Source organism: Methanomassiliicoccus sp. (assembly GCA_012719175.1).
GTDB lineage: Archaea > Thermoplasmatota > Thermoplasmata > Methanomassiliicoccales > Methanomassiliicoccaceae > UBA6.
This window is the reverse complement of the sequence record JAAYAX010000015.1, coordinates 1-57671: the sequence shown is the minus strand read 5'-3', so window position 1 is coordinate 57671 and position 57671 is coordinate 1. Positions and strand designations below refer to the sequence as shown.

45 protein-coding genes are annotated in these 57671 nt (G+C 58.8%); 18 read left to right on the top strand and 27 right to left on the bottom strand.

All coding sequences use genetic code 11. From position 1 onward, the window contains the following. The first annotated feature begins 122 nt into the window (after positions 1-122). The gene (locus GXX95_11680; GenBank protein ID NLT38793.1) at positions 123-656 is read left to right on the top strand and encodes a hypothetical protein; all 534 of its coding nucleotides are present in this window, start codon (positions 123-125) and stop codon (positions 654-656) included. 87 nt (positions 657-743) lie between these two features. Here GXX95_11680 and GXX95_11675 read toward each other — a convergent pair whose 3' ends face one another. After that, entirely contained in the window at positions 744-1088 is a 345-nt protein-coding gene (locus GXX95_11675) for a hypothetical protein (GenBank protein ID NLT38792.1), read from the bottom strand. A gap of 381 nt (positions 1089-1469) precedes the next feature. On the opposite strand from GXX95_11675, the gene GXX95_11670 reads away from it, so the two are divergent. Continuing rightward, entirely contained in the window at positions 1470-2951 is a 1482-nt protein-coding gene (locus tag GXX95_11670) for a hypothetical protein (GenBank protein NLT38791.1), read from the top strand. Between the two features lie 49 nt (positions 2952-3000). Here the strand turns inward: GXX95_11670 and GXX95_11665 are convergent, their stop codons facing one another. Continuing rightward, positions 3001-3912 carry a Fic family protein gene (locus GXX95_11665; protein NLT38790.1) on the bottom strand — a complete coding sequence of 304 codons (912 nt, stop codon included), beginning with the start codon at positions 3910-3912 and terminating at the stop codon, positions 3001-3003. A 235-nt stretch (positions 3913-4147) separates the two neighbouring features. Further along, entirely contained in the window at positions 4148-4708 is a 561-nt protein-coding gene (locus GXX95_11660; protein ID NLT38789.1) for a hypothetical protein, read from the bottom strand. A 725-nt stretch (positions 4709-5433) separates the two neighbouring features. On the opposite strand from GXX95_11660, the gene otsB reads away from it, so the two are divergent. Next, the gene (gene otsB, locus GXX95_11655; GenBank protein NLT38788.1) at positions 5434-6252 is read left to right on the top strand and encodes a trehalose-phosphatase; all 819 of its coding nucleotides are present in this window, start codon (positions 5434-5436) and stop codon (positions 6250-6252) included. Positions 6253-6390: 138 nt separating this feature from the next. On the opposite strand, the gene GXX95_11650 is transcribed toward otsB, so the two are convergent. Both GXX95_11650 and GXX95_11645 read right to left on the bottom strand, forming a co-directional pair. Continuing rightward, positions 6391-8169 carry a fibronectin type III domain-containing protein gene (locus GXX95_11650; protein ID NLT38787.1) on the bottom strand — a complete coding sequence of 593 codons (1779 nt, stop codon included), beginning with the start codon at positions 8167-8169 and terminating at the stop codon, positions 6391-6393. 141 nt (positions 8170-8310) lie between these two features. Continuing rightward, a complete protein-coding gene (locus GXX95_11645; GenBank protein NLT38786.1) occupies positions 8311-8808 on the bottom strand; it encodes a gamma carbonic anhydrase family protein in 498 nt (165 codons plus the stop codon). Between GXX95_11645 and GXX95_11640 the strand changes: the two genes are divergently transcribed. Continuing rightward, positions 8795-9040: a hypothetical protein gene (locus GXX95_11640; protein NLT38785.1), complete on the top strand. Its 246-nt coding sequence runs from the start codon at positions 8795-8797 to the stop codon at positions 9038-9040. The two genes, GXX95_11645 and GXX95_11640, sit on opposite strands and share 14 nt — an antisense overlap. Positions 9041-9189: 149 nt before the next feature. On the opposite strand, the gene GXX95_11635 is transcribed toward GXX95_11640, so the two are convergent. From GXX95_11635 to GXX95_11625, 3 genes are all read right to left on the bottom strand, one after another. Further along, complete coding sequence (locus tag GXX95_11635; GenBank protein NLT38784.1) at positions 9190-9705, bottom strand: flavodoxin; 516 nt, start codon at positions 9703-9705, stop codon at positions 9190-9192. A 244-nt stretch (positions 9706-9949) separates the two neighbouring features. Further along, a complete protein-coding gene (locus tag GXX95_11630) occupies positions 9950-11761 on the bottom strand; it encodes an ABC transporter ATP-binding protein (GenBank protein ID NLT38783.1) in 1812 nt (603 codons plus the stop codon). Next, the gene (locus GXX95_11625; GenBank protein NLT38782.1) at positions 11758-13563 is read right to left on the bottom strand and encodes an ABC transporter ATP-binding protein; all 1806 of its coding nucleotides are present in this window, start codon (positions 13561-13563) and stop codon (positions 11758-11760) included. The genes GXX95_11630 and GXX95_11625 overlap by 4 nt, the downstream gene beginning before the upstream one ends. 493 nt (positions 13564-14056) lie before the next feature. Here GXX95_11625 and GXX95_11620 point away from each other — a divergent pair, with 493 nt between their 5' ends. After that, a complete protein-coding gene (locus tag GXX95_11620) occupies positions 14057-15229 on the top strand; it encodes a PAS domain S-box protein (protein ID NLT38781.1) in 1173 nt (390 codons plus the stop codon). Between the two features lie 210 nt (positions 15230-15439). On the opposite strand, the gene GXX95_11615 is transcribed toward GXX95_11620, so the two are convergent. The 4 genes from GXX95_11615 to GXX95_11600 all read right to left on the bottom strand — a co-directional run bounded on the left by GXX95_11615 (position 15440) and on the right by GXX95_11600 (position 23365). Next, positions 15440-17560, bottom strand: coding sequence for a carboxypeptidase regulatory-like domain-containing protein (locus tag GXX95_11615; protein ID NLT38780.1), 2121 nt, complete (start codon positions 17558-17560; stop codon positions 15440-15442). A gap of 192 nt (positions 17561-17752) precedes the next feature. Further along, positions 17753-20668, bottom strand: coding sequence for a PAS domain S-box protein (locus tag GXX95_11610; GenBank protein ID NLT38779.1), 2916 nt, complete (start codon positions 20666-20668; stop codon positions 17753-17755). Positions 20669-20899: 231 nt separating this feature from the next. Continuing rightward, complete coding sequence (locus GXX95_11605; protein NLT38778.1) at positions 20900-22315, bottom strand: hypothetical protein; 1416 nt, start codon at positions 22313-22315, stop codon at positions 20900-20902. A 93-nt stretch (positions 22316-22408) separates the two neighbouring features. Then, entirely contained in the window at positions 22409-23365 is a 957-nt protein-coding gene (locus GXX95_11600; protein ID NLT38777.1) for a zinc ribbon domain-containing protein, read from the bottom strand. Between the two features lie 200 nt (positions 23366-23565). Between GXX95_11600 and GXX95_11595 the strand changes: the two genes are divergently transcribed. The 4 genes from GXX95_11595 (at position 23566) to GXX95_11580 (ending at position 34089) form a co-directional block, all read left to right on the top strand. Then, complete coding sequence (locus tag GXX95_11595) at positions 23566-25839, top strand: PAS domain S-box protein (GenBank protein ID NLT38776.1); 2274 nt, start codon at positions 23566-23568, stop codon at positions 25837-25839. Positions 25840-25912: 73 nt separating this feature from the next. Then, positions 25913-28117 carry a PAS domain S-box protein gene (locus GXX95_11590; GenBank protein ID NLT38775.1) on the top strand — a complete coding sequence of 735 codons (2205 nt, stop codon included), beginning with the start codon at positions 25913-25915 and terminating at the stop codon, positions 28115-28117. Between the two features lie 317 nt (positions 28118-28434). Then, positions 28435-29946 (top strand): PKD domain-containing protein, encoded by a 1512-nt coding sequence (locus GXX95_11585; protein ID NLT38774.1) that lies wholly within the window; start codon positions 28435-28437, stop codon positions 29944-29946. A 69-nt stretch (positions 29947-30015) separates the two neighbouring features. Next, on the top strand, positions 30016-34089 hold the full coding sequence (locus tag GXX95_11580; protein NLT38773.1) for an AAA family ATPase: 4074 nt from the start codon (positions 30016-30018) through the stop codon (positions 34087-34089). Between the two features lie 34 nt (positions 34090-34123). On the opposite strand, the gene GXX95_11575 is transcribed toward GXX95_11580, so the two are convergent. Beyond that, positions 34124-34912, bottom strand: a complete 789-nt coding sequence (locus tag GXX95_11575) for a nitroreductase (GenBank protein ID NLT38772.1) — start codon at positions 34910-34912, stop codon at positions 34124-34126. Between the two features lie 325 nt (positions 34913-35237). Here GXX95_11575 and GXX95_11570 point away from each other — a divergent pair, with 325 nt between their 5' ends. The 3 genes from GXX95_11570 (at position 35238) to GXX95_11560 (ending at position 38168) form a co-directional block, all read left to right on the top strand. Next, on the top strand, positions 35238-36983 hold the full coding sequence (locus GXX95_11570) for a cation:proton antiporter (protein ID NLT38771.1): 1746 nt from the start codon (positions 35238-35240) through the stop codon (positions 36981-36983). Positions 36984-37072: 89 nt separating this feature from the next. Continuing rightward, positions 37073-37699: a hypothetical protein gene (locus GXX95_11565; protein NLT38770.1), complete on the top strand. Its 627-nt coding sequence runs from the start codon at positions 37073-37075 to the stop codon at positions 37697-37699. Between the two features lie 106 nt (positions 37700-37805). Beyond that, complete coding sequence (locus GXX95_11560) at positions 37806-38168, top strand: dinitrogenase iron-molybdenum cofactor biosynthesis protein (GenBank protein NLT38769.1); 363 nt, start codon at positions 37806-37808, stop codon at positions 38166-38168. 64 nt (positions 38169-38232) lie between these two features. Here the strand turns inward: GXX95_11560 and GXX95_11555 are convergent, their stop codons facing one another. Together GXX95_11555 and GXX95_11550 are read right to left on the bottom strand one after the other, a co-directional pair. Beyond that, positions 38233-38586, bottom strand: coding sequence for a hypothetical protein (locus tag GXX95_11555; GenBank protein NLT38768.1), 354 nt, complete (start codon positions 38584-38586; stop codon positions 38233-38235). A 154-nt stretch (positions 38587-38740) separates the two neighbouring features. After that, complete coding sequence (locus GXX95_11550) at positions 38741-39505, bottom strand: winged helix-turn-helix transcriptional regulator (protein NLT38767.1); 765 nt, start codon at positions 39503-39505, stop codon at positions 38741-38743. Between the two features lie 86 nt (positions 39506-39591). On the opposite strand from GXX95_11550, the gene GXX95_11545 reads away from it, so the two are divergent. Further along, positions 39592-40002, top strand: a complete 411-nt coding sequence (locus GXX95_11545; protein ID NLT38766.1) for a hypothetical protein — start codon at positions 39592-39594, stop codon at positions 40000-40002. 84 nt (positions 40003-40086) lie between these two features. Here the strand turns inward: GXX95_11545 and GXX95_11540 are convergent, their stop codons facing one another. The 4 genes from GXX95_11540 to GXX95_11525 all read right to left on the bottom strand — a co-directional run bounded on the left by GXX95_11540 (position 40087) and on the right by GXX95_11525 (position 44720). Further along, entirely contained in the window at positions 40087-40728 is a 642-nt protein-coding gene (locus GXX95_11540; GenBank protein ID NLT38765.1) for a TetR/AcrR family transcriptional regulator, read from the bottom strand. Positions 40729-40793: 65 nt separating this feature from the next. Then, positions 40794-41390, bottom strand: coding sequence for a DUF998 domain-containing protein (locus GXX95_11535; GenBank protein ID NLT38764.1), 597 nt, complete (start codon positions 41388-41390; stop codon positions 40794-40796). A 110-nt stretch (positions 41391-41500) separates the two neighbouring features. After that, positions 41501-43150 carry a hypothetical protein gene (locus tag GXX95_11530; protein ID NLT38763.1) on the bottom strand — a complete coding sequence of 550 codons (1650 nt, stop codon included), beginning with the start codon at positions 43148-43150 and terminating at the stop codon, positions 41501-41503. A gap of 40 nt (positions 43151-43190) precedes the next feature. Continuing rightward, the gene (locus GXX95_11525; protein NLT38762.1) at positions 43191-44720 is read right to left on the bottom strand and encodes a carboxypeptidase M32; all 1530 of its coding nucleotides are present in this window, start codon (positions 44718-44720) and stop codon (positions 43191-43193) included. A 214-nt stretch (positions 44721-44934) separates the two neighbouring features. Between GXX95_11525 and GXX95_11520 the strand changes: the two genes are divergently transcribed. Continuing rightward, entirely contained in the window at positions 44935-45339 is a 405-nt protein-coding gene (locus GXX95_11520; GenBank protein ID NLT38761.1) for a hypothetical protein, read from the top strand. A gap of 103 nt (positions 45340-45442) precedes the next feature. Here the strand turns inward: GXX95_11520 and GXX95_11515 are convergent, their stop codons facing one another. From GXX95_11515 to GXX95_11490, 6 genes are all read right to left on the bottom strand, one after another. Next, positions 45443-46261, bottom strand: coding sequence for an alpha/beta fold hydrolase (locus GXX95_11515; GenBank protein ID NLT38760.1), 819 nt, complete (start codon positions 46259-46261; stop codon positions 45443-45445). A 42-nt stretch (positions 46262-46303) separates the two neighbouring features. Continuing rightward, positions 46304-47956 carry an AMP-binding protein gene (locus GXX95_11510; GenBank protein ID NLT38759.1) on the bottom strand — a complete coding sequence of 551 codons (1653 nt, stop codon included), beginning with the start codon at positions 47954-47956 and terminating at the stop codon, positions 46304-46306. Positions 47957-47965: 9 nt separating this feature from the next. Continuing rightward, complete coding sequence (locus tag GXX95_11505; protein ID NLT38758.1) at positions 47966-48529, bottom strand: cupin domain-containing protein; 564 nt, start codon at positions 48527-48529, stop codon at positions 47966-47968. Positions 48530-48650: 121 nt separating this feature from the next. Continuing rightward, entirely contained in the window at positions 48651-50054 is a 1404-nt protein-coding gene (locus GXX95_11500) for a ketoisovalerate oxidoreductase (protein ID NLT38757.1), read from the bottom strand. Then, the gene (locus tag GXX95_11495) at positions 50051-51106 is read right to left on the bottom strand and encodes a 3-methyl-2-oxobutanoate dehydrogenase subunit VorB (protein NLT38756.1); all 1056 of its coding nucleotides are present in this window, start codon (positions 51104-51106) and stop codon (positions 50051-50053) included. The genes GXX95_11500 and GXX95_11495 overlap by 4 nt, the downstream gene beginning before the upstream one ends. Further along, positions 51103-51345, bottom strand: a complete 243-nt coding sequence (locus tag GXX95_11490) for a ferredoxin family protein (GenBank protein ID NLT38755.1) — start codon at positions 51343-51345, stop codon at positions 51103-51105. The genes GXX95_11495 and GXX95_11490 overlap by 4 nt, the downstream gene beginning before the upstream one ends. A gap of 100 nt (positions 51346-51445) precedes the next feature. On the opposite strand from GXX95_11490, the gene GXX95_11485 reads away from it, so the two are divergent. Next, on the top strand, positions 51446-52015 hold the full coding sequence (locus GXX95_11485) for a flavin reductase family protein (GenBank protein NLT38754.1): 570 nt from the start codon (positions 51446-51448) through the stop codon (positions 52013-52015). A 131-nt stretch (positions 52016-52146) separates the two neighbouring features. On the opposite strand, the gene GXX95_11480 is transcribed toward GXX95_11485, so the two are convergent. Beyond that, complete coding sequence (locus GXX95_11480; GenBank protein ID NLT38753.1) at positions 52147-52365, bottom strand: hypothetical protein; 219 nt, start codon at positions 52363-52365, stop codon at positions 52147-52149. Positions 52366-52444: 79 nt separating this feature from the next. Here GXX95_11480 and GXX95_11475 point away from each other — a divergent pair, with 79 nt between their 5' ends. Continuing rightward, positions 52445-52627, top strand: a complete 183-nt coding sequence (locus GXX95_11475; GenBank protein ID NLT38752.1) for a hypothetical protein — start codon at positions 52445-52447, stop codon at positions 52625-52627. A gap of 45 nt (positions 52628-52672) precedes the next feature. After that, a complete protein-coding gene (msrB, locus tag GXX95_11470; GenBank protein NLT38751.1) occupies positions 52673-53074 on the top strand; it encodes a peptide-methionine (R)-S-oxide reductase MsrB in 402 nt (133 codons plus the stop codon). Here msrB and GXX95_11465 read toward each other — a convergent pair. Further along, a complete protein-coding gene (locus GXX95_11465) occupies positions 53062-53796 on the bottom strand; it encodes an MtnX-like HAD-IB family phosphatase (protein ID NLT38750.1) in 735 nt (244 codons plus the stop codon). The genes msrB and GXX95_11465 overlap by 13 nt on opposite strands. A 290-nt stretch (positions 53797-54086) precedes the next feature. Here GXX95_11465 and GXX95_11460 point away from each other — a divergent pair. Continuing rightward, a partial coding sequence (locus tag GXX95_11460) for a PAS domain S-box protein (protein ID NLT38749.1) occupies positions 54087-57671 on the top strand: 3585 nt, incomplete at its 3' end.

Sequence of the window (57671 nt, the reverse complement as noted above, 5' to 3'; positions counted from 1 at the left end):
CTTTTCCTAGATGGCGCTCATTATGATGCCTCAACGAAACTGACCACCACTGTCCGGTCCTGGTTATCATGAGCACCATGCCTGGTAGAATAGGTTAATAGAAAGAGGGCATACGGCTACTCGTGGAGTTACCGCAGACGCTCACATCGATCATCGATGGCATGATGAGCTTTCTTGCCCAGACGGCGGCGGACCCCATCGCTTACAGCATCGTTCTCTTCTTCTACGCCATCATGGCCGCGGTGATATTGCCCATACCAGTGGAGGTCGGACTTCTGCTGAGCCCACACACGCCAGTGATCATGCTGGCAGCCATCCTGGGTCTCGGCAAGATGGTCGGTAGCGTCCTGGTGTTCTACCTGGGTCTGGGCATCGGAGACAAGGTCGAGGGCTGGTCCGCGAAATGGCCGGGGTTCGGATGGCTTGTGGCCAAGTCCGAATGGTTGGTGAAGAAGCTGAACTACCTCGGCCTGTACCTCATCCTCTCCGTCCCCCTGATGACCGATACCGTCCCCCTATACATCTTCTCGATATTGAACAAGAACGGAGTGTTCACCATGCAGATGTTCGCGTTCGCCAACCTGTGCGCTGGGATAACCAGGGCATCCATATTGCTCATTCTGCTATCGTTATTCGGAGTGGACCTCATCAACTGATAGCGCAGGTGATGAGAGGGCTCGAGACTTCTCCTAATCATAATTTATCAGCCCATGGGCCATTATGCAGAGTGGTGCCATTTTCAATCATTTCGACCGCAACCCGATCTTGACCGTCACGGTGATCTTGGGATGTCCACAATCGAGGATGACCCGATGATCTCCACCCTCGCGGACCTCGATCTTTTTTGACCACCTCTTGACAGGGCCGGTAGAGCCATCGACATTCACTTTAACGGGTCCGGTCCTGACCAGCCGGGCCGTGACCTCGTGATCGGCGATCACTTCCACCTTGAGCACGTCCCCCTTGGAGAGCTTATAAACCCTGGACTCCCACAGCGGGCCTGTCGGCTGCTTGCCGACGGTGCGGTTCAGCACTCGCTCCATCTTCTGGAACCCCTCGTCGTCCGTGGCCCTGACCCGCGCGACCACCTCCCTCCCGGCACTTCTTCTTAAATAAAAGGATGCCAGGAGGCATAATGTCATAACGAGGCCGCCGATCACCCAAGACCAGATTCCTAGGTCCAGCAGATAATATGAGATAACGATCGAGACTATCGAAATCCCCAGTGCAGTTAGGCTGATCACGATGGCCTTGCTGCGATCATCCGTCAACTCAGCTCACAGAACCAACATGCCATCTGCATCCTATTAATGATCAGCCCCGATGGTAGCACCGCAAGCTCTTCCCGTTTTCCCACGGACGATGGGGCGCTCGGTGGGGAAGAGGGATTCTAGCCTTTTCATATTGTTCTGATTATAGTTAATACACAGAGAGGACATCTCCATCCAGTTTGGGATGGGTGGGCACTAATGGCGATCACTAACCGCACGGCAATGGAGGCGTTCTTCGAGGAAGTGAAGAGCATCGGCCTGTTTGGACGCCTGTTTTCCTGGGGCAGGATCCGGAGCCTGAGCTACGAGGCCAGCAACGAGTACGCGCTGCTCAGGAACCAGAGGGATGGCGTGAACCAGCAGCTATACGGCCTCAACCAGCTGCTCGAGTCCGCTAAACGGGAGGCCGAGGCCGGCGGCAGAGAGGTGAGCAGGCTCACGATAGAGCTCACGCAGGCCAGGACGGCGTTGGACGAGGCGAAGGCTCAGCTCAATGAGCGCATCACCAGGATACGCGAGCTGGAGACCTCGGCTGAGGCCAGCATGGAGAAGGTCGCCGAGCTCCGGGTTCAGGTCACTGCCTTGCAACATAACGTCGAGGAGAGGAACGATGACCTAACGGTGAGGGAGAGCAGGCTGGCCGAGGCATTGACGGCCAAGGAGAGCAACTCCAACCGCGTCCGCGAGCTGGAGGCGGAAATCGGCGATCACAAGCGAAGGCACGAGGAGCTGAGCACGACGCTCGCCGAATGCAACAAGCGCATCACCCAGTTCGAGAGCGTCGAAAGTTCCAGGAGCGAGGAGCACGCGGACAAGATGAACGAGCTGGACCATTTCATGGCCGTCCTCAAGGAGGACAAGGCGCGTTTGGATGAGGAGAGGAAGGCCGCCTTCGAGAAGCAGTTCGAGGACATGAAGAGGACCTGGCTTAACCACGAGCGGAGGGTCGAGGAGTCGCTGAGGTCATTATGCAATAAGCATGCAATAGAGTACGTGGGCAAGGAGAAGGTGCCGTTCAAGGGCAAACCTGACAACACCCTCATGATATGCGAGGAGTACGTGATCTTCGACGCCAAGAGCCCCCAGGGTGACGATCTGACCAACTTCCCGGACTATGTGAAGAAGCAATCCGGCGAAGTCCAGAAGTACGTAAAGGAGGCCAGCGTCAAGAAGGACGTATACCTCGTCGTACCGTCCAATACCATACACCTCTTCGACGAGCATACGATGAACCACGGCGACTACAACGTCTTTGTGGTGACAGTCGACTCCCTGGAGCCTATAATCCTCAGCCTGAAGAAGATAGAGGAGTACGAGTTCGCCGACCAGCTGAGCCCGGAGGACCGGGACAGCATCTGCCGCGTCATCGGTAGGTTCAGCCACCTGACGAAGAGGCGCATCCAGGTGGACGCGTTCTTCTGCGAGGAGAGCTTCAGGGCGCTCAAGGAATGTGGCTGCCTGCCGGAGGACATGACGGATAAGATGGAAGAGTACGAGAGGTCGACCAAGGTGAACCCCCCGGTGGAGCAAAAGGCCAAGCTGATCACCGAGAGGTCGCTGCAGAAGGCGGTGGACGGCGTCATGAAGGAAACCTCCTTCCTTGGGTTAGAGACGTCGGAGACGTCAGGGACCATCGAGGCCTTGCCATTGCTGAAGGAAGGGAAGAGGACGGACCGATAGTTCGGGCCGCCGCGATGAGCGAGCTGGCGGAATGAGCTGACCTGCCAGTTCACTTCCTCCTCGAATCCCTTCCCACCTCATCAGAATATAGGACGAGGGCCCGCTTGCTCGATCTCCAACCACCCTTAATCCTTAAGGCCGGAAGCTCACCCTGCTTTGCTCTCAGGGCAAGGTATTTGGCTGAATAAGGGCCCATTTCCTGTAGTTCGATGAGGGACCTCAGTTCGTCTTCAGCAGTGCCTACCTGGGACAGGAGGTCAAGGAGGGAGCTTCCCATGATGACCTTCAGGTAATCGGTCAGCGGTGCCAGAGACCCCTTGTTGCCTTCTTCCAGTGCATCCAGATAGATGTCACGGTCTGGCGGAAGGACATGGACGGGCGGCCAGTTGTGCTTCATGAGGTGAAGGTTCAGCAGTAACCTTCCCACACGCCCGTTGCCATCGCTGAATGGATGGACCGCCTCGAAGCCATGATGCAGCCAGGACCCTAATATCAATGGATCTTCGCCTTCCATGTCCCTTCTATCGTATTCCTCGATCAAAGCGTCCATCCTCTGTACCACCTTCTCCGGCCTTGGTGGAGTGAACGATGCACCCCGGACGTTCACGTTTGTCCGCCTCCACTGGCCCGCATCGTCCATCAGTCCCACGAACACCTCTTCATGGATCTCAAGGATGGTCACCAGATTGATGGCCCTACCTCTTCGCTTCATCAGGTCTCTGAACGCCCTCTCGTGTTGGATCGTTTCCAGAATGTGAGCGATCGGCCTCTCCACACCTTTCATGCCGAGGAGGACGGTCTCCACCTCATCCATGCTCAGTGTGTTTCCTTCGATGGCGTTCGTACCATAGGTGTTGAGCGAGCTCATCCCCTTCCAGATGGCCTCAGGCAGGGAATCCAGCGACCCCCGGTCAAGTAGTTCGCTCCTGAGACTATCAAGTATGGTTTTTTTCATGACCATAGATATGAACATAAATAGTATATAAAATAATATGATTTCATGATGAAAAAATAAAATTATCATATACGTTCGTGACCATTATTATGTGTGGCGATCGTTGCATCCCGGTCAAATGTCCAGGATTCAAATAAAGAGCGTATCTACGATTACCATGAGGCGGCAAATTAGACACTGGATGAACGCTCCGACCTCCAGGTGTCGTTGCCGAACCTGGACGATATTATCTGTCTGATGCTCACCTCCCTCTTCGACTTAACCACCATATCAGGCCGATGGCAGCGGGAATCGCCATAATTGCGATCACCCAGATGAACGCGGTGAGCATCGAGTACACGAGATAGTCGAAGGTCCAGGTACCGAAAGCGACGTTCCAGTTCCCGTCAACATAGACCTTGATGAGGAACGCTATGAACACCAGGAACGATATGGCATTGCCGCCGTCCGACCTGCGGGAGCGGTTGCGGAAGAAGCGGTACTTCGCTCTCTCCTCCAATGGCAGCCTCCTCCACCACAGCCAGCCGACCACCCCGACGACGATCAGAGGGAGGCCGACCAAAAGGACCATCCAGAACAACAGGTTCAGCAGGAATGTCACCAGATGCCCCATGGACCACAGGCCCAGCGTGGTGGGCACCATGCCCGTCAATTGTGCTTGTCCCACGAACCACAGGTACACCAGGATCGACCAGATGAAGGCCACGACGGCCACACCGATCATCACCAGGAACAGCTTCCAGTGGTTTCTGAGAAATATCTTCCACCCCTTGGGATCATTTACCGGTTCTGCCTCGAACATCATACACCTCCTCATGAGAATTCTATATCAGATTCTGTATGATGTTTGTTCTAACCCTGCGCTCAAATAATTATTGTACACGGGTTTACGAATATTAACACATCATTCGTTTTCCTGCTTGTCCGTTAAGGAACTATTCCACGAAATACTGGAGCCCGCTTTATCTTTGGACCATTTTCTCGAACCTTTTTCTAATGGTCCATTCATAGTTGAACATATTTCCAGGGGTGATATGGACCAATAATAGGATAGGTACATGACAGAACAGATGGGTGCTTTACGGCCGCGTCACGCCCCTTTGGCATTCTTGACTTATTGAGTCGAGGGAATCGTTTTACCAGTTAGCTACACCGGTCCCACGCCTTCTCTTGAACGCCAATGGATTAGTTCCACTTATGGAGACTACTTGTAGATCGTCACCCATAGGGCGTCGAGTCTCCGCGGTCCCGTAAAGCAATATTCATCTTGTAACGGCCAGTATATAAAATTTGGCTTTTTACTTTTGATATCGTGAAAGTTAGCATTGTGCGATGGTTCGACCCAAATTTCGGAGGCGTTGATCGTGAAGGACGCAGTTACGAAATCGAACGGTCAGCTACGGTATCTGCCACGCCCAGCCCCCGATCCGACCTCGCTCAAACTGTGCCCTTCATTATTATAAAAATGATTGTGAGCAAAGTATTTAAGTGTCGGGAGAGCCAAAGAAGAGAGAAGGAGTTGACGTTTTGACCATGGAGCTGATGATCGATGGGATGGATAGGTCGGCCCTCGACTGGTGGGACGACATCCTAGAGAGGCTCATGGGCGGCAGCCCCATCGTGTTCCTGGATTATGATGGAACGCTAACGCCCATAGTGGAGGTGCCTTCCAAGGCCGTTCTCTCGGACAGCATGCGTGGAACCCTCCACCGCCTCGCCAACTATTGCCCGGTGGCGCTGATGAGCAGCCGCAGCCTTACGGATGTCAGGAGCAAGGTGGGCCTGGACCACCTAATATACGTGGGGAGCGGCGGCTACGAGGTGCTGGGGCCCTGGGGGCACTACGTGGAGGACCGGGGTGAGCGGTTCAAGCCTCTGCTGGACCAGGCGGAGATGGCGCTGCGGTACCGGATCGGAGACATCCGCGGCGCTCTGGTGGAGCGCAAGCGGTTCGCAGTGGCGGTTCACCACCGGCTGGTGGACCCCCATGACTATCCCCGGCTGAAGACCGTCTTCGAGGACATCGCCAGGAAGTTCCCGGAGCTGGAGAGCATCATGGAGAAGAGGGCCTTTGAGCTCCGGCCCAACATGGACTGGCACAAGGGAAGGGCGGTGAACCTGGTCATCGACATGATAGGCATCAGGAAGGGCGCCGTTCCCATGTACATCGGTGATGACGTCACCGATGAGCACGCGTTCAGGACCATAGGCGAGAAGGGCGTGACCATCCTGGTCACCGAGGTCCAGCGTCAGACGGCTGCAGAGTTCGTGCTATTCGATTTCCAAGAGGTGCAGGAGCTGCTGGAGAGGCTGATCGTGTCGCTCGCCGAAGGACGGTCCGATTGACCCGAGGAGGGTGATGCTGCCGGTTGTCCGAACCCCCCTTGGCATCCCCTCCTGATCAGTTCTTGGCAAGTAATAATGCCGGTCACATTCCGGGGGCTTGATCTACATGCCGGGCTAAAATGGAGAAGGAGGCGATGTTCATCTCGCTCTGCGGCGCCCCAGGACATACCATGCGGTACCGATGGACGCTACCGCAAGGCCCGCTATCAAGACCGCTCCGCCGGTGGACCCCAGGAAAGCGATGATGTCATCTAATGTCGAGGACGGGACCGTCACGCTCACCGTCTCGCTGACCTCGCCCGCACCGCTCTCGTTCTCGGCGTTCACATTGTAGTAGTAGGTCATCCCTGCCTGGAGGTCCCTGTCCTCAGCGGTAGTGCCGTTGACCGTTGCGAGATGCTCCATGGAGGAGGTGGTCCCGCGGTAAACTCTGTAACCTGTGATGTTCTCTCCGTAGGTCGGCGCTGACCATGTCAGCACCACTGTGCCGTCGGAGTACGCTGCGGAAAGGCCGCGAGGTGCTGAGGGGTACGGTGTTCCACCGGCGACCGTGATCAAGATGGCGCTAGTGTTCGGACCCACGCCCTCGTCGTTGATGGCGGCGACCTTGCAGTAGTACTCCCTCCCAGTGAGCAGGCCGGTGCGCAGGTAGCTCGTTACGTTGACGAACACCGAGGAATCAACACCCTCCGCCCCCTCTCGCCAGTACAATAGGTAGCCGGTGATGGGCGACCCCCCATCGGACAGGGGTGCGGACCAGCTCACCTCCGCCTGGTTATTACCAGGAACGGCCGTAAGCTCCTGGGGAGCGGACGGAACGGTGTGGACATCGGGCGTGAAGGAGGCGTACCTGACCACGAGATCGTTGGTCGACGGTGACCCCATCAGGTAGAGGGCGTGAGCTGCGCCCTGGGAGTCCACCACGACGGCTCCCGAGTATACCGACCGTCCCTCGTCCTGTGGTTCAATAACGTGGCTGCTCCACGAGCCGCCTAGGTTCGTCGCGTACATCAGTGAGGAGCGTTGCCCATCCGTGTAAATGATGTGCGCTCTGCCATCGTCATCGCCGGCGATGCGGGGGCTGTCAGCCTTGACCGATGTGGCCACCCTCTGCGCGTTCCAGAACCCCGTGCTCTCGTTAGCGTATAGCAGATCGTAGTTGGCGTTCACCAGGGTGAAGTGGACACGGTCCTGCGCGTCCAATACCATGGAGCCACCCGGTATTAGGGACCGGTCCACCACCGTCTCCAGGCTCCATCCGCTGTCGGTCATGGCAGCATAACGGTGGCTGGACCCGTCCGAGTACAGGATGTACGCTCGGCCGCGGGAGTCGAGGACCATGGCGTGTATGTCCTCGCCGTCGGGATCGAGCGTCACCACGTTCCACTCGCCTCCCGATCGCTCCGCATACCTCAGCCCCGAGCCGATGTAGCCGATGTGAGCCACGCCCTGATCGTCCACCACGATACGCGAGTCCCTGCCCACCTCACCGGAACTGTCCACGATCTCGTAGGACCATGAGCCACCTGCGTTAGTGGCGTAGCGCAGGTCGACGTCGGTGTTGTCGGTGTAGCTGATGTGCGCTCTTCCCTGTCCGTCAACGGCGAGAGAGCAGTCCACACCCGCCCCGTGCGCGCCCTCTAGCGTCAGTGAGGAGAGCGTTCCGCCGGCATCGTTGGCGTAGTGAAGGTCCTCCCCATCGCTGTAGCAGACATGCACATGGTCCTGGGGATCAATGGCCATGGACGTGTACCACCAGGAGGCCCCGTCGGAGAGGCTCTGCACCACTGGTGTCACTGAGAGGGACGCGTCCGCGGTGTCCGCGCTGCCGAGGAGCAGGCCTCCTGCCGACGCGACCATCATAACTGCCAGTACCAACGATAACCACGGCTTCGTTATGGTCCTACCTCCCATCATCGATGCAGTCCCTCCAAGGGAGTCCTGCGTCTATCAACGTCATTAGCGATGATAACATTTAGGCAGCACCAGCTTGCGGTCGGGAAGGTAAACTTCCGTGCTTCGAGGGCGGTTTCGCATGCAGCGTCTCGTATCGCGTCATCACAGCCCGGAGCCATTGTAACGGCGGTACCGTCCCTCGAGATGCTCGTCCCTCAGCGCGTGGTACGCCTTGGCGTTGTGTTCCGCCCGCTCATGCAGTGTGGGATCGTCGGACCTGACCACGCGGCCGGGGATGCCCACCACCAGGGAGCGCGGGGGCACCCTCATGGTGCCGGTGACCACGGCGTTGGCCCCGATGATGCAGTCGTCCCCCACGACCGCTCCCTCCACGATGGTGGAGTTCATGCCGATGATGCAGCTGTCCCCGATGGTAGCGCCGTTTATGATGGCCCCGTGGCCCACGGTGACGTTCTTGCCGATGATCGTGGGGAACCCCGTCTCCACGTGGAGCACGGCGTGCTCCTGAATGTTGCTTCCCTCCCCTACCACCACACGGTCATGGTCCGCCCTTATGACCGCATACGGCCAGATGCTCACCCCTTCACCCAGCTCATAGTTGCCTATCAGAACTGCCGTGGGATCGATGTACCTGCTCATCCTGTCAACCTCCGTGGAGATATGGGACCGGCATCTCATATATGATTTCGCGCGGACCGGCGCTGGGTCACCAGGGTCGTGGGACCCATATGCGAGGGGGAGGAAAAATCTAGCATTACGGACCCCGCTAACATGGGAGGAGAGGATGGTCATGGCAGAGCTGTCAGTAGCTGAGGTCGTTCGCAGACTGGTCCGAGCGGGAGGATCGAGCACCAAGCCGCTGTATGTGTAAGGCGCGGAGGAGATCGAGGAGGGATGGGCGCTGGCCGGCCTGGAGGCGAGCGTTTCGGGGATGATCTCGCTCTCCCTATGATCATTGCCGAGGGTGGGCCTTAAAAATATTTTGGGGTCAGTATGTCTGACCCCTCTCTTTCTAAGCGTTCACTTCTTGGCCATCATGTCCCTGGCAAAGGCCTTGGCCGCGGATATCTCCTCCGCATCAGGATGGCCCAGGGTCATAGGGCGCATCTTTCCAAATGTCTGTACGAGGGGATCTGGGGATTTCAAGCATCCCTGGGCCACTGCCTCGCCGAGCTCGCCGCGGCAGTCGAAGGTACCAAGAACCGTCGAACCGGCTGCGGCGTCGGTCACGCTCTGCCGGAACTTCTTTATCAGCTCCATCACTTGTGGCGGCAACGAGGGGTCGGACCACGACGCATGAGTGTAGAACAGCGCTACCTTCTTCCCCCTGGCCTTGCTCTCCAGGAACTCCTTGGCAGGCTTCGCGATTCCGAACTGGTGTATCGGGAATCCTACGAACGTGAGCTCGTACCCGTCCAGGCCCTGCACCTGGTCCATGGGCTTGATCTCTTTCTCCCCTACAATCGCCTCATAGATGGCCTCGGCCACCTTCCTGGTGTTCCCTGTCTGGGACATATATGTGACTAAGACGGTCATTCCCTTTCCTCCACGCATGAGAGGATAATCTCGATTACAAAAAACCATAGTGGAAGGTCCCGGCACGTCACGAACCATTGCTGATAGCTCTGGAATCCACAAGTGGCAACCCTCTTCGTGCATGGGCACGGGCGCCGTCCATCCAAAGACTTGTTTTATGTGATATGTGAGCGTCCGTTGCACGCTGGAAGAGGAGATGTAGAAGCGCAGGCCAGGGAACAGCTTCACGGTCAGGTCGCTGACGTCATTGGTCGTTGCGCCCCGTCTCCGTGAAGGTCCCAGACTGCAGGCCATAGAACGTGCTGTATGTTCCGCCACGCATCATCAGCTCATGGTGTGAGCCCACCTCTACGACCTTGCCGTCCTTCAACACCACTATGCGGTCGGCGTCGCGTATGGTGGACAAGCGGTGTGCGATGATGAACGTGGTCCTGCCTTTCTTAAGACGTTCCAGAGTGGCCAGCAGGTCCGCTTCTGTCCTGGCATCGAGAGCGGACGTAGGCTCGTCCAGTATCAGCACCGGCGCGTCCCGGAGGAACGCCCTGGCGATGGCGAGGCGCTGCCTCTGTCCGCCGGACAGCGTTATTCCTCTCTCGCCGATGACCGTGTCGTACCCCTGGGGCAACTTACAGATGAACTCGTCCGCCCCTGCGGCCACGGCCGCCTCCAGCACCTCTTCCCTCTGCGCTTCCGGACGTCCGAAGGAGATGTTCTCCGCCACCGTCAGCGGCAGCAGATAAGGGTCCTGCAGCACGCTGGATATGTTCGACCGCAAGCTGGATACCTTTACTTTCCGGAGGTCCGTGCCGTCGAACATGACCCTCCCCCTCCAGGGGTCGAAGAAGCGGGATATGAGGCCTACCAGGGTGCTCTTTCCCGCTCCCGTCGGCCCCACCAGGGCGATGGTCTCCCCCGGCCGGACATCCAGGTCGATGTCATGTAGCACCGGCCTACCTTCCTGGTAGCCGAAGGTTACGCCTTCCAGGGTGATGCGGGCCCCCCGTCCGCTGGCGGGCGGAAGGGAAGCGGCGTCGGGGGCATCCTTGACCTCCTGCTCCACGTCCATGATCTCCAGCACCCTCTTGGCGCCCGCTCCGGCGGTGGCGAAGGATACGGAGACGTTCGCCAGGGTCTCCAGGGGCGCATACAGCGCTTCAAGGTAGGACAGGAAGACCAGCAGGCCTCCCACGGTCAAGCTCCCCTCGATGACGTGGAGGCCTCCCAACACCATGATGATGGCCGTCCCCACCGCAGTAATCGTGCTCAACCCCAGGTTGAACTTTACCCTCGTTATCATGGCGTCGAGGTACGCCCTGTAGGTGGTCGAGGCCAGTTCCCGGAACCGCTGACGCTCCATCTCCTCCCGGCCGTACGCCTGCACCACGGGCATCGCGGTCAACGTCTGCTCCGCCAGGGCTGTCATCTCTCCCTCCAGTTTCCTCTGCTTGTAGGTGCGCTCCCTCATGGGGGTGGAGGTCCTGCGCACCATGACCACTATGAGCGGGGTCAGCAGGAGGGCGAAGAACGTGAGGTATGGATCGAGGCTGAACATCACCACGAACATGAGGGCCAGGGTGATGATGGAGCTGAAGCTCGGTAAAAGAACATTCAGGACAAGGTCCCGGGCGCAGGTGGTGTCCGAGGTCACCCGCTGCACCAGGTCCCCCGCTCGCTGGGAGGTGTGGAAGCGGAGGGAGAGGCGCTGCAGGTGGTCGAACAGGTCCCCGGCTAGGGCGTATATCATGCGCTTGCCGACCCCGGTCTGAGAGTAGTCGCGAGCGACGGAGATGACCTGTGTGGTGATGTAGATCAGGACCGTGGCCCCGGCCATCCATGCCAGGAAGACCTCGGGGGAGCCGGCTCCGGGAAGCTGCTGAAGCCAGAAGAGGCTCTGAGGGAGAGGCTGGCCGGACAGGATGTTGTCAATGATCAACTTCAGGGGCCAGGGCCTGATGATGGTCATGATCGCGTTGAGGAGAATCGCCGCTACGATCACAATGAGGCCGCGGTCGCGGAGGTTCACATGGGACAGCAGGCGAAGCCACCAGCCTTTCATAGAGCACCTCCCTCCGGGTCCTGGAACTGCAATGCATGGAGGCGCGAATACAGCCCACCCTTGACCAGAAGCTCTTGGTGATTCCCTACCTCCACTATCCTGCCCTCTTCCAGGACGACGATGCGGTCCGCCCCCTTCACCGTGGACAGCCTGTGCGCGATGATGAACGTGGTCCTACCTTTCTTGAGTCGCTCCAGAGCCGATAGGAGATCGGACTCCGTTCTGGCATCGAGAGCGGACGTAGGCTCGTCCAGTATCAGCACCGGCGCGTCCCGGAGGAATGCCCTGGCGATGGCGAGGCGCTGCCTCTGTCCGCCGGATAGCGTTATCCCCCTCTCGCCGATGACCGTGTCGTACCCCTGGGGCAGCTGAACTATGAACTCTTCTGCTCCCGCCGCCTTGGCGGCCGCGATCACATTCTCATCACTGGCCGACGGCCTTCCGTAGGCGATGTTCTCCCTTATTGTCAGTGGCAGTAGGTAAGGTTCCTGGAGCACGATGGATGCCTGGGCCCTGAGGTTGTCGATCTTGATTTCCCTCAGGTCGATGCCGTCGAAAAGCACCCTGCCCTCCCAGGGATCGAAGAACCTGGGGACCAGGGATACGAAGGTACTCTTCCCCGCTCCCGTCGGCCCCACCAGGGCGATGGTCTCCCCCGGCCGGACATCCAGGTCAATGTCATGTAGCACCGGCCTCCCCTCCTCATATCCGTAGGTCACATTCTCGAAGGTGATGCGCGGTCCCACGCGGCCCTCGCGCTCGGGGAGGACGATGGCGTCGGGCGCCTCCTTCACCATGTCCGTGGAATCCAGCACGTCCAGGACGCGGTCCATGCTAGCCTCGGTGGACTTGAACTCACCGTAGATCCTCATGAGAGAGCGGAAACCGGTGAACAGGGTGGCGAGATAGGAGGTGAAGACAATGAGACCACCCACCGTGAGCGATCCCCCCAAAACACGCTGGCCTCCGGCGAACAGGACGATGGCGGTGCCTACGGCCACCACCAGACCGATGGCGAAGGCATATCCTCCGCGGATAAGGGCGTTCCGCTGGGAGATATGCACCACTCCGGAGGCCAGGTTCCGGAACTGTCTGTCGTTGTGGTCCTCCAGCCCGAAAGCCTGGACCAGTGGTATCGCGGTCAGGGCCTGATGGACAAAGGAGGTGAGCTGGCTCTCCGCCTGCCGGGTCCGCTTGCTGATGCTTCGGAGGCGGGGGCCGAAGAAGACGGCCAACATTCCCATGAGCAGGGCCACCACGAAGGTTATCATCGTCAGGGAAGGGTCCATGCTCCACGCCACCGTTCCCACCAGCAGGATGGTGAGGGCTTGCTGCCAGGGAGTGGCTATGAGGTCTATCATGGAGTACACACTGTACGAGTCCACGCTCATGCGGCCCAGGGAGTCGCCCACGCTGGAGCTGCTGTGGAATCGCAGCGACAGGTGCTCAAGGCGGTCGAAGAGGTCGGTCTGCAGATCGTACACGGCCTTCTGACCTGTGGATGCCCATATCCAGTTCAGGGAAACCGTGAGGAAGCTGCTAAGGGCGAACACCGCCAGGCTGGCCAGGGCCGCGATGATGACCAGGTCCACAGGACCGCCCTCCATCCCCAGCGTGGACAGGAGGGCGGACAGCCAGTCCGGCATCCTCGCCTCTCCCAGCGCATGATCCACCAGTATCTTCAGCGGCCAAGGCTGGAGGACCGCCGTCAGTGAGATGAGGGCAGATAGGGCCAGTATAGCCGCAAGACGCGGCCATTGATGCAGAGGGTATCGGATCAGCCGACGGTAGCGGTAGAGCATCTTCCTGCCGCCGTCACCCTGGGACGCGGACCTACGGGGGGCGTCAGTGGTGACCCTGATGGAACGACGGTCCCGTCCGTCGGAAGGCCCTGCTGACCAACCGCGCATACCTCCTCCTCTGCCTTCCATATGCCCTCTGGGTGCTCCGATCTCCCATGGCGCCATGATGCGAAAGCGTCCCTCTCGCATCCAGCCCGGGTCCGACAATCGTTCTACGAATCATAATGGTTGCCCCTCCGCCGTAGCTCGGCCAGTGACCTTGATGCATGGCAGATCTGACCGGTGTCGCCAGCCTAATCGACCCCGGCCCACCGCAGATTCACCGTGAGCAAAAAGGACCAGCCTCATGGTCCGCTCGAAGGCTGTTCCCTCCACGTTCTGGAAGGGTTCGTGGTTAAATGTTAATATAGAATTAAATAATTAGAATCATCTGGATGACCATAAAAGGCATATTGAACCTGTAAGCCTATCATGAAGAAATCGGTGGTCCTTGATGCTCCAAATCCTGTACGTTGATGATGAGATGAGTCTTCTGGAGATCGGTAAGATATTCATCGAGCAGTCCGGAGACGCCAAGGTGGACACCGCGCTGTCCGGAAAGGAGGCCATGTCCTTGATGTCAAGCAAGGAGTACGATGCGGTGATATCAGACTACCAGATGCCGGAGATCAACGGGATCGAGCTTCTGAAGATGGTGAGGGACAAGCACAAGGGGATACCGTTCATCCTCTTCACCGGAAAGGGCCGCGAGGGGGTCGTCATCGAGGCGCTGAACAACGGCGCTGACTTCTATTTACAGAAGGGCGGGGACCCGATCTCCCAGTTCGCCGAGCTGCGGCATCACCTCAGGCAGGCGATCTCCCGGCACCGCTCCGAGATGCTTCTCCGCCAGAGCGAGGAGCGTTTTCGCTCTATCATCGAGGACGCCCCCGTGGCCTTGGGGGTGGGAAGGCACGGGAAGGCCCTGTACGCCAATCAGCGCTTCATGCACATGTTCGGCTACGAAGACAAGGCCGAATTCTTGAAGATGGACTTCAACCTCCTCCTGGAGCCCTCCCAACGGGACCAGGGCCCCTTATTACCAGCCGATAGCGAGGCCGGCACGATCCTTATTGAAACGGAACTCATGGGGCTACGGAAGGACGGTACGCACTTTCCCTTCCATCTTATAGTTGCGAGCATCAACCTCGAGGACGGACCGGGCCATCTGGCAGTGTTCACTGACATAACCGAGCGCAAGAGGGCTGAAGAGAGGTCCCAGGAGAATCTGAGCCGCCTTACCATGGCCATGAAAATGGCGAGCATCGCATTCTGGAAGTACGACCTTGGCACCCGTACCATGGAACTGAACGACCAGTTCTTCGCTCTCTTCGGCACCACCGCGGAGAAGGAGGGGGGTTACCTCATGTCCCGCGATACCTACCTTCAGGAGTTCGTTCATCCAGATGACCGCGAGCGGCTTGCGGAGATCGAGAACAATGACTATGCCAGCGGTCACCCCTATCCATATCTTCAGTACAAGTATCGGGTGATAAGGCGGGACGGGTCCGTCCGTACTTTCGTGATACGTCTCAACTTCCTCAAGGACGATGGTGGCAGGACCCTCACCATAGAGGGGGTCTGCCAGGACATAACGGAACAGAACTCGACGGTCGCCTGCCACTGATCCGCTATGATTATGACGGGATGCTCTCACGGCGATGCGTTCATGGAGCGATGGGATCTTACCATGGAGCTGCTGCCCGGGAGGCACATCGGACCATCGCCGCTTCGGCTTCATCTCCACAACAAAAGGGACGACCTAGGCGACCGAGCGCATCCGATCCGATAGCAGAGGCTCCATTTTTGATGTTGGAAAAAAAGGAAGGGAGATGGTCTATCGCCCCCTGCGTTGGACGAGTAGCAGGGCAGCCAGGACCACACCCACCAGGATCATCCCTCCGAAAGCCCAAGGAAGAAGCTGGGACGAGGTAGGGTCTGAGGTCGTGGACACCTCCTGCATTACGATCTCCCCCATGTTCAGGGACTGTCCGGTCCCTACGGCCACCTGGACATGCCTTTCTTCGCAACCCGTCTTCCGCAAGGTGAGATCGTAGCTGCCGGGTGACAGGTCGATCGAGAACCATCCATCGGTATCGGTCAGCACCGTGGACCCGCTGGACAATACCACGCTGGCCCCTCCCACTGGATCAGCGTTGGAATAAACCACCCTGCCGGAGATCGTGCCCAGGAGCGCAACTCCCTCCTTCTCGTCGGCGACCACTATCTTAATGGCATCAGAAGGCACGGTCCATTCCTGGGACCAGGTCGTGAACAGGTAGCTGACCGTTGTCCGCCCGTTCGATTGTATCTCCGCTATCTTATGCGAGGAGAAGCTGGCAATGTCATTGCCATCGTTCCACACCACGCCGCCCTCATGCCTCCAGTTGGTGCAGGACGCGACCTGGGCACCGTTGAGCTCTGCGTTGAACGCGAAGATCAGGTAGTAAGTACCTTCGGAGGAGGGGGCGTTGACGGCTATGTTGCTGGACACGTAGCTGTTGGTGCCTGTGGAGATCCAATTGTTGATGCTCCAGAAGTTGCTGCTGTGCGAGCCCCAGCTCGTCAGACCGACGAGAGGAGCTGCATCGGTGCTCTTCAGATCGTTCTTGGCGAGCATGGCCACGGAACCCGTGAGCGCCGCTCCCGGTTCCACCACGATCTGCTTGTTGGTGGTCGTTACAGAACTGAAGGAACCAGTTCCCGATTGGATCTTCACGTAGCTTTGCGTCAAGGGATCATCCAGATGTGTCACCACACTGCCTTTCACGATGATGGTGATGGCCGCCACCGGGATGACATACTGCTGGAGACCGCCCGCGAAAAGATATTGCACGCTCGCCCTTCCGTTCGTCTGGGCGCTGGAGATCTGAGCGGAGGATAGGTCCGCGAGGTCATTACCATCGTCCCATACGGCACTGCCGTCACCATATCCTTGACTTGTGCAGGATGCTACCTGCGCCCCGTCATACTCATCGCTGAATGCTATGATGATATAGTAGGTCCCGGGGTTGCTGGGAGCGATCATCGATATGCCGCTGGTAGTGTACTGGGCCGTTCCCGGAGTGACCTCGTTACGGATGACCCAGTACGAAGAGCTGCTAGTGCCCCAGGTGGAGGTGGCCACCAACGGTCCGGCGCTGGAACCCATGTTGTTCCTAGCATCGACGCTAATGCTCCCGGTCAGGCGACTTCCGGGAGCGACGGTGATCTGCTTGTTGCTCTGCGAGATGGTGGAGAAGGACTCCGTACCAGATCCCAGAGTGATCTGGCTGGTGGAGAAGGGAGATGGGATGGTCCCTGCATCCGAGACCACCACGGTGACCGCGTCACCTGGTATGGTCCAGCTCTGGGATCCTTGATCGAATAGGTAGTTGACGGTCGTCCGTCCAGAAGACTGCATCTGTGAGATCTTGGCGGCCGACAGCTGGGCGATATCGTTACCGTCGTTCCATATCTCCCCATGGACATCTGCATACCTCCAATTGGTGCAGGAGGCCAGCTGCGCGCCTGTATACTCCGCACCGAAAGCAAATATGAGGTAGTAGGTGCCCGCGGCGGTGGGTGCATTGACGGCTATGTTGCTGGACACGTAGCTGTTGGTGCCCGTGGAGATCCAATTCTCTATCTCCCAATAGCTGGAACTATGCGATCCCCAACTTGTAGTGCCGATGAGCGGCGCCTTATCGGTGGCGGACATGCTGTTATGGGTTTCCAGCACGATCGAACCGTAGATGCTCTCGCCGCTATCAACATATATCTGCTTTGAACTGGTCGAGAGGCTGCTGAATGAACCACTGCCCGACGTGATCTTCACATAGCTGCTCGTAAGGGGATCGTCATACACCCAGGCTGCGGCCGGAGGTGCCGTCATGACGAAGGAGCCCAGGAAGACCAGGACGGTCACGGCGACTGCCATGCTCTTTCTGGCCTTACAGTATCTTCTCTCCATGGACATTTTGAATCACCTGCAATCCGTGCTATTACCCACCGATGCGATAGCACCGGCGTTAGCACGTCCCCCATCCCTCAACGGTGCAGCACCGGGTATGTTATCATGAAAGATAATACAAACGGATGGATAAATGTGGTCAACGGCCGTACTAACGGGGAACGAGGCGCGCTCCGATAATGGCATAATGACTAATTACTAGAGGAGGAGCCGCGCCAGCTTGTCCTTCAGGTCCTGGATGGAATAGGGCTTGGGAAGGAAATCGATGAACCCGTACTTCCGGGGCTCGGACATCACCGGGTCGTTGGAATAGCCGCTGGATACCATGGCCTTGACGCTTCCGTCCAACTTGAGGATCTCCTGGATGGCGTCCTTGCCCCCCATCCCTCCCCGGATGGTCAGGTCCATGATGAGAAGGTCGAAAAGCCTGCCTTCGGTCAGCGAACGTGAGACCTGTTCGATGGCCTCCTCTCCTGTCCGGGCCATCTCCACACTGTGACCCAGGTCCATGAGGATGGTGGAGAGGACCTCCAGGATGGCCTCCTCGTCGTCCATGATGAGGATCCTGGAAGCCCTGACTTGCCCCTCGCTCCCCACCGCCTCCGGTGCCGAAATGGCCGGAGCATTGCTGGTCGGGAGATAGATGTTGAATGACGTTCCCAACCCGGGCTCCGATTCCACGTCGATGAATCCCCCGTGGTTCTTGACGATGGACTGCACGGTCGACAGCCCCAGCCCGGTTCCGTTGTCCTTAGTGGTGAAGAAAGGGTCGAAGATCTTGCCCAGTACGTCGGCGGGGATCCCCGGTCCCTGATCGGTGATCTTTACCTTGATGAACCCTTGGCCCCCCTCCTTGTCGAGCGAGCGGAAGTACCTGTCGGAATTGGAGGCCTTGACGAAGATCTTGCCCCCCTCCGGCATCGCCTGCACCGCATTGATGATCAGGTTATTGATCACCTGCTCGATCTGGAAGCGGTCCGCACTTATCGGGCGGAGGTCTTCGGCGATGCGGTAATCGGCCCTCACATTGGTGCCGGTCAAGGTGAACTCGATGGTCTTCTGGAGGAGCTCCCCCAGGTCGGTCGGCTCCTTCACGGGCTTACCTCCCTTGGAGTATGTAAGGAGCTGCTGGGTGAGGTTCCTGGCGTTCAATGCAGATCGGACGGCCTCCTCCAGACGATACCTGCTTCGCTCTCCCGAGGGGATGTCCTTGGCCGCCACCTCGATGTTGCTGATTATTGACGTCAGCAGATTGTTGAAGTCATGGGCGATGCCCCCTGCCAAAACCCCCAGGGACTCCAACTTCTGCGTCTTATTGAGCTCCTGCTCCATCCGCAACTTCTCTGTGATATCATTGCCCACCGTCTGATACTCCACCATCTGGCCCTTGGAATCGAAGATGCCCCGGAGTCTCCACTCGGTGGTCCTGAGATCGTCCTGCCCCCGGAGGATCCTGAGCTTCACAGGGTCGCTGTCCGGAAGTCCAGGAGTGAGGCACCTCAGCGCCTCCCGGAATCTCAGGTTGTCTTCCTCGTCTACCGAAGGGAAGAAAGTGCTCCCTATCAGCTTCTCGTTGGGGATCCCGTAGAACTCGGAGAAAGCTTGGTTGGCGAAGGTTATGGTTCCCCCCCTCTGCCGGCGCACGATCAGCTCTTTCTGGCATTCCACGATGGCCTGGTATTCGGCCTCTTTCTTCCTCTTTTCCGTGATATCGATGCCGGCCGTCTGGACCTCGGTCAGCTCTCCGCTCTCGGAAAAGTGGACCTTCCCCTGCCAATGGATCCACATGTCTGACCCGTCGAGGAGGCTGACGACGTGTTCGAAGTGGAAGACCGGGGCTTCGGGAGTGGCCTTCTCTATCCGATCCCACAACGCCCTGTCGTCATCCTCGCTCAGCAGGTCACCGATCCTCGAATCGGCCATCTGCTTGGTGCTCCTCTCCGCGATCCTCTCGAAGACGGGGTTAAAGAATGTGATCTGGCCGTTCCTGTCGAAGGTCAGGATGGCCTCGGTCTGGTTCTCGATGATGGTCCTGTATCTCCGGTTGGTATCGGCCAGCTTCATCTGGAACTCAGCCTCGCGGAATTTTTTCTCTATCTGCCTGCTCAGCGTGACATCCTTGAGGACAAGCATCCGCCCAGTCTTCTTCATCCTCCCGTAATCGAAGACGCTCACCTTGGCCTCGAAGGTGCGATCATCGACATCCTTGAACTCCGTCTCCCCCTTCTCTTCCGGTTCCTTTAGAAAGTGATCCAGGGCGGGGAACCTTTCTAGGAGGATATCGGACTTCTGGAGGATGACATCCTTTCTTTCCCTGCGGAGGAGCTTCAGACCGCTGGTGTTGACGTCGTTTATCATACCCTCCGAGTCCAGGACGAAAATGGCATCCTTCATCAGGTCCAACATCTTCTTGCGGGCCACAGGCGCGATGTCGAACATACCGAAGACCAAGGCACTGATGTAGAAGGACAGGATTCCCAGAGTAAAGGTTAGGCCATCGACGGGCATGACCATCAGGTCCACTGTGAAGAACGCCATTATGTTCAAGGTGACGCACATGGCGGCACCAAGGTAGAACACGGCGAGCAAGATCCAGTTACCTGTCCTGTGCAATGTTCTGCTCAGATAGTACAGGAGCACGGCCCCCGAGGCGAAGCAGAAGATAGACCACACTATGTTCATGTACGAGAAATCCCACAGGAGGAAGGGGACCTCGTAGTCGGGCAGCGTAGATAGGTAGAAATTGGAGTTCCAGAGGTGTAGCCAGTTATCGGTGATGATAGAGAACGCGGCTAGAACTGGGACGATCAGAATGAGGGCCAGGTTCTTCCTCTCCAGGGGGTCGAAGCGGCCCGTGAACTCGCCCACGAAGAATATGAAGCCAGTGTAGACGACGACAAACATCAGGACGTTAAAATAGTAGAGAACCTGGAGGGTGCCTTGGTAGGGTAGGAACATCTGCAGAATGGCGCCGACCGATATCAGAGCGCAGGCCGGCAACATCACCAGTCCGGACCTTATCCGCAACGGTCGCCTATCGTAAAGGGCTATGAGGACGGCGAGGCAGGCGAAGGCGAAAATAACATAGATGATGCAAAGTATGAACGCCCACATGCTCAGGTCTTCCCCAATCCCTTTTTAGCCTGGGCATCGCGAGTCCCTTAGACAATATAAATAATATAATGCCTAGTCATCACGAATGATATCGGACTTAAAATATAAAGATAGCCTGATTGATTGAATATCGCACCTGGGTAGGACCCCCTTAACAATGAATGGAAGGATCAGCGATCACATTCTACATGCCACAGGCGGACGATCGTTGTCCGCCGGAAACCGGAGCAATCAGCTCACCAGGACGACGTCCACTTCCTGCCCCTCAAGCTCTTGCGGGAGCTCGCCCATCTCCCAACCTGGAGAGGTGGTCTCGCAATAGTAGTATCGAACGTTGTTGCTGCCCCGGACGTAGGTTCCCGTGGCATCATCGGACGCCACCCCCACCGCCGCATGGCCAGGGAACAGAAGTATCGATGCATCATAACCCATGGCCTCGGAGATCGAGGAGAACAGGAAGGAGGTGTCCTCGCAGTCGCCGGTCTCGTCATAGAGGGTCTCCACCGGGAACCGCCAGTACTCATCAGCATCCATGGACGCGTTGTCATAAGAATATTTCATGGTCTGGCAGAAGCGGAGCACGAAATTGATGGTCTCCACCTCGGTGTAACCCCGGCTGTTGGCCATTTGCCTCAGTTTGTTCGCGACGTCAATGACAATGGGGTCGTTCGAAGTGACGAACTGCTGCACATCGCTGCTCTCGTAGCCGTAATAGTAGTAACGGGCCACATCGCTGTTGCGATAGGCGGCGTAGGACCTGGGCGGGATCGAGACCTGGAGCGTGTGTGCCGTGCTCTTGTACGTCCATGTGTAGATGTGGTTAGGATCTATCGTGACCAGCTGGATGTCGAAGGACAGGGCCGCGTCATTATCGTCCTTGGACCCGGAACCGTCCAGGGAACCGTCGGCACGCCCATTGACGTCATTGCCGATCCAGGTGCGGTTGACGATGTCGTAGACGATCGACAGGGTGCGTCCCGCAGAGGTACGCCCATTGATGTCCAGCACATCATCCTCCAGAATATCCTCGTCGAACATGGTCAGCTCGATGTAGGTGTACCGCCGGTTATCGTCGACGTTGAACCGGAAGGACTCACTTATGGTGATCTCTCTTCCGATGTGGCAACTCCAAGGCTCGCCCAAGTTATCTATGCGGTTCTGCAGCACGCCGTTGATCTTCAAGTAGAAGTACACATCCCCATTCTCGGCCAGATAGTCCACCTCATCGAGGATCACTACGCTGGAGATGTTGAACATGAACCCCATGTCGGCATTAGGGTAAAGGTCGACGTTGTCCCCATAGCCGTCCTCGTCCGTGTCCGCGGTGGGAGGGTCCGAGTTGTCCCCTATGCCGTTGCTGTTGTCGTCCTTCCATTCGTTCTTATCGTAAGGGAAGGCATCCACGGGATCATCGTACCCATCCCCATCGCTGTCCTTGAAGGGGGACAGGTCAGCATTGTCGCCTATTCCATCACCGTCGCTGTCCGACCACTCCGATGCGTCCTTGGGGAATGCGTCCTGGGAATCGGGATGTCCGTCACCATCCTCGTCCCTGCTGGGAAGGCTGGTCAAGGCCCATGCGGCTATAAGGCTGAAAATGATGATGGTCGCCACGACCCAGACCACCAGCATGCTCCTGTCATTCATCGAGACCCCTATCGAACCTGCCGATATGATGCACCCCATGATAGATGAAACTGATTCCCGGATGCTGCCGCGAGCTATGGGCCGAACGAAACCTCAGCTCACCTGAGCTATGTCCGCGGCCCCGTACTGGTCAGGGATATCGCCGATGGCCCAACCTTCAGCGGTGGTCTCGCAGTAGTAATACTTGTTCCCCTCATAGCTGTAGTAGCTCCCATAAACGCCGGAGCATTCGACCCCCACTGCCGCATGGGAATCGAAGATCAGGATGACCGCATCGAACCCCATCGACTCCATCAAAGAGGCGAAGAGGAAGGACTTGTCCTCGCAATCGCCTTGATTGTCGTAGAGGGTCTCCACCGGAAACCGCCAATATTCGTCCAGGGACACGCTGGCCTCATCCTCTACGTACGGTATGGACTGTACGAATGATAGTACGAAGTTGATCTTGGCCTCATCGTCCAATCCCAGTGCCATGGACCGGTTGTAGAGCATGGAGGATATGTTGGTGACTATGGTCTCGTCGGTCGTCACATACCGTTTGCTCAACTCCACGGCATCGTTGATGTTGAGCGCATACCTCCTGATGGAGTCCCGCTCATACTCCAGATAGAGGTCGGTGGGTATGTCCACCTTCAGCCTGAAGGTGTCACCGCCGTAGTGCCAGACGAAGTTAGACTCCCCTGAGCCCATTGTGGTGTTGGAGCCGGTCATATTCAGGATGTTAACCATCATCATGGATAGGATGAGCACGGCCACCACCAACAGCACGGCCACCACGACGATGCCCCTTCTGCTCTGACGCTGCGGCATCGGGGTCGGGTTCACCGGCACCCTCATGCTGGAGCCGCATCGGGCACAGTAGTTGCTTCCCGAGGGGTTCAGGATACCGCACCCCGGGCAAACGCTCACCGGCGTGGGCTCGAACCTGGGCACCAGCGGGATCGCTCCGCACATGGGGCAATATTTGTAGGAGCTGCTCACGACGTTACCGCATCGAGAGCAGGTCACGATCCCGGGCTGCACGACCACGACATCATCGATTGCACTCATCAATATTTGACCTTGGCGATTCAATTGTTGGTATGAATGATGTTGTCATTATAGATATATGGAACAGGTGACCATCTGCAAGGGGGGCGCTCCTTATTAATAACCAGCATCTTTGGTCCCCAGGGTATCAGATGCAATACCTATTTCCTTAACCTTATAAATATCCTCAGGTTTTTGCATGGCGAAGTCTGTGGTGCCGGATGTATCGTGTCCTCTATGTCGATGATGAATGTGGCCTCCTTGAGATAGCGCAGGTGTTCCTGGAGATGTCCGGGGACCTTAAGGTGGACACGGCCCTCTCGGCCCATGAGGCCGAGGGGCGGATGGAGGAGGAGCGGTACGATGCCATCATATCAGATTACCAGATGCCCGAGATGAACGGCATCGAGCTTCTCAAGCGGGTTCGTGATGCGTACAAGGACCTTCCGTTCATACTCTTCACCGGCAAGGGCCGCGAGGAGGTCGTCATCGAGGCGCTGAACAACGGCGTCACATTCTACGTCCAGAAGGGAGGGGACCCCATCTCCCAGTTCAAGGAGCTGGAGCATAAGGTGAAGAACGCCATCGTGGGCCACAAGACCGAGATGGCCCTCAAGAAGAGCGAGGTCAGGTTCCGCTCCCTGATCGAGAACGCCCCTGTGGCCATCGCCATCCTGCAGGATGGTGTCATCACGTACGCTAACCCCCTGCACCGAGAGATCTTCGGCTACACCAGGCCGGAGGAGTACACCGGCCTCTCACTATGCGATTTCATCACCTCCCCCGATAGGGGAATGAAGGCATGGAGACCTCCTCAAGGCATGGATCGTGGTTCCCTGCCCTTCGAGGTCGAGTTCCTGGGATGGCGAAGGGATGGGACCCAGTTCCCCATACAGGTCACGGCGGCGCAGGTCACCATCTCCGATGCGCCCGCGGTCCTGACCTTCATCACCGACATCACAGAGCGCAAGAAGACCGACGAGGAGCTCCGGGGGACCATGGGGCAGCTGTCCATGGCCATAGACATGGCCGGCCTGGCCTCGTGGGAGTTCGATCCCATGACCGGTACGTTCCTCTTCAACGACCGGTTCTACAAGCTCTATTCCACGGACGCGGGGAGGGAGGGCGGCTACCGCATGGCCGCCAAGGATTATGTCGAGACGTTCGTGCCTCCTGAGGAGGTGCCCCGTCTTGTCGAGGTCATGAGCGCCGTTAGTCAGCCCGAATATGGCCAGGATTTCCTGCAAATAGAGCACAGCATCATCCGCCGGGACGGAGAGAAACGACACATCATCGTTAGGTCCATCTCCGTGAAGGACGAGAACGGAAAGAGGTCCATGGGCTTCGGCGTAACCCAGGACATAACCGAGATCAAGCGGGCGGAGGAGAGGCTAAGGAGCACGATGGGGCAGCTGTCCATGGCCCTGGACATGGCCACCCTGGCGTCCTGGGAGCTGGACCTTGATACCTCCACCTTCACCTTCAACGACCAGTTCTACCGGATCTACGCCACCGATGCCCAAAGGGAGGGCGGATATCAAATGTCCTCCATAGAGTACTTCCATAGGTTCGTCTACCCTGAGGACTATGATCTCGTCAGGGTGAACTCCCGTAACAGCATGCTCTCTACACCCCCCATCGGTTACTTTCAGTTCGAGCACCGCATCCTGCGGCGCGATGGCGAGGTGCGCCGCATCCTCGTGCGGTCCGCTAACTGGCAGAGCGAGGACGGCAAGCACAGGAGGATCTTCGGGATCAACCAGGACATCACCGAGATGAGGAATGCCGAGGAGGAGGTGCGCAGGTCCCGCCAGAAGCTTGATCTCTTGAGCGATCTGACCCATCATGACATCAAGAACCAGATCCTCATACAGACCTCGACATTGGAGCTGATGAGGTCCACCATCACCGACCCTGAGCAGCTGAAGAGGATCGGCCGCTTGGAGCGTTCGGTGAACATCGTCCAGGAACAGATGGACTTCACCTCTGTCTATCAGCGCATGGGCACAGCCCTGCCGCAGTGGCAGCCTATAGAGGAGATCGTTAGGTGCGTGCAGGAGCAACGGCCGGCAAAGGCCCTGTTCATTGGCAAGGGGATAGCCGGTCTGCAGGTCCTGGCGGACCCCATGCTGATCCGTGTCTTCCACAATCTGGTGGAGGACAGCCTACTGTACGGAGGCGGCCCCATGACCATCACCGTCGATTGCATGGAGAGGGACGGGGGTATCGTCCTATCATATGAGGACGACGGGGTAGGCATACCCCATGAGGAGAAGCAAGAGCTGTTCACCAAGGGGTTCGGGAAAGGGACCGGTCTGGGCCTGTTCCTCTCCAAGGAGATCCTGGCGATCACTGGCATCACCATCAGGGAGACGGGAGAGCCCGGGCGAGGGGTGAGGTTCGAGATGTTCGTCCCCGATGGGAAGTTCAAGTACGTGAACGTTCCCGGAACCCTCTCCAAGCTCGGCCAAGAGGAGCCATCAAAGGTCTGGTAACATAGAGAACGATATGTAGCATGCTCACTTTTTTTCACTATCTAGATAAATGACCAACCCATTGTATCGCTGGATGTACCGGGTCCTCTATGTCGATGACGAGGCGGGGCTCCTGGATGTGGGGAAGTCATTTCTGGAACGCTCAGGGGACCTGCATGTGGACACCGCCCTCTCCGCTCTGGACGTGGGGAGGCTGATGAGGGAGAACTCGTACGAGGCCATAATCTCTGATTACCAGATGCCGGAGATGAACGGCATCGAGCTCCTCAAGAGCGTGCGGGCCATGGATACAAGCATCCCCTTCATCCTCTTCACCGGCAAGGGCCGCGAGGAGGTCGTGATCGAGGCGCTGAACTACGGAGTCACCTTCTACGTTCAGAAGGGCGGGGACCCCGTCTCCCAGTTCATGGAGCTGGAGCACAAGGTGAAGAAGGCGGTCATCGGTCACCGTAATGAGCTCGACCTTCGGAGGAGCGAGGAGCGTTTTCGCTCCATCATCGAGGACGCCCCCGTCGCCATCATGATGATCCAGGAGGGCCTCGTCTCCTATGCCAACCGCCGGCACCTGGACCTGTTCGGCTACGACGATGCCAATGATATCGGGGAGCGCCCGGTTGAGGACATGATCGCACAGTCCGGCCGGCCCCAGGACGCGGACCTGATGACGCGTCCAGGGCATCGGCCGTACCGGAGGCCGGAGACCGAGTTCATCGGAGTACGCAAGAACGGCACCCGTTTCCCCGTTCACGTGGCCTTCACCCAGGTGGACCTCCCCGACGGCAAGGGCGTCTTGGCCTACGTTACCGATATGACCGATCATGTGAGGTCGGAGGATGCGCTGCGTCGAAGCGAGAGCAAGTTCCGCGCCGTCTTCAACGAGGCGGCGGTGGGGATCGCCATCACTGACCGCAATGGTGCGCCCAAGGAGTTCAACGATGAGCTGGTGAGGTTCTTCGGGCACTCCCGCTCGGAGCTGAGCCAAATGTCCCTTTTCGATCTCGCCCATCCCGATGACCTCGAGGTGGGGATGGACCTCCGGGAGGAGTACCTGGCAGGCAGGAGGAGTACCTATGATGTGGAGAAGAGGTACATCCGCAAGGACGGCCATATCGTCTGGGGACACATAACCGTAGCCTCCCTGGAGGAAGCGGAGGAGGACGAGCCCCAGGACATGGTACTCTTCCGTGACATCACAGCTCGGAAGAGGGTGGAGGAAGAGCTGAGGGCCACCATGGCCCATCTGTCTATGGCCATGGACATGGCGGACATCGCATCCTGGGAGTACGACGTGAGGACCAGGACCTACACCTTCAACGATCGCTTCTACAAGCTATTAGCCACCGATGCCCAAAGGGAGGGTGGCTACCATATGCTGGCGGAGACCTACATCCGAGAGTTCGTGCATCCTGACGACCTTCCGCGGGTGCAGGAGAACTTCCGCACCAAGACCTTCTCCTCCTCCTATTACGATGACTACCGGGAACTGGAGCACCGCATAATACGTCGAGACGGGGAGGTGCGGCACATCCTCATCTGCGCCTACTCCTTCAGGGACCAGAGGGGAGCAAGGGTCAGGGATTTCGGTGTCAACCAGGACATCACCCGGTACAAGCAGGCCGAGATAAGATACCTGAAGGCGAGGCAGAAGCTGGACCTCCTGGGAAGCATCACCCGCCATGATATCAAGAACCAGCTCCAGATCCAGAGCGCGAACCTGGAGCTGGCCATGATGAGGACGGAGGACCCCGCGGTCCTGGAGCGGCTCAAGAAGGTCGAGGGGTCGATACACAACGTGAGCAGGCAGATTGACTTCACCAAGGACTATGAGAGGATGGGTTCCACGGTCCCTCATTGGCAATCGATGGAGGACATCGTGCAGGAACTCCCCAAGCTGGACGGCACCGGGACCATCGAGGTAGGCCCCGGCCTGAAAGGTTTGAGCGTCCTGGCGGACCCCATGCTGGCCATGGTCTTCCGCAACCTTGTGGACAACAGCGTGAAGTACTCTGGCCGTAAGGACTCTCTACGCATCGTCCTAGACGCCAGGAGAGAAGGTAGCGACATGCTGCTCACGTTCCAGGACAATGGAGTAGGGATATCTCAGGAGGACCGGGAGAGGCTCTTCACCAAAGGCTTCGGCAAGGGGACCGGTCTGGGCCTGTTCCTCTCCAAGGAGATCCTGGCGATCACCGGAATACTCATACAGGAGGTCGGGGAGGACGGGAACGGGGCCACCTTTCAGCTCACCATACATCACGGCTCGTACAGGCGCGCGTGAAGTAGGCTGTGTACGTTAACGCAGATAACACGGCGGTAGCTGGACTTGTTCGGTGAGCGGACAGTGAGGACGGCCGGGCCGATCAAGGGCGCAGATCGCCGCATCTGGGAAGAGCCCGGGGGAGTTGGAGCGTTATGAAGCATGAGTCTGTCGCAACGCTAGATCATCGAACTTGGCCATGTGCTTAACTGGGCCAGGATGCCAACTCTCGTAAGTATTATCTAAAAAAAGTGCGTTGATGGCACGAGGGATGGGAAACGCGGATCGATAAGGTTCTAGGGAGCTTAGTGCTCACGATTTTACTATTAACGACGACCGTGGCGTTCGTGACGCCATCTGTACAAGGCGCTTGGCCGGACTTTGTGACTCTGGACGAGACCTCGCCGCAGGAGGTCTTTCCCGGGGAGTCCGTGCCCTGTCAGTACACCATGGTCATAGCGCCTGGCTCTGAGATATCGTCCCTGAACATAACCCAGGTGACAGTGTTCTATGCTGATTGGGGCTACACCGGCGTGCTGTTCTCTGGCATCCTGGAGATAAAAACGTTCCCTTACACCCGGACCTTCAACCATACCGTGGACATCCCCTCCGACCTGGCGCCAGGACCTCATAGCGGCACCGTGAGGGTCACGGGAAGCACGGAGGGCGACCCCTACGAGCTTACCCCCAGCCTTGATTTCACGTTCGTCTGCGCCAGCGCAGCCTTGGACGTAAACGTGACCTCCAGCGTCTCCACGGCCCAGGCGCCGGTGGATGTCGCCCTCACGGCCGACGTCACGGGTGGCACCGCACCTTACACTTACGAGTGGGACTTTGACGATGGTACCACCGGCACCGGAAGCTCGGTCAACCATGTCTACGCCAAGGCGGGCACCTATTCTCCAGAGGTCATCATTACCGATAACTACGGCCGAACGGTCACCAATACCAGCGCCGGTATTGTGATCACCCCGGCGTTCCAGGTGAACATCACCGCCTCCACCACCGCAGGCACCGTGCCCCTGAACATCACCTTCAGTGCCACACCCCGGTACGGAGTATCTCCGTACACGTACCTATGGCAGTTCGGTGACGGGTCCACCAGCAACGAGGAGTCGCCCTTTCATGAGTACACGGACCCTGCCACCTACAACGTGAAACTGAACGTCACCGACAGCGAGGGCCGGACGACCACCTCCCCCAACCTGAGGATCGTGGCGTCCATGACCCTGGACCTTAAGACCAGCATCTCCTCTTCCGTCTCCTACGGCATGGGTCCGCTGGATGTTAGCTTCTACAGCGTTGTGGAGAACGCCACAGGAACGATCTCATACAACTGGACGTTCGGCGACGGGGCTTACAGCGAGGAGGAGGAACCTGTGCATAACTACTCCGAACCGGGGATCTACACCGTGCACCTGAAGGTGTCCGACTCCTCCATGAAGGAGGCGACGTCGCAGGACATCGAGATCACGGTGACCTCGGAGGACGGACTTGAGGTCATCATCCAGCAGGGATCCAGCACTGGGCCTGCCCCCCTGACCGTGCCCTTCACCAGCTCGGTCTCCAGTGGCACGGGGCCATACTTCTACCATTGGAACTTCGATGACGGGTCCACCAGCACCATGAGGGATGTGAACCATACCTACGACAATCCCGGCTCCTATTCTGTAACCCTTACCGTGACCGACTCCTCGTCCCGGGTCTCCATCTCCAACGAGCTCACGGTGGTGGTGGGGGATGCGCAATGGGCCCCGTTCTCCTCCGAGACGTGGATATGGGTAGGCTGGGGCGTTTCCATACTGGCCGTGGGATTGGCGGTCTACCTGCTCATCAGGTTCAAGTGGTGAGGATGCGTTAGCGTCTCCAGGCATCGGGCTAGGTCACGATGGACCCCCGGTGCCACCTGAGGGCGTGCGATGAGCGGCAAGAAGGGCCTGGTGGTTGTGACCGATATCGGCGAGTATGTCGATCAGCACTGCTGCGAGCGCAGCTTCAAGCTGAGGCTGGACAAGTCCGAGATCGCCCGCCGCTTTCCTTTCTACGGCCGGGTGCGCGGCCCCCTGAATCCCATCCTGGCCGTCCGCGGGACGGAGAGGGAGGAGGAACTGGAGCGATCCCTGCGGAAAAGGGTCCGCCTGCTGAACCCTTGCCCCCCGGAAGGGGAGTGCCGGATCCCCTGGCAAAGTTTCCTTGACTCCCTGAGGGCAACGGCGCCCGGCTCCGAGGTCTTCGCCCGGGAGGTGGAGATGGAGGGCGAGGTTGGTGATTTCATCCTATCCGGAAGGATGGACTTCCTCATCCTGGGATGGCGGGACGGTCTGCCCGTCCTGCGCATCGTAGAGTGCAAGGCCAGCCGCAGGGACAAGACATACCACCGCGTCCAGCTGGGAGCGTACAGGCTGATGGTGGGGGATCACCTCGAACAACATGGGCTGGAGGTGGGCGGAGCTCACTATGCCGACGTGGTCCTGGAGTCGGTGGTCGCCCGCATAGATCCCGAGACCAACGTGGTCCAGGACGCTCTGGGGCTGAACTCGCTGGACCTGGAGGAGGAGATGGGGGACCTTCGCAACCTTCTTTCTGAGAGCGGTCCCCTGGCCCGCATCGCACGAACCGATCTGGAGGACCTCAGCTACCGCCTCGACGCCAAGTGCGGAGCCTGTGTGCACTGCCCCATCTGTATGCCCGACAGCGCCCGCCGGAGGCGCCTGGAGCTGCTGGGCATAGATCCCTCGGAGGTCCGCATGCTTCGTCAGGCAGGCATCGCCACCATCGATGACCTGGCCGACCTCGATCAAAAGGGAGAAAGCGCGGCCGTGCTCCGGCGCACCATCGGTTTCAGTTCCGACCTTGGAAACCTCATCGTGCGCGCCAGGGCCCGGCGGTCCAACATGTCCGGCAACCAGCAGGGTGACTTCGGAGTCATGTCGATGGGGCACCCTGGACCAGGCCTTCTCCCCGCACATGTGAGCCCGGAGGGAGAGCGTATGGTGCGGGTCTTCCTGGACGTGGAGTACGATTACATCGAGGACCGCCTGGTGGGACTGGCCGCCCACGTCACCGACAGTGAGCGGTCCCTTCTGACCCCCATTGACGGTGACCGCACCCCCGACCCCCAGCTCAAGGAGGTCATAGGCAAGGAGGAGGACGGGCCGGCCATGAGGTCTCAGGAGGTCGTCCGTCTGGTCATGAGCGCCTGGACCGGCGATGTAGGCGAGGACGACAGGGCCGAGAGGGAGATGATCAGTGGCTTCTTCGATGAGCTGGTCGACGCCATCGTGCGGGCCGGCGGTAGCGGATGGAGGCCCATGCACCTCTACACCTGGTCCCAGGGCGACATGGGGCACCTTATCGACGCTTGCAACCGCTGCGGTGGCCCGTTGCTGCATCATCTCACTGAGCTTCTGGGATGCCGGGCGGAGTGCCGTGCGGACCTGGAGCAGACGATCTACACTCCCCTGGTGGACGAGATCAGGCACAAGTTCACGGTGGGATATACCGGCCTCAGCCCGGTCATCGCCACCTCCGCGCGCTGGTTCGGCTCCTCGCGCTTCCATTGGACGAGAACGGTCAACGGAAGGGCCACGGACCTTTCGTATGTGATGCGTCGGGACATCTTCGACTTCCGCACGGCACTGGCCATGGACCCTGAGGGGGAGTGGTGCGACCGCGATGCCCCGGGGGCTCAGAGCGGCTTCTTCGAGGTCCGCACCTACTACAGCTCCGACGTCAACGCCCCCTACTGGTATGCGATGTGGGATGCCCTGCCGCGGAGGGTGGGGAAGGACAACCTGCTGCCCCGGGCCCTGGAGGACTACCGTCGCGGGGGGACCGCGCCCACGATCTCCGCTTTCCTCCTGGCCAAGTGCCAGGCGCTCCGATGGATCGAGGAGAGAATGTACACGAACAACCACATCGAGAAGCCCCCTATCCCGCTGGGGGAGCTGAGGCATATCGGAACACACTTCACCTCCCGATACGACATCGTCGAGGCCAGCCTGGACTTCCTGAGACTGGACCATCACGTGAAAAGGGCGGCATGGCTCATCGACTCCCTCAGGTCGCCGTCCGCGCGAGTGGCCGACGGCTCCGCCCTTCCACTCCGGGGGCTGTTCAGGTACGAGGAGCATGACCAGGAACATGTGGGCGGGGAGGTGGACCTGGAGCTCTTCGGCCTCGATCCCCAGACCTACTTTGCCTCCTGTACCCTGGACGAGGGCAGCTTCGTGCGCCTCGCTCCATACTCCGGGAACGTGGAGAGGAGCCAGACCATCAGGGAGCTCCTCAGCCTAGGGGTCACCGCCACGGTGAAGGTGCTAGACCGCGAGAGGGGGGCCTTCCAGGCGGCCATCGTCAGGAGCGGCCGGTCCGATCCCGTCAGAGGCCGGTACATTCTCCCCTCCTTCGGCAGGGACCTGAAGGATGGCGACCTGGTGCTGGTTGGAGAGAGCCTGTCAAACTACGCCAGGGCCCGGGTCGATGCCTGGCTCAACGATCACGGCGCTTCGCCCATAGTCCGCTGGTTCGATCCCCAGGGGCCCACCGTGCCTGTGAGGGAGAGGATGAACGATACCACTCTCGCTGGGTTGCAGACGGTGCTCGCCACCATGGACCTGAACGGACATGGTCTGGACGAGGTGCAACTGCGCTCGTGCATGGACGGCCTCGAATGCACCGTGCAGCTCCTCTTGGGGCCGCCGGGTACCGGCAAGACTAACACCGCCGCCGCGGCCGTGCTCGCCCGCCTCGCCGCCAGGCCTAGGAGGAAGCTGTTCCTGCTCTCGGCCAACACCCACACGGCCGTTGACGAGCTCACTGCACGCATCCGTGATACATCCCCGCGCTTCCTACGGGAGGCGGACCTGACAGGTCTAGAGCACCTGCCCCACAGGGTCCTGCGCCTGGTCAGCAGGGACACACTGCCGAAGGAGGGGGAGGTGGGGACCTGGGATGACATGAAGGTCCGCGAAGAGATGGAGAGGGGGGATGTGGTCCTCTGCGGCACGGTGGGAGAGCTGCTGAAGATGGCGGAACGTTTCCAGCGCTCAAGCCCGATGTGTGCCGACGGCCTCATGATCGATGAGGCCAGCATGATGGTGTTCCCCGACTTCCTGGCCCTGGCGACGCTGTTGGCGGAGGACGGAGAGATAATGCTGGTGGGGGATCATAAGCAGCTCTCACCTATCACCTCTCACGACTGGGAGGAGGAGAGCAGGGAGCAGGTGACAGCCCTGGCCCCTCATCATAGCTGCTATCAGGCGGTCAGCGGCTTGAGCAACAGGACGCCTCCGGGAGCGATAGGGAAGTCGGCTCTCACGGTCACCTATCGCCTCACCCCCGAGCTCACCCACCTCATCTCCGGCGTCTATGCGTTGGAAGGTGTGAAGCTGAGGTCGAGGAAGCAACAGGAGATCAAGAACGCAGAGATATCCTCCCTGTCAGACCTGTGGCACGAGAAGGGCGTGTACCTGGTGGTACACGATGAGTCCTGCTCGCGGAAGAGCAACCTGTTCGAAGCCCGGCTTATCCACGATATCATGGATGCTTGGAGGGTGGAGGAGCACGAGGTGCCCCCCGGCACCGTGTCCGTCATCACGCCCCATCGCGCCCAACGGGGCCTTCTCCGGAGCATGCTGGAAAAGGACTTCAGGTATCACCTCAAGCTCATCGACACCGTGGAAAGGCTTCAAGGCGGGGAGTGTGAGACCATAATCGTCTCCGGGACCCAGAGCGATGCCGGGGCCATAACCGGCAGCGCCGAGTTCATCCTCGATCTGAACCGCACCAACGTCATTTTCTCCCGGGCCCGGGAGAGGCTCATCGTGGTATGCTCCCGCAGCTTGCTGGATAGCATGCCCGCGGACGTCGACGACTACGCCTCATCCTACCTGTGGAAGCACCTGCGCTCAGTGTGTGACACCACCGTGCTGAGGGTGCCGGGCTATGAGCATAAGGTCGAGGTAAGGGTCCCCGGAAGGTTCTGGAACTGATCCAAGTGCAGGCCCGAGAGGAACGCGAGGAGCCCTAGCGGACGGGGCCCGCACCGTCCCCTTCTTGACCGAGGGCACCGGTGGCATGCCTGACGATCATCGTGGCCACGTAATCGTAGCCCTTGGGCCCTGGGGTCTCGTCCGGCTCCCGGTCGAAGCCCACGCCCAAACCCTGATGGGCCGCCGCCAGCCACATGTGGCATAGGGCGATCCCCGCACTAACCTGGTTCATCCGCTCCATTAAGGACGAATGGATGACGTAGGTGTTGATGGAACCGTTCTCCCCGGAGGTGAAGAACCATGGCTGCTTGTTCATCGCCGATGGCGCCAGCCTCGCTGCCTCGAGGATGTCCTCATGGCCGCCGATCTCGGTGATCTCGGAGAGCGGCCGACGGTCGAACTCGGTCGCGGCCCGTCTCCGCTCATCCTTGAGAGGTATGCCGAAGGCGAGGATGATCACCGGCTCCAGGTCGGACCCATCCCGTGAGCTCCGCGTCAGCCGCGGACCTCCCTGCCAGCAGGCACCCAGGCCTATGGAGACCAGGTGTAGGTCCACCTGCTGCAGCATGAACCCCACGTTAACGGCGCCTCCCTCCTTTCTCTCGGAGAACGCTACCAAGTAGTGAGGGGCCTTGACCTTGAACAGGCCTTTCACATCCTCGGGTCCCACGATCCTGAAGTCCGTGCGAATCTCTGGGAACAGCGGCCTCAGCTCGGAGGTGAACGTCTTTAATCTGGCCAGAACCCCCTCCTTAAGTTCCACGTCCTCGAACCTGCGTACGGACCGGCGCTCAAAGATCGCGCGATAAAGCTCCTCTTGCATTGCCGCACCTCTATCTGCCATGGCTCGGGCCTTATTTAGAACGAACGGAACATCATGTAGGCTCCGGCAGCCCCAGACCCTTACCCGGGGCATTCGCTTCAGGAGGGCGAGCACCTACTCGCCGCGGTCCCCGTCCATCATCACCGGTCAATTGCCATCCCGAAACATATTTTAATTAAAATAGTTTTATACTAATTCTCGGGAGGTAGGGAACGGTCCTGGACCCGTCATCGGACGGTTCCATGATGAACCTGGAGCTCCGTTCCGTCCCTTTCGGAGACTGGCAGGGTGGAAGGGGAAGTTGATGGAGAAGCTGGGATAATCGATGGAGGCGGAGACCAGATTACTACTGGACATCACCTTCCTAACGGCGGTGGCCGGCATATGCTCCATAGTCCTGGTGAAGCTGAAGATGCCCACCATAATAGGCTATCTGGTTGCTGGCATCGTCCTCGGCCCCTCCATCTTCCCTGAGATAACGGTGCAGGACTCCACCGTGTTCTTCCTCTCGAACCTGGGCATCGTGCTACTGATGTTCTACATCGGGATGGAGCTGAACCTCAGGGAGATGAGGAGGATAGGCTCCTTCACCATCATCGTGGTCACCATGGAGATGACCATGATGGTGATGGTCGGTTACCTTGTGGGTATGATGCTGGGCCTCGGTCCGGTGACCTCCATCTTCCTGGGAGCTATCATTTCCGGCACCAGTACCGCCGTGGTGGTGGGCGTCCTCCACAGCTTGAAGATGATGGGAACCCAGGTGGCCAAGGCTGCCATTGGGATCACTGTGCTGGAGGACATAGGGCAGGTGATGATCCTAACCCTCGCCGCCCCCCTCCTCAACGGGGAGTCACCCACCATCCAGTCCACCATCGGCATGGTAGCTCTGATCGTACTCTTCGTCTCCATCATCATCGTCCTCGGCGCCCTCTGCATACCCAGGCTCCTAGATTGGGTTGGGAACAAGTACTCAGGGGAGACCCTACTCCTGTTCGCCATCGCCCTGTGCTTCACTTCGGCGCTCATCTCCAGCAGCATCGGGCTGTCCATCGCTATCGGGGCCTTCGTCATGGGCCTGATCGTTTCCCAGTCCTCGTTCGTCACCATCATCAAGTCCAAGGTGGAGCCAATGAAGGAGCTGTTCATGGCCGTCTTCTTCATCTCCATAGGCCTTCAGATCGACCCCGTCCTGATCACTGGCGGTCTGCTGATGGCCCTCGCCATCGCCATCATTTTCATCATCGGCAAGGTCATCAGCGTCAGTGTGGCCTGCTACATCAACAACATGAAGATGCGGTCCAGTTTCCAGGTGGCGGTAAGCCTGGTGGCCATGGGAGAGTTCGCGTTCATAATCACCCAACTGGCCGTGGAGGCGGGACAGGTGGACCGGCAGTTCTACTCCATCATCATCGGCGCGGCATTGATCACCATGGTGGTCATGCCTGTTCTGTCCAAGAACTCCATGCGCATCTACGACCGGATCGACAAGCTCATCCCCGCTTCCCTATCTTACAGTTTCAACAAGGTCAGCACGTTCAGGATGGACGTTAGCGACCGCTTCGAGGCCATTCCCGAGGCCCGCAAGAAGGCCCGTACAGAGATGGTGCTCATAGCGATCGACCTGGTGGTGATGATCTCATTGATGCTGGTCATAAACATCTTCGCCGAGGAGGCAGAAGGGTTCCTGGCCGTGATCGACGGCAACGTCATCCCCATGTTCCTCACTTTCACCACCGTATTGCTCCTCATCACCCCAGTAGTGCTCAACACCCTCCTGAGCATAGGGCGAATGGCCGATGCCATAACCGGAGGAGGTCCCGGCGCGGTGAACGGTGAACAGTACAAGGGGACTCCCCGTTACCGGATGGTCCGCAACTTTGGCTACGGGTTCTTGATAATCACGCTAGCATTCCTCTTCCTCCCCCTGCTGGCCGCGGTCGGCGGAGGTTACTTCCTTGGCCTCATCCTCATTATAAGCGCCTGGATCATGGTACTGTATCTTACATGGAAGAGCTACATTAGGTTCTCAGAAGGATTGAAGAGCAGGCTTGAACGCGGCATGGTTTGATCATACCACGAACGTTCGTCCGTCCCCCCCCCGACTCTCCGTTCGCTTTATGGCCATTGTTTGAAAAGGTGCACCTCCATTCGGCTATCATGATGGAAGCATCAATCGTCGTCCGACCTCCGGACACCTGGGTCTCGTCGCTGGGGACAAGCGGTGACAAGAGCGTCCAGTTCCGCACCTGCCTCCCCTATGGCAGCAAGGGCGGTCGCGGCCTGATCGAGTTCGATGACGATGAAGACAATGAAGGCCTGATAGAGAAGATAAGAACACATCCGTCGGTGGATAGGGTGGAGGTACACCGGACCGATGACGGCCGCATCTCCGCCTCAGTGATCAACCACAGCTGCTGTGCAAGCCAGGCCCTGGCGGCCTCGGACTGCTTCTTGATGTCCGCGTACAGCATGGGTGAGGGGAAGGTGCGATGGAAGCTGGTCACCGGTATGGAGGGCTCTCTCCTCTCCCTGGTCAAGTCCCTGAGGGATGCCGGGTGCGAGACGGAGGTGGAGTGGATAAGGGCGATACGCGAGTCCAACCTGCTCACCAAACGACAGGAGGAAGTGCTCAGGACAGCGGTCAAGGAGGGATACTACGAGATACCTAAGCGGATCTATCTGGAAGGACTGGCCAAGAAGATGAAAGTGCGCCCGTCCACACTGGGGGAGATCTTGAAAAGGGCCGAGAAGGCGATAATCGAGGACTACCTGGAGAACCGGTAGGCCGAACATATTCGGAACAAGTCTAATACCCCTCAGTTCCCTTGTGAATGGTATAGCCGATGCATGCGCCTGCAGCAGGCCACTCTCATCGGGATGAGGTGAATCGATGATCATTGTAGCCATACCGACGCAGGGGAATAAGGGTCTGGAAGATAGGCTGTTCGAGCACTTTGGGAAGGCGCCCACCTACACCATCGCCAACCTGGAGAGCGGGCACCTCACGGTGATCGACAACACCAGCGATCACATGGGTGGGAGGCTCACACCCCCGGAACTGCTGAAGGGGATCGGAGCGGACACAATAATCGTCCACCATCTGGGCTCCAAGGCCGCGGTGCAGTGCCAGGAGCTAGGCATCAGGGTGCTGTCCGGTGCCGAAGGAAGCGTTCGCAACGTTCTCGAGCAGCTCCGTGAAGGCTCCCTGAAGGCGGCCTCGCTCGAGACCATAGGCATCCAGAACGACGGCTAGGCCGCTTGCCGTCACGCTTGTCACTTCCGGCGCTCGCTGGGAATACCCGTGCCCGATCGAGAGATCACTGTTTGGCCTTCGCGGTCCCCGGGCTTTCCAGGCACCCAGTGTAGCTCGCTCCCTTGGTCTCGATCAGCTTTCCCGATAGACATTTCTGTATCGCCTCAGAGATGTTGCCGGAGCAGCCTGCATGGACGACAACATTTCCCGCCTCGAGCGCTCGAGCCGCGGCCGGACCGATGTTGCCAGTAACAAGAATAGTGATCTTCTCCTTCAGGAGGATCTTGGCAGCCTCCTCCCCCGCTGCCGACCCGAGGCCTTTGGCGCTGTTCTTCACGACCGAGAGATTTTCGGGGCTTCCCTCAGCTATTACGAAGTAAGGAGCTCCAGCCAACGAGTTGGATATCCTATCCTCCAACGTCCTGCCCTCCGATGCGAACGCAATCCTGCAAGGTCCTCCTTCACTTCCCTTCGATTTCCCGCCCATTCCGCTCACCTTTACCCCGTTAATAACTCCATGTGAGGTTATGAAACTTTTCTGTCACGAAGGAGGTAGGGACGAACGAACGCCCTCATTCATCGTTCGCCAAGAGATCAGTGTCCTTAGTTTGCGGACCCAGCCGGGAGGCGAGGTCCTCGACGCCCTGCAGGGCCATGCGCCCGCGGGTCGTGATGTAATAGAGGTGCCTGCGGCGGTCCGCCCTGACATAACCGGCCTCCATGAGGGCACGGAGGTGGAACTGGAGATGCCCGGTGCGCAGGCTCACCGACCTCCCCAGATCGGTCAGGCTGCGCTCACCGGAACGCAACACCCTAAGCACCTTGACCCTCCAGGCGTTGGCCAGGGGGGCCAGCACCTCCTCCGCGTGCTCCGGAGCGACCTCTGACGATGATACCGGCGGGAGAACTTCCGCGCTAAGATGTCCCAAACGGTTCGTGATGTTCTGATGGATGGAAAGGATGACCTTGACCCGATGTAGCGTCTCCACTGCGTCCTTGGAGCAGGCGCCGTCCGTGCAGGGGGAGCACTCGCCGGAGACCATCCTCTCCAGCTCATCGATCATCCCCTCAGCACCCTGGACATCACCAGCCATGAACCTGTCCGCGGCCGACTCCACGGTCTCGCTCAGCGAGGAGAAGCACCGGTTCTTGTTCTGGCATGCTGAGGAGCTGCGGAGCTGTGTCGCTTCATCGCGGAAGGATCTCCTGCCTTCCTCACCCAAAGCTAGCCTTAACTGCTCTATGAAGACGCTCCTGATGTCCTCATACCTTATGCTTAGCATGTGGTCGCCTAGCGTGTCCACCTCGCTCCTCAGGGAGCGGATCTCTTGTATCATCTGCTCTTCGGTCATGTCACTTGAATAGAAAAGTATTATTTCAGAATATTAAAGTATTGTGACGTCATTCAAGCGACGGTGAAAAAATGGTAGCATTACCCGAGGAAGTCTTCGGTCTGATGAACGAGCAGACCGCGGCCAAGGTATTGGGAACAGCAGCAGCAAACGGGGACGTTCATCTCATCAACGTCGGTGGGGCTGGGGCCATTAACCCTGAGACCGTGTTCATCGGCGAGATCTTCATGAAGAAGACCAGCGAGAACCTGAGCCTGGCGAAGGAGAAGGGCTCGAAAGTGTCCGTCCTGGTGTCCAAGGGCTTCAAGTCCTACGAGGTAAAGGCGTCGGTCGCGGACCACCTGACCTCGGGACCTATCTTCGACCAGATGTCTGAGGCCTTCAAGAAGATGAAGTTCGAGCTCAAGGGCTTGTGGCTTCTCAAGGTCGAAGAGGTGTGGAACGAGAGCCCCACCTACGACGCCGGCCAGAAGATGGTGTGAGAGCACCGAACTTTTTTTCTATTTTTTCCGGCGGAGGCCGGTTTTCCTTATTTCCCCATGTAAGGCCATATGCCTAGGGGGAACTCAGTCCAGCGCAGGAACGGTGGTCTTGTAGGAGGGGTTCAACATCTTTTTTCCGTGAGCTACCCAGGCCTTCTTGATCTCAGTGAGGTCCTTTCCTTCCATCACCCCGGCGACCTTCTCCACCAGAGAGGCCACCAGCTCCTCGTTGACCTTCTCCACATCCTTGACCTCATCTATGATGCTCAGAGATACCATCTGTGCGAGATAGGCCTTGACGGCGAAGTTGACGTTGCGGGAGGTACGCCTCACGATCTCCATAAGCGTCCTGTCCTTGGTAGCCTGGAGTAGGAGGTTGAGGTGTATCTCGGGCCCGAAGGGCATGAGCCCGTCAAGGCAGGCGTCGAACATCTGGCCGATATGGGCGTCGAGGTCACCGCTAATGATGGTGCGAAGCCTCTCCTCCATCTTCCTGTGGCCTACGCGGAAGGCGGCTATCAACAGCTCCTCCTTGGTATCGTAGTGGGACCTCAGCTCGGCCACGGTTGCCCCCGAGGCCTTGGCGACTTGGGCCATGGTGACCTGTGAGAACCCTTTCTCTACGAACAAGGTCATGGCGGTCTGCAGGAACTTGGACGGTTGAACTTTCTTCTTGGCCCCCGGCATGTCACCGCTAATGGTAGGGCTTGATTTAAACATGGTCATGAACGACGGAGCCCTGCCTTCTCCATCGCCACCTTGCGGTTAGGCAAGATGTTGGAAGGCACCGCTCAAGTCGTCCTGGACGTGCTCATGAGCATGCTCCCGTAGGCGAACAACCAAATCATGGGCGGGTAGGCGATCATTCGCTCAAGGCCCCCATGTCCGATGAGCCCGAACAGGTCGATCAACCCTGCATCGCTGATGAACATCGCCACCAAGAAGATCAATCCCACGGTCCCGGTCACGACGGCAATGGCCTTAAACGGTCCTTCCACCTCCCGCATGGTGGCCAGAGGTAGAAGGTTGAAGAACAGGAAGGCCAAGAGGGCGAAAAGCCCGTGCAGCCCCGAGGGATCGTTCAAGGAGATCACCCCTGCGCCGATGGCACCTGCCCCAGCGAGAACATACAGGAGGAGCCGTCCCATTCTCCCGTCGTCACGGTATAAGAAGTAGCCTCCGATGATGCTCAAAGCCCCGACGGCCACCAGGGTCACGGTGAAAAGGGTGGCGGTCTCGTCTATGATGCCCAGGTCGCTTATGGCGTTGTCCCGCACGGAATATCCAGGGGCGATGCTCTCCCCCCACATCAGTGCGGTCAGGAAGAGCGATGGCAGGAGGAAGAGCGTCAGTCCGGCGATGGTGCGGCCTCTCATCGTTCTCACCATAGGGAAATAGAAATATTTGAAAAATATGAAAAGCTGGAGGCCGGGAAGAGAGACCTGTTCTCGTCCCTGGCCGAACGTGTCCGGGCCCTTTTCCTGAGATTAGGATATTTTTACTGTTGCATCTTCTCGGCGACGGCCTCCTTGAAGGCCTCCTCCCCGTCAACCGTGCGGATGCGCTTGGGCTTCAGCTGACCGAGGGCCCGACCCTCACGGGCCCGTTGGTCTATCTCCCTCTGCACGACGGAGTATGCCGCGGCCTTTGTGATCATAAGGTCCAGGCGTCCCAGCTCGATCCCGATCTCCAGCGTGTGATGGGGGTCGTCGCATTCCTTGAGCAGGTGGTCCAGCACGTCCTTCTTGAACCGCTCGACATCGGTAACGTCCTTCTCCGGAATAATAAGGAAGCAAAGCCGCCCGGGATTCCCTTTTATGTTGTACAGCTCCCACCATCTGATGTTGAGGGACCGCGGCATGGCCTCGTGAATGTTGTGAGAATAGATCTTGTTCCCCAGGAAGCAACCCATCTCGTCCTCGACCTCGAAATCGAGCACGTCCACAGAGCGGCCCAGGACCTTTATGAGGGGAAGGACCGTTGTCCTCCCGTCGTCACCCAGGGATATCCTGTGGGCTGGATCGATGACCTCCACCATGTCGCCCGTGGGATAGCGGATAAGGGGTAGGCATTCCCCGGGTCGGGTGACCAGGAGCTCGCCGCGCATTCCCTTTTGCCACTCGGTCCAGGGAGTGCCTTTCACATTGGTGCCGTCCTGCTTGGCATTGGCCACCTCCACTGGATCGGCCAGCTCAGGGATGACCGCGTTGAGGAACAGGCTCAATCCCTTGCTGCCTAGGTCCAACTGGGCCGCGAGGACAGGATTTTCCGTGCTTCCCAGGACATCAACGAACCGAGCTTCGGGCATACTGTTCCGATAATCGGTGTAGTAACCGGTGATGGGCTCCGCGTAAGTGATGGCGATATGGGTCTTGGCGAGCATCGTTCCCAGCCTCTTCGGGTTCACGTTCGCTATGTACAGGCGGGCGACCAAGGACGCGACGAATGATGGCAGGTGCTTATCCCTTCTGAGCTTCTCCTTGACAGTGCTCTGAAGGAAGTCCGGCTCCTTGACGGACCGGGAGATGAAGTACAGGACCAGGGCTGCGCTGGCCACAACATCTATGCGATCAAGCCGGGATGCCCTCCGCATCGCAGGCATGAGATCCGATTCCCGAGTGAGCAGTGTATGGAGAACATCGAGGCCCAGCAGCTCGCTGGTCTCCTCCAGTAGGGCACCGGACACGTTGGGCCGGGCCCCTCCCAGGTTCCACCCCTTATAGGACCTGCCCAGCCCTACGGTCCGGCAGATGATCCCAAAGTCCGTGGCGATGCGCAGCGCATCACTATTGCTGTAGTACATACGTTTGGGGTTCCCGGTGCTACCAGATGTTTGGAAGACATGGTCCGGGCTCTGGAGAAGACACCTTTCCTGGCTCAGCTTCTCAATGGCCTCCTCAATATACTGATACGATGTCAACGGCAGGCTGGATAGGTCCTGCAGGAAGGAGATCTCCCTGATCCTCCCCTCATATATCGCTGACCTCGCCGCTGAGGAGGTTATGCTTCTAAGCATATCCTGATGCCGCGATACCATCGCTTCCCGGGATATCTGCAGGGTGGTGTCGATACGCTCCTCAACACAAGCCGGCCCCTGCTCGTTCATCACAAGGGGGATGGTGGAGGGGTTATTAATCATACCTATCATGATTACGATAGTTCAACGGTCAGGAGCACGGAAGCTACCCTCATCCGTAGACGCTGTCCACCTTCGTCTTGAGATAGTCCAAGAACGGCTTGATGCTCAAACTTTCCCCGGTCACGACCTTGATGAGGTCGGCGGGATCGTACAGGTTGCCCCGTGAGTGGACGTTCTCCGCCAGCCAGCCACCGACCGGAGAGAAGCGTCCCTTGGCCACCTCATCCCTCCAGTCCGGGACATCCTTATCCAGCTTCCTAAGGAACATCCCCCCGTAAAGGTTCCCCAACGCATAGCTGGGGAAATACCCGAAGCTGCCCCCGGCCCAGTGGGTGTCCTGCATGACCCCCTCAGAGTCGTTGTCCACATCAACACCCAGGTATTGGGAGTACTTCTCGTTCCAGGCCTGCGGCAGCTCATCGACCCGGAGCTTTCCGGTGAACACATCCCTTTCCAGTTCGAAGCGCGCAATGATGTGGAGGCCGTAGGTGACCTCATCGGCCTCGATACGTATCTTGGACGGCCCGGCCATGTTGACCGCACGGACGAAGTCTTCCAGCTCGACATCGGCGAGCACCTTACCGGTGGCCTTCTTTAGCTTCGGAAGCATGAACGAGAGGAACTCCGGACTCCTTCCCACCATGTTCTCCACGAAGCGGCTCTGGGATTCATGGACGCCGTAGCTGGCGGCGCTGCCTATGGGCTGGAACATCCACTCGGCCGGAAGGTCATGCTCGTAGAGGGCATGCCCTCCCTCGTGGAGCACGCTGAACAAGCTTGACTTGAAATTGTCCTCGTGATAATGGGTCGTGATCCGCACATCGGTGTAGTACCCGTTGGAGAACGGGTGCTCGGTCTCGTCCAGCCTCCCCCAGGCCTCGGGCCCCGAGGTCCTGTACCCGATGAAACCCATCGCCACCTCGGAGATCCTGCGCTGGGCGGAGACGGGGACCTTCCTGTTAAGCATGGAGGTGTCCGGCCGTTCCGAGGCATTGACCTTCTTCATGATCTTGATGAGACCGTCCCGCATCCCCTTGAAGACCTTGCTTATGCTGTCGGCGGTCATGCCAGGCTCGTACATGTCGAGGAGGGCGTCGTACGGGGTCTTGGTCCCCTTGACCTCCATGAGGATGGCCGCGGCCTTCTCCTTGAGCTCGATGTTCTTCAGGAGATGGTCACGGAACTGGGAGAAGTCCTTGGCGGCCTTGGCCCTCTTCCACGCGCCCACGGACAAGATCTGCTGCTTGGACATATCCGCGACCAGCCGGTCGGGGAGCTTGGACTCCTCGTCGTGGTACTTGCGCATCAGGTGCACGTTCCGCCTCTGCTCCTCGGTCATGTCGGCCAGCCCCTTCTCCTTCTCCAGTATGGAGAGGCTCCGACCGATCTGGGGATCGACGAGCATCTTGTGGCTCATCAGCCCCAGGAGGGAGAGCTGCTCGCTGCGCAGCTCCAGGCCCGATGGGGGCATCTTGGTCTCCATGTCCCAGTAAACGATATCCCCCGCAGTGCGGAGAACGATCATTTCCTTGTACCTGGCGAGCAGCTTATGATATTCCTTGAGAAGTTTGGATGCCATCGTGATCGGCCAAAATATGTCCTGGAAGCTTATACAATTGTTCCTAGCTTCACGAAGGGAGTGCCGTGCCTATTGGCCGATGAGAACCCTGATATTTTTTCTAGCATTTTAGAAATGTTTATGGCAACCTCGACACATGTCTTTTTGCCCCCCGGGGCAGGAGCGTGAAGACATATTCGAACATGGAGTAGTCAGGTATCGATGGTTGAGGCTCATGTACTCCCTGACGATCATCTTCGCGGGAATCATAGGCCTCTTAATGGTGGTGTCCCCCAGTACAGCCAATTCCTTGATGTCGATTCCGACGGAGAACCCAATGATCTTTGGTTTGGCGGGAAGCCTATGGCTAGCTATAGGCCTTCTGTCTGTTCTGGGGCTCAGGTCCCCCCTGAAGTTCGTGCCCGTGCTCCTCTTGGAGCTTATCTACAAGACGGTCTGGATCGTGTTCGTGGTCCTTCCAGCGGTCGTCAACAATAGTTATTCCAGCTGGACAACGCCCACCGTGATCCTGTTCCTGGCCTTCATCGTGGGAGATATCATAGCGATCCCGTTCTGGACCCTGTTCGAGAAAGAGGAGATAGGGACCAAGCGCAAGCCGGAGCCGACCAAGGCTCTGTAGGATGTGCAGGGATGGGTGATCACGCCTCCACACATCCACGCACCGAGGAGGTAGATCATCCAGCATTTTTTTGTCCTCGAGCATCACGTTCTGCCGAACAGACTCAGACGAGCCTCTCGTTCACGTTTCCCATGTGCTCCGCCATGGGGTGCTTGGCCAGGAAGTCCAGCACCAGGGGCACGTATCCTGAAGGTGGCAGGAAGTGGCCTGCTCCCTCGATGACCTCGAACTCCGAGTTGGCTATGCCTGCAGCGACCTTCGCGCCGAAGTTGATGGGGACCATGATGTCCTCCTCCCCGTGGATGACCAGCGTGGGGACCTTGATCTTGTGAAGGCGCTCGTGACTGTCGAAAGCGTCCAGGGCCCTCTTCTGTCGGGTGAAGCCGTTGAGCACGTTTATGCTGCACTCCTCGCCCAGCTCGCATACCGAAACCTTACCGCGGAAGAAGGTCTCGGTGGAACACCACGTCTGCATCATCGTCTGGAAGGTGTCCATGCTCGCACCCTCGCGGACGGAGTGTATCATGGCGTCGATGGCGAAGCGCGCCCGGTCCGGTTCCCGGACATAGGTGGACATGAGGATGAGGTTGGCGACCTTCTGGGGGTGCCTGAAGGTCAGCTCCTGGGCGATGTTCCCTCCCATGGACCATCCCAGCACGTGGGCCCGTTCTATGTCCAGGGCGTCAAGCAGCGCAGCGGCATCATCTGCCATGGTCTCGACGGTGAAGGGAGCTTCCGGAGCCTCGGTCTGTCCGCTCCCCCGGTTGTCGAAGGTTATGACCTTGTAGGAATCGTCCAGTAGGGGGATGGCCTTCTTCCAGTTGTAGAGATCGCCGCTGAACCCGGTGATGAGCAACAGGGGCTCGCCCTCACCCTGGACATGGTAGTGGATGATGGCATCCCCCGCCTTGATCTTGGGCATTCGACCGCCTCGAACTCCAAGGAACTATTTACGGGTTGCTCATCAGGCGTCCGGCCACCGCTGTGCTGAATCCTCCCGGAGCTTGTACTTCATGATCTTCCCTGAGGCGGTGAGCGGGTAGGAGTCGACGAAGGCTACGAACTTGGGCATCTTGTACCATGATATCTTCCCGCGGCAGAAGTCCTGGACGTCCTCGGGGGTCAACTGTGCTCCCTTCTTGAGGATTATGTATGCGCCGACCTGCTCGCCGTACTTCTTGCTGGGCACGCCCACCACCTGCACGTCCTGCACACCCGGCATGTGATGGATGTAGTCCTCGACCTCCTTGGGGTAGACGTTCTCCCCGCCCCGGATGATCATGTCCTTGAGGCGGCCGGTGATGGCGAGGTACCCGTCCTTGTCCATCTTGCCGATGTCCCCGGAGTGTAGCCACCCGTCCTTGTCAATGGCCTTGGCGGTCTCCGCGGGCATGTTGTAGTAGCCCTTCATCACGTTGTAGCCCCGACAGCACACCTCTCCGTGCTCATCCACCACGCACTCCCGTCCCGTCTCGGGGTTGAAGAGCTTGACCTCCACACCCGGCAGGGCCTGACCCACCGTGGAGCACTTCTTCTCCAGGGACGGCTCGTCGTAGCGGGTCTGGGTCATCCCGGGCGAGGATTCGGTGAGACCGAACACGATGGTGACCTCGGTCATGTTCATCCTCTCCACGCACTCCTCCATGCTCTTGGAGGGGCAGGGGGAGCCGGCCATGATCCCGGTACGCAGGGTGGAGAAGTCGAACTTGTCGAAGAGAGGATGCTCTAAGATGGCGATGAACATCGTGGGCACGCCGTAGAGAGCTGTGCATCGCTCCTTCTCCACCGCCGTCATCACGTTGACAGCCTCATACTTCTCCAGTATGACCATGCACGCCCCCGAGTTCAGAGAGGCCATCACGCCCAGGACACAGCCGAAGCAATGGAACAGCGGAACCGGGAGACATATTCGGTCAGCGGGGGTGTAGTTCATGTTGGTCGCGATCCAGTACCCGTTGTTGCCGATGTTGTGGTGGGTGAGCATCACTCCTTTGGGGAACCCCGTGGTGCCGGACGTGTATTGCATGTTGACCACATCATAGCAGGACAGGTTGGCCTGCCTCTCTTTGTACTCCTCGTCCGAGGTCTGCACGGCCATGGCCATGACCTCGTTCATCGAGTACAGGCCGCGATGCTTCTCCGGCCCCAGGAACAGCACCCGCCTCAGATGCGGGAACCGCTCCGAGCGCAGCTTGTCACGTGGATGGGTCTTCAGCTCCGGAATGAGCTCGTAGAGCGTGGCCAGGTAGTCAGTGTCCCGGTACCCGTCGATGATGAAGATGTTCTCCGTCTCCGACTGCTTCAGAATGTACTCGATCTCGGAGATCTTGTAATTTATATTGATGGTCAGCAAGATGGCACCGATGCGCGCGGTGGCGAACTGCAGCGTGACCCAGTGTGGGACGTTCGTAGCCCACACCGCCACCTTCTCGCCCCTCTTCACTCCCAATGCCATTAGGCCTTTGGCCACCCTGTCGATGGTGTCCGAGAACTGCCTCCACGTCTCCCTATAGTCGCGGTCGGCATAGACTATGGCCTCGTTGTCGGGGCACTTCGCCACGGTCTCGTCCAGAAGCTGTCCCAACGTGGCCTCTCTAGTGATCTCCTCTCTAACCATGGGAATCCCTCAGGCCGGTGTGTACACGACCGCATAGATGGTGGCGGGGGTGTTCCCTACTGCACTTACGACGTGCGGGACCACGGAATTGTAGTACATGGAATCCCCGGCCTGGAGGAGGTACTTTTCCTTACCGTAGGTGAGCTCTATGTCCCCGGACACGACGATGATGAACTCCTCCCCTTCATGGGAGGCAATAGCGTTCTCCTCGGAAGGATCGATGATGATGAACAACGGCTCCATGTGGCGGTCGGTCTTGCCCTTCCCCAACGGAAAATAATGGTAGTTGCCGGGCCCCGCCCCGTGATGGGGGGTGGTCTCTTCCAGACGGTCCTCCATTCTTACGATCAGGGGATCGGGAAGGAACTGGTCGTCCATGAACGTCCCCAGTCTTTGACCCAGAGCACGAGAGAGCTTCACCAGCACGCTGAGCGCCGGATACACGATCCCATTCTCTACGTTGTTAACTAGTTCGACGTCTATGCCGGCATTCTTGGCCAGGTCCTCAGGGGTGAGTCCCAGCCGCTCGCGGTAGGTCTTGATACGGGTTCCCAGTTTATGAGAGTTTAACATGCTATCCTCCGGGGGCGTGGTCTGCCAGAGAGGCCAGGTCACGTCCGGACCGCGGCCGCTGGTCTCCCGGCAAATCCGCACAATCGGTAATATATCTTATCACCGGTTGCCGCCGCTTCCCTCACCGCGTGAGGTTCTCCCTCGCCCAGTCCCGGGCGGAGGCGTACACTTTGCGGTTGACCTCCACCAGCTTGGGTCTGGCCGAGAAGCTATCGGCCAGGGAACCAAGGACATCTTCCTCGGGTATATCTATCAGGCCCAGCTCCATCATGGCGCCGAGGAGGGCGGTGTTGGCTGCCTTGGGGACCCCCTGGTCCGCGGCTATGCTCATGGCGGGGAAGGCATGGACGGTGACACCTTCGGGCGGCTTGACCTCTGCGGGTATGGATGCCTCGTACAACACTGTCCCACCGGGGGCCACCGTGGGCAAGAATCGCTCCAGGGAGGGCTGGTTCATGCATACGAGCACGTCAGGGGTCTCCACTGCCGGAGACCCTATCTCCTGCCCCCCCATGACCACGGAGCAGGAGGCCGCCCCTCCGCGCTGCTCCGGGCCGTAGCTGGGGAACCAGGAGACATACCGGCCGGCCCTGCCCGCGGCCTCGGCGACCACCAGGCCTAGGCTGAGCACGCCCTGCCCTCCGAACCCGGAGAACTTGAAGCGCCTCTCCCGGAAGCTGGGGTCTGGCCGCGGCTCCACGCCCCCATCGGTGCCGCCCAGGACCGTCCGCAGGTCCGCTATCTCGATCTCCTGCGGCTTGATGGGTTCATCGGCGCTGCGGTCCTTGAAACAGCCTAAGGGAAACACCTTCTCCATCTCCTGGGTCACGTAGTCGGCGGCCTTGAGGGCGTCCATGCGCCAGTTGGTAGGACACGGGGAGAGGAACTCCACGAAGGCGTAGCCCTTCCCGTCACGCTGTATCTCCAGCGCTTTCCTCACAGCCTTCTTCGCCTGCATGATGCGCTTGGTGTCCGCCACCGACACCCTCTCGACGTACACGGGGGCGTCCAGCTGCGCGAACACCTCGCATACCCTTAGGGGAGCGCCGGTCTTGGCGATGTCCCTGCCGTAGGGGGAGGTGGTGGTCTTCTGACCGGGCATGGTGGTGGGCGCCATCTGCCCTCCGGTCATGGCGAAGATGGTGTTGTTGACGAAGAAGCATGCGAACTTTTCGCCGCGGTTCGCGGCCTGAAAGGCGTTGTTGAACCCTATGGCGCCCAGGTCCCCATCGCCCTGGTAGGCGATGACGACCTTTTCCGGCAGCACTCGCGACAGTCCGGTGGCGACGGCCGAAGCCCGCCCGTGGGGGCCGGCCACGTTCCCACAGTCGAAGTAATAGTAGCAGAAGGCTGCGCACCCTACCGGGGAGACGAACACGGTACGGTCCTGGATGCCCAGGTCGGCCATGGCCTCCGCGATGAGCTTATGTATGATGCCGTGCCCGCAACCTGCGCAGAACGTGGTCGTCCTGCTGCCGTCCTTGCGATCGAAAGTCTCGTAGAATCCTCGGGATCGCTTTATCATGCCTTCACCCCCATTTTTTCCCGGGCGGCCTTGACGACCTCCTCCACACGGACGAGGTTCCCACCCATGCGGTTCACCAGGAACACCTCCGACCGGCTCCTGCGGTCAAGGTGCAGAAGAACATCGTCCCGATACTGGCCGTTGCTCATCTCCACCACCAGGACGGTGCGGTCCCCCACCGCGGCGTTGAGCTGCTCCACCGGGAACGGGGAGAGGGTCACCGGGCGGAAGAGCCCAGCCTTTATACCCTCGGAGCGGAGGCGGTCGACCGCCGAGCGAGCTATGCGGGAGGAGGAGCCGTAGCCGGTTAGGACGATCTCAGCATCCTCCACAAGGTACTCCTCCGCCCTCGCCTCGACCTTCATGCGGGCGTACTTCTCCTGCAACCTGAGGTTGTGCTGCTCGTGGCGGTCCGGGTCCAGGTATATGGAGGTGATGAGGTTGGGCCGCGTGTCGGCGTCCCCGTGTACCGCCCAGGACGAGGTCTCTGGACGAGGAAAGGTGCTCTCCGGAAGCTTCAGGGACTCCATCATCTGTCCCAGGACCGCGTCCGCCAGCACCACCACGGGGGTCCGGTAACGGAACGACAGCTCGAAGGCCTTCATGGTAAGATCGCACATCTCCTGCACCGAGCCCGGCGCCAGGACTATGGTCTTGTAGTTGCCGTGACCGCCGCCCTTGACCGCCTGATTATAATCTCCCTGCTCCGGTCCGATGTTGCCCAGCCCGGGACCGGTGCGCATGACGTTCACGATGACCGCGGGGAGCTGGGCCCCCGCGAGGTAGGAGATCCCTTCCTGCATCAGGCTGATCCCCGGCCCTGATGAGGCGGTCATGGCCAGCTTGCCCGCGCTGGCCGCGCCGAAGATCATGTTGATGGAGCCGGTCTCGCACTCCGCCTGCAGGTATTCCTTGCCCGTTCGCGGGAACAGCTCCGCCGCACCGTGGGCTATCTCGCTGGCCGGAGTGATGGGGTACCCGAAATACACATCACAGCCGGCGTAAAGGGCTCCGATGACCACGGCCTCGTTGCCTTTGACGAACTTCCTCATCGCTTTCCCTCCTTATCCGCTGTATGCACCTCTATCGCATAGAACTCGGGACAATTGTAGAAGCAGATGGCGCAGCCTGTGCAGCCCTCCCCGATATACTCGGCGGGAACGAAACCTCGGCGGTTCATGTGGTCTGCTGGTCTGAGCACCTTTTTGGGACAGGCGGCGATGCAGCGCCCGCACCCCTTGCATTCATCCTCGATGATGACCGGTCGAGGGAGGTCATTGGCAGCGGCCATGTTATCGGCTCGAAAACGTACGACCGTACTTAAACTCTCGGCAAAACTCTGAGGGGCAAAAGGGAGATGTACGGCGGGAACACATCTGAGAGTGGATACCATGACCAAGAAAGAGCTCGGCATGATAATGCCCCCGTTCGCTCTGCCAGTGTGCATTGCGGGAGCCAACATAGAAGGAAGGCCCAACTACTGCACTATAGCCTGGTTCACCATGATCGATGACATCCCCCCCGTGATCGGGCTGGTGATGGCCAAGGAGAGGAAGACCAAGGACGGAATACTTGAGAACCTCACCTTCAGCGTCAATATACCCAGCGCGTCAATGGCCGCGGTCACCGACTACGTGGGCATAACCTCGGGACGCGAGGCCGACAAGTCTGAAGTGTTCGAGAGCTTCTACGGGAAGCTCGAGACCGCTCCCATGATCGAGGAGTGCCCCCTGACCATGGAGTGCGAGCTTCTCAAGATCATCGAGTTCGAGACCACGGACATGATACTAGGGAAGATCGTGGGAGTGTACGCGGAGGAAGGAGTGTTCAGCGAGAACTCTCCCGACGCCGGCAGGCTGGACCCCTTGATGTACCTTTCCGTAGGCTCCACCTATCACCGCTTGGGAGAGATGGTGGCCGAGGCTTTCAAGGTCGGGAAGACCTATCGCCCGGGGACCTGAGGGTTATCTTGCCCTCATCCCCATTTTTAATTGGAGCACCAGCAGCTCGTGGAAGCTATGGGCACCATAGTTAAAGGGACAGGAAATAAAAGATGGAAGAGGCCACGATCGGCCTCTCTATGGAAAAATGATCACAGGTTGTTCCGAGCAAGATAGTAGGCCACGGCGTTGTTGTTCTTGCGCTTCTTGGCCACGCCCATCTTCTCCAGCTCTGCCAAGGCGTTCATGCATTGGGCCTTAGGCAGCTTGGACATAGAGGTCGCCTTCTCCGCACTGACAGCCTTGTCCTCGGATATTATCCCGCCATTCTTCATGGAATTGAACAGTTTCTCGACTTGAGAGGATACCATGAGGCTGTGAAAAATCGTCAGACTAAAATATATTTCGGTACGTCTGACCTGACATGAGAGTGGAGCATCGGCGCATGCCTTGAACCGGTACAGCGCATCCGTGATCTTCGGCGGGTCCCAGCTTCGTCAAGGAGATACGGTCGAGGTTGTATCCGAGGACGCCTCCTCTATCGTTCTAATAATTGATATCGAGGGTAACGACCATGAAGTGAAAGACGATGCTGGGAGAGGAGCCTCAGGAGTACAGGAGGACCAGAGCTGACCTTTTAATAGTACACTAATCTCTAAAGAGAGTGGAAGAGGATCCATGACATCAGTCGCGAGGGTGGTCAAATCTGAGGAGGAATGGAAGAGGCTGCTGGGACCGGAACGGTACAGGATTCTACGTCAGGATGGGACCGAGCCCGCGTTCCATAACCAGTACTGGAACAACCATGAGCCGGGGACCTATGTCTGTGGGGGCTGCGGCAACCCCCTGTTCTCGTCGGACGACAAGTTCGACTCCGGTACAGGATGGCCGAGCTTCATCGCTCCCATCGACAAGAACGCGGTAACAGAGCGGTCCGACCGCAGCTACGGAATGGTCCGGACGGCGGTGGAATGCGCTCGCTGCGGAGGACATCTCGGCCACGTGTTCGACGACGGCCCCCGCCCCACCGGAAAGCGCTACTGCATGAACTCCGGTGCCATGGACTTTCATCCCCGCTGACGCGGAGGCCCGGAGAAAAGTACCTCGACCACCTCGCGCAGGTCAGTGAACGTCAGGTGGTCCCTGCCCATCCTGTTCAGGTGGAGGTCCAGCACCGAGCCGCGGACCGCGAAGGCCATATCCGCGGCCATGGCCGCCCACAGGTCGGAGGTGCCATCGCCGATGTACGCCACCCGCTTGCCGGCAGCATGCTCTTTGAGCACGTTGTCCTCCTTGAAATTATGCGCCTGGCTAAACAGCTTGGGAGGGAATTGGAACCTCACTCCCTTCCCGGTGTCCACGACCTCGGGGGCCACCAGCTCCACCCTGTCCCTCCATCCGAAGGGCTCCAGGAAATGCCGGATGTAGAAGTCCATCCCTGCACTGGTTATGCGGAAGGTGACGCTGTTGAAAAGGCACTTCTCCACTAGTTCCTCGAAACCGGGACGGGGTATGACCACTCTATCCAGTTCCACCAGCATCTCGTCCCTGGACAGGGCGATCATGTCGAACTGCATGCTCATGCACTCCTCTAGGGTGATGATCCCCTCGGCTACGGACCTCTCGAGGGCCTTCCAATCTCCCCTGGCATGACGCTCCAGAATGTATTCCGCGGTGTCGATGAGGGAGATGGTCCCGTCGAAGTCGCACAGCACGGTGAGGTCGTCACCGTCTCCAGCCCCCCTCATCCCAGCATCACCATGCATGCCTTGGCGGTCCCTATGCATCATATCCATGCCCATCAGATCCCATCTCAATATTTTCTGTGGCGGTCATCCCTCGACACTTTTTTACCCACTGGCTTAGATATCAGCCTGGGGGCTGATACCATGCCAGCGCACATAAGGATATGCCCCTTCCTACCGCTATACCCCCGGGAATAGCGTCGTTTACCGAGGGCGGAGACCCCGCCTCCGACATGCCCAAAACATGATGGCCTGGGGCGAGGGTTTATGTCCCGAAATGTTGCTGGGGGGCGACGGTATTGATGGGATTCCCCGATTCCCGATCGGGGCCTAGGAGGATGCACATAATGGTCAATATGAACAATGACCGGCCCTTGACGGGATCAGAGGCCGACCAGCATTTAATTGGAGATCACATAGCCCTAATCTACGAGACCCCAGAGGAGCGGCTCTCGGCGGTCACACCGTTGATACGCGTAGGTCTGGAGAAGGGTGAGATCTGCTTATATATCTCCAACGAGGAGGACGACACCGACATGGTGGAGGCGCTGAAGGCCGAGAACATCGATGTGGACAAGGCCATCGGCAACGGAGGGCTGATCCTCACTCACAAGAAGGAGATGTACTTCAAGCGGGGATACTTCGACCCCGATTGGACCATGAAGGTCATCGGCAACGTGGCCGAGCTCGCCAAGTCCTACGGGTTCACGGCCATGCGGATCATATCCGACATGACATGGACCCAGGAGAAGGTGGCCGGTGTGGAGAAGTGGCCGGAATATGAGGCCAAATTGAACGTGTTCAATCCTGGCATATCCCTGAGGATCATCTGCCAGTACGATCGGAGGATATTCTCTCCGTCCTCTCTGATAGTCGCCTTGCATGCCCACCCCCGGGTGGTCTCTGAGGGCTCGATAAACAACAACATGTTCTACGTACCCACGGACAGACTGCTCCGTGACGACTACTCGGAGCTGGAGCTGGAACGGATGCTCGATAGCATCCGCCTCCACAACAGTGCCGAATCGGACATCCAGAACCGAGACCAGGCGATAGATGAGATACGCCGACGTCTGAGCGAGGAGAACGCGGCCCGGAAGTCCGCAGAGGAGGAACTGGACAAGCAGCAGATAAGGTTCAACGATCTCTCGGAGCGGTCCTCGGACTGGTCCTGGGAGATGGACGAGAACGGGGCCTACACTTGGTCCTCGGCGAGGGTCAAGGAATTACTGGGCCTACTGCCCGAGGACGTTGTGGGCCGCTCCCCCCTGGACCTCATAACCAAGGAAAGCGCGGAGCACATCTCCAACATTCTCACCAAGACCATGGCGGCGCACGTACCCATTACCGCCTTGGAGAAGCAGGCCAAGCATCCAGATGGCCGCACTGTCTACCTCGAGATGAACGGCATGCCCCACTTCGGCAGGGACGGCAAGTTCCTGGGATACCGGGGCATAGACCGTGACATCACAGGTCGGATCACCGCCAAGCAGGCCATCGAGGAGAGCCACAAACGGGTGGAGGAATCGTTGGCCAAGGTGCAGGAGAGGGACAGCCGTATCGAGTCGCTGGAGGTGGCCATATCTCAGCTCAAGGCCCAGCAGGCGGAGCGGGACACCGCGACCCAGTCCATAAAGGAATCACTGAGGTCAAGCCAGGCAGAGCTGACCAAGACCTCTGAGGAGCTCGGCGGGCTGCGCGATGCCCTGCAAATGCGGGAAGAGGAGCTTACGGAGGCCCGGGCCGCGGCCGAGGCCAAACAGGCCGAGCTCGAGGAGCAGAAGGCCAGCCTGACCCTGATCCGGCAGAACCTGGAGGACAAGGATGCTGAACTGATCACCACCCAGAGCGCTCTCTCCGAGGTACAGAAGGCGCTGCAGGGGAAAGAAGGGGAGCTGTTAACACTGGCCGCGAGCTTCAAGTCCCAAACCTTGGAGCTGGGCGGGGTAAGGGAATCCCTCTCCGGAGTAGAGGAGGCCGTGGCGCAGAAGGCCGAGGAGCTCATAACGCTGCATCAGCAGGTGGAGAAGCTCAACGCCGATCTGCAGAAGGCCAACGAGTCCCTGGCCTCTAGAGATGAAGAGCTGAAACAGGTCACGGACCTGCACCTGAAAGCGAAAGAGGACCTGGACCTCAGGACCAAGGACCTGACCCAGACTACCGAAGAGCTGGAATCGAAGTCTACCAGCCTCACCGAGGCCCTCGCTGCCGTAAAGGCGCTCAAGAGCGAGCTTTCCTCCAAGGAGGATGAGGCTGCAGGGCTGTCCGACGAAATGGAGCGGAAGCAGGACGAGCTGGATTGCGCGTGCGAAGAGAATGCGCGGATCAAGGAACAGCTGGAGGAAAAGAGCGCGCTCGCAGCAGACCTCAGTGCTCAACTGGAAGCATCCAAAGCGGAAGTGGTCACCCTAACGGAGGAGCGGCAGACGCTCCAAGATGCCAAGGGGAGGCTGGAGGGCGAGAACTCTCAACTAATATGGGCCAAGGAGCAGCTGGACGACCTCGCCCGGGTCAAGGACCGGGAGATCGAGGAGCTGCGGGCCCAGGCGGAGCGCGAGGAAGAGGAGCGGAAGCTCAAGGAGGAGCAGCTGGTCTCGGCTCTCACAGAGGTCGATGGCCATAAGGGCAGACTGGGGGAGCTGATGAAACAAAGGACACAGCTCACCTCGGACCAGAACGTCAACGAGACCATCATCTTCGGCCTCCGCGAGGCACTATCGCAGAGAGAATCATGGCTGGCAGCATCTAAGGCAGAGGGCGAGGGCTTGGCAACCAAGGCTAGTGCGGCCGTGGCTGAGAAGAACGCCCTGGTCCAGGACCTGAACCGCGCCCAGAGCCAGGTGTTCGTGCTGACCCGTGAACTGGAGCAGAGGGGATCGGACCTGACCCTGGAAAGGGACCAACATCAGCTGAACAAGGAGGAGCTGGAGCTGCGAATAAAGGAACTGGAAGAGGTCCGTACCGAACACCAGCTCGTAAAGGAAGAACTCGACAAGATGGTCCAGGACCTTGCACAGGAGAAGGACCAGCACCAGATAACCGCTCAAGAGCGGGATGAGAAGGAACAGGCGCTCACCACGACCACCGAGGAGCTAGAGGCTGCCCGGTCGGAGCTAGCCCAGATCAGGGAGCTTCAGCAGCGTTCCACAGAAGAATTGGAAAGGAAGAACAGCGAGCTGGAGAGCGTCAGTGGGGAACTGTCAGCTGTCAAGGAAGAGTTTACCCAGCTCACGGTAAGGCAGAACGCTACGTCAGAGGACCTCGAGAACAAGATGAAGGAACTGGCCGCCGTCACAGGTGAGGCTGAAGGTTTAAAGGCGGAGTTATCTCAGCTCCAGGAGAGGAACCAGCTATCCAATGGTGAACTGGAGGCCAAGGGCGTGGAGCTCGTAGCCACTGTGACCACGCTAAATGAGGTGAGGACAGAACTGGCCCAGGTGCTGGAAGAGAAGTCCAGGACCACTGAGGACCTGGAGCACCGGAACCAGGAGCTGGAGTCAATAAGAAGCGACCTCGAGACGACGAGGTCGGACCTCGAACAGCTCAAGGAACAGCATCTAACATCCACCGAGGAGCTGGACTCCACAAAGAACGAATTGGCCCAGCTCAAGGAACAGCATCTAACATCCACCGAGGAGCTGGACTCCACAAAGATCGAGCTTGCTCAGATAAAAGAACAGTACCTCAGCACAAGGGAAGAGCTGGATTCCACAAAGAACGAGCTTGCTCAGCTGAATGAGAAGTACCAGTCAACGACCGAGGAGCTAAGTTCCACAAAGAACGAGCTTGCTCAGCTGAATGAGAAGTACCAGTCAACGACAGAAGAACTGGACACTACAAAGAACGAGCTAACGCAGCTCAAGGAACAGCACATTGCAGCCACTGGAGAACTGGACACTACAAAGAACGAGCTAACGCAGCTCAAGGAACAG

Coding starts and splice junctions, on each gene's coding strand:
- GXX95_11645 (NLT38786.1), bottom strand. CDS start 8,808: ATGAGCAGGTACATCGATCCCACGGCAGTTCTGATAGGCAACTATGAG.
- GXX95_11505 (NLT38758.1), bottom strand. CDS start 48,529: ATGTTAAACTCTCATAAACTGGGAACCCGTATCAAGACCTACCGCGAG.
- GXX95_11565 (NLT38770.1), top strand. CDS start 37,073: ATGATGGAAGCATCAATCGTCGTCCGACCTCCGGACACCTGGGTCTCG.
- GXX95_11660 (NLT38789.1), bottom strand. CDS start 4,708: ATGTTCGAGGCAGAACCGGTAAATGATCCCAAGGGGTGGAAGATATTT.
- GXX95_11665 (NLT38790.1), bottom strand. CDS start 3,912: ATGGTCATGAAAAAAACCATACTTGATAGTCTCAGGAGCGAACTACTT.
- GXX95_11615 (NLT38780.1), bottom strand. CDS start 17,560: ATGTCCATGGAGAGAAGATACTGTAAGGCCAGAAAGAGCATGGCAGTC.
- GXX95_11575 (NLT38772.1), bottom strand. CDS start 34,912: ATGCAAGAGGAGCTTTATCGCGCGATCTTTGAGCGCCGGTCCGTACGC.
- GXX95_11535 (NLT38764.1), bottom strand. CDS start 41,390: ATGGTGAGAACGATGAGAGGCCGCACCATCGCCGGACTGACGCTCTTC.
- GXX95_11495 (NLT38756.1), bottom strand. CDS start 51,106: ATGAGGAAGTTCGTCAAAGGCAACGAGGCCGTGGTCATCGGAGCCCTT.
- GXX95_11635 (NLT38784.1), bottom strand. CDS start 9,705: ATGACCGTCTTAGTCACATATATGTCCCAGACAGGGAACACCAGGAAG.
- GXX95_11595 (NLT38776.1), top strand. CDS start 23,566: ATGTATCGTGTCCTCTATGTCGATGATGAATGTGGCCTCCTTGAGATA.
- GXX95_11485 (NLT38754.1), top strand. CDS start 51,446: ATGACCAAGAAAGAGCTCGGCATGATAATGCCCCCGTTCGCTCTGCCA.
- GXX95_11520 (NLT38761.1), top strand. CDS start 44,935: ATGTACTCCCTGACGATCATCTTCGCGGGAATCATAGGCCTCTTAATG.
- GXX95_11570 (NLT38771.1), top strand. CDS start 35,238: ATGGAGGCGGAGACCAGATTACTACTGGACATCACCTTCCTAACGGCG.
- GXX95_11525 (NLT38762.1), bottom strand. CDS start 44,720: ATGGCATCCAAACTTCTCAAGGAATATCATAAGCTGCTCGCCAGGTAC.
- GXX95_11590 (NLT38775.1), top strand. CDS start 25,913: ATGTACCGGGTCCTCTATGTCGATGACGAGGCGGGGCTCCTGGATGTG.
- GXX95_11480 (NLT38753.1), bottom strand. CDS start 52,365: ATGGTATCCTCTCAAGTCGAGAAACTGTTCAATTCCATGAAGAATGGC.
- GXX95_11530 (NLT38763.1), bottom strand. CDS start 43,150: ATGATAGGTATGATTAATAACCCCTCCACCATCCCCCTTGTGATGAAC.
- GXX95_11515 (NLT38760.1), bottom strand. CDS start 46,261: ATGCCCAAGATCAAGGCGGGGGATGCCATCATCCACTACCATGTCCAG.
- GXX95_11510 (NLT38759.1), bottom strand. CDS start 47,956: ATGGTTAGAGAGGAGATCACTAGAGAGGCCACGTTGGGACAGCTTCTG.
- GXX95_11625 (NLT38782.1), bottom strand. CDS start 13,563: ATGCTCTACCGCTACCGTCGGCTGATCCGATACCCTCTGCATCAATGG.
- GXX95_11500 (NLT38757.1), bottom strand. CDS start 50,054: ATGATAAAGCGATCCCGAGGATTCTACGAGACTTTCGATCGCAAGGAC.
- msrB (NLT38751.1), top strand. CDS start 52,673: ATGACATCAGTCGCGAGGGTGGTCAAATCTGAGGAGGAATGGAAGAGG.
- GXX95_11490 (NLT38755.1), bottom strand. CDS start 51,345: ATGGCCGCTGCCAATGACCTCCCTCGACCGGTCATCATCGAGGATGAA.
- GXX95_11620 (NLT38781.1), top strand. CDS start 14,057: ATGCTCCAAATCCTGTACGTTGATGATGAGATGAGTCTTCTGGAGATC.
- GXX95_11605 (NLT38778.1), bottom strand. CDS start 22,315: ATGAATGACAGGAGCATGCTGGTGGTCTGGGTCGTGGCGACCATCATC.
- GXX95_11650 (NLT38787.1), bottom strand. CDS start 8,169: ATGATGGGAGGTAGGACCATAACGAAGCCGTGGTTATCGTTGGTACTG.
- GXX95_11550 (NLT38767.1), bottom strand. CDS start 39,505: ATGATACAAGAGATCCGCTCCCTGAGGAGCGAGGTGGACACGCTAGGC.
- GXX95_11465 (NLT38750.1), bottom strand. CDS start 53,796: ATGGGCATGGATATGATGCATAGGGACCGCCAAGGCATGCATGGTGAT.
- GXX95_11610 (NLT38779.1), bottom strand. CDS start 20,668: ATGTGGGCGTTCATACTTTGCATCATCTATGTTATTTTCGCCTTCGCC.
- GXX95_11630 (NLT38783.1), bottom strand. CDS start 11,761: ATGAAAGGCTGGTGGCTTCGCCTGCTGTCCCATGTGAACCTCCGCGAC.
- GXX95_11540 (NLT38765.1), bottom strand. CDS start 40,728: ATGACCATGTTTAAATCAAGCCCTACCATTAGCGGTGACATGCCGGGG.
- GXX95_11670 (NLT38791.1), top strand. CDS start 1,470: ATGGCGATCACTAACCGCACGGCAATGGAGGCGTTCTTCGAGGAAGTG.
- GXX95_11560 (NLT38769.1), top strand. CDS start 37,806: ATGATCATTGTAGCCATACCGACGCAGGGGAATAAGGGTCTGGAAGAT.
- GXX95_11600 (NLT38777.1), bottom strand. CDS start 23,365: ATGAGTGCAATCGATGATGTCGTGGTCGTGCAGCCCGGGATCGTGACC.
- GXX95_11640 (NLT38785.1), top strand. CDS start 8,795: ATGTACCTGCTCATCCTGTCAACCTCCGTGGAGATATGGGACCGGCAT.
- GXX95_11545 (NLT38766.1), top strand. CDS start 39,592: ATGGTAGCATTACCCGAGGAAGTCTTCGGTCTGATGAACGAGCAGACC.
- GXX95_11580 (NLT38773.1), top strand. CDS start 30,016: ATGAGCGGCAAGAAGGGCCTGGTGGTTGTGACCGATATCGGCGAGTAT.